The organism is Streptomyces winkii (assembly GCF_032248595.1).
GTDB classification, from domain to species: Bacteria; Actinomycetota; Actinomycetes; order Streptomycetales; family Streptomycetaceae; genus Streptomyces; species Streptomyces winkii.
The window spans coordinates 115,344-173,014 of the sequence record NZ_JASTTH010000010.1 but is presented as its reverse complement, the minus strand read 5'-3'; the positions used below and the strand labels follow the sequence as shown (position 1 = coordinate 173,014).

The window sequence follows — 57,671 nt, the reverse complement described above, 5'->3', positions numbered from 1 at the left end:
ACACCGTCTTCGAGCCGGACACGGTCCACACGCTGGTGCAGCCCTTCGCCGACCCGTCCGTCGGCGCGGTCGCGGGCAACGCCAAGGTCGGCAACCGCAGGACTCTCATCGGGGCGTGGCAGCACATCGAGTACGTGATGGGGTTCAACCTCGACCGCCGCATGTACGACCTGCTGCGCTGCATGCCCACCATCCCGGGCGCCGTCGGGGCCTTCCGGCGCGAGGCGCTCGCGCACACGGGCGGCATGAGCGAGGGCACCCTCGCCGAGGACACGGACGTCACCATCGCCCTGCAACGCTCGGGCTGGCGGGTCGTCTACGCCGAGCACGCCGTCGCCTGGACCGAAGCGCCGGGCTCCATGCGCCAGTTGTGGCGGCAGCGCTACCGCTGGAGCTACGGCACGATGCAGGCGCTGTGGAAGCACCGCCGTTCCGTCCTCGACCGGGGGCCCGCGGGGCGCTTCGGCCGGGTCGGACTGCCCATGGTCGTCCTCTTCCAGATCCTCACCCCGCTCCTCGCGCCGCTGATCGACCTCTTCACGCTCTACGCGGCGATCTTCATCGACCCGCTGAAGTCCCTGGCGGCCTGGGGGCTGGTCCTGGCCATTCAACTGGTCTCCACCGCCTACGCGTTCAGGCTGGACGGGGAGAAGTACCGCTACTTGCTGATGCTGCCGCTCCAGCAGATCGTCTACCGGCAGTTGATGTACCTCGTGCTGATCCACTCGTGCATCACCGCCGCGACCGGCGGCCGCATGCGCTGGCAGAAGCTCAAACGCACCGGAGAGGTCGGGGCGCTCAGTGCGGGATGACCCGGGGGGACGTGCCCGCCGTACGCACGGCAGCGTGCGGCGGTCGGACGCTCAGTGCACGGGTGCGTCGGCCGCGTCGGCGGGTGAGCCGCCCTGCGCGGGCGGCTGCGGGGCGCCGGACTGCGAACCGGCGTCTTCCCCGAAGGTCCCGTCCGGCGCAGGGGCCGTGCCGCTGCCCCGCTCGCCGTCCGGCTGCCCGGGGGCGGCGGCGACGCGGGCGTCACGGCGCACCAGCGCCGCGTACAGCCCGTCCGCGGCGAGCAGTTCGTCGTGCGTGCCGCGCTCGGCGACCGTTCCCCCGTCGAGCACGACGATCTGGTCGGCGTCCCGGACCGTGGAGAGACGGTGGGCGATGGTGAGCGTGGTGCGGCCCGCGGACAGCGCGTCGACGGCCTGCTGGACGTCGCGTTCGGTACGGGTGTCCAGCGCGCTCGTCGCCTCGTCCAGGATGAGCACGGGCGGGTCGCGCAGGATCGTACGGGCGAGGGCGAGGCGCTGCTTCTCGCCGCCGGAGAATCGGTAGCCGCGCTCGCCGACGAGGGTGTCGTAACCGTCGGGCAGCGCGGCGATGTGGTCGTGGATCTGCGCGGCTTCGGCGGCGGCCCGCAGCTCCTCCCGTGTCGCGTCGGGCTTGGCGAAGCGCAGGTTGTCGGCGACGGAGGCATGGAAGAGGTACGTCTCCTGGGAGACGACGCCGACGGCCCGGGCGAGCGTGTCGAAGTCGAGGTCGCGTACGTCGACGCCGTCGAGGGTGACGCGGCCGCCGGTCACGTCGTACAGGCGCGGCACGAGATGGCCGAGCGTGCTCTTGCCGGAGCCGGTGGCGCCGACGACGGCGAGCGAGGTGCCCTGGGGCAGGGTCAGGTCGATGCCGTACAGGGTCGGCGGGGCGCCGTCGCCGCCGTACGCGAAGTCGACGTGCTCGAAACGGACTTCGCCCCGTACGTTCTTCAGCCGCACCGGCGAGCGGGGCTCCTCGATGCCGACGGGAAGATCGAGGTATTCGAAGATGCGCTGGAAGAGAGCGAGCGAGGTCTGCATCTCGACGCCCGTCGACAGCAGGGAGACCGTGGGCCGCAGCAGCCCCTGCTGGAGGGTGACGAAGGCGACGAGCGTGCCGATGGAGAAGCCGGGCCCGCCGAAGTGGACGAGCATCCCGGCGGTCCAGTACAGCAGCGCGGGGATCGCGCCCATGACGATGCCGATGGTGGACATCCGCCAGCGGCCCGCCATGTGGGAGCGGACCTCCAGCCCGACCAGCCGCTCGGACTCGCCGGCGAAGTGCCGGGTGAGGGAGTCGGAGCGGCCCATGGTCCGGCCGAGCAGGATGCCGCTGACGGACAGCGACTCGGTGACGAGCGCGGACATCACGGCCATCTGCGCCTGCCGCTGCGTGGTGATCCGCTTGCGCTCCTGTCCGACGCGGCGGCTGACCCAGACGAAGAACGGCAGCAGGAGCAGCGAGGCGACCGTCAGCCGCCAGTCCAGGGCGAGCATGGCGGCGACGGTGGCGACGACGCCGGTGAGGTTGGAGACGAGCGACGTCGCGGTGGAGGTGACGGTCGCCTGCATGCCGCCGATGTCGTTGGCGATGCGGGACTGGACCTCGCCGGTGCGGGTGCGCGTGAAGAACGCCAGCGACATCCGCTGGAGCTTGGCGTAGACGTCGGTGCGCAGGTCGTGCATGACGCGCTGCCCGACGGTCGTCGACAGATACGTCTGGAGCACGTTGAAGACGCTGCTCATGACCGCGATGCCGATCAGCCCGAGCGCGAGGAGGCTCAGCAGTCCGGTGCGCCGGTCCGGGATGGCGACGTCGAGGATCTCGCGGAGCAGGAAGGGCGAGGCGACCGAGACCAGCGAGGAGGCGCCGACGAGGAGTCCGACGACGGCGAGGCGCCCCCGGTAGGGCCGGAAGATGCGCAGGATGCGCCTCAGTTGCCGGGGCTGCTGCTCGGCGGCGGCGTCGCCGTCCTTGGGCGGTGGTGTCCACTCGGTCGTCTCGCTGTGCAACGGGCTCCTCGGGCGTCGGGATTCGGCGTCATTCGAGCCTACGCCCCGGCCGGGGAAGCCCCGGAACGCCGAATCCGGCCGCAACCGCGCCCGTGATCTGGCCCTAGCATGGGCGCACATCCGTACGTACGCGCGCCCCAGGAGAGATCATGCCGCTGCTCGACCCAGGACACGGCGCGCTGCGGCCCCGGACGGACGCCGGCCACGTGCCCGCGCACGACCGGGTCCCGGAGAGCCTGGCGGGCGGCACGCCACAGCCGCTCCGCGGCGACCTGACCCGGCTGCTGGGCGAGGCGAAGGTCCTGTGGAAGGTCTCCGACCTGGTGCGCTACGCCTCCGACGCCAGCCCGTACCGCTTCCTGCCACAGGTCGTGGTGGTCGCCGAGGACACCGACGACGTCTCGAAAGTGCTCGCCTACGCCCGCGAGCGGGGGCGCCAGGTCGTCTTCCGCGCGGCCGGAACATCGCTGAACGGCCAGGCGCAGGGCGAGGACATCCTGGTCGACGTGCGCCGTCACTGGGCGGGCGTGGACGTGCTCGGCGAGGACGGCGCACGCGCACGGATCCGGCCGGGCACGACCGTGGTGCGGGCGAACGCGGCGCTGGCTCCGTACGGGCGGCTCATCGGTCCGGACCCGGCGAGCGCGATCGCCTGCACCGTCGGCGGCGTGGTCGCCAACAACGCCTCCGGCATGACGGCCGGAACGACCCGCAACTCCTACCGCACGGTGGCCTCCCTCACGCTCGTCCTGCCGTCGGGCACGGTCGTGGACACCGGTGCTCCGGACGCCGACGAGCATCTGGCGCGCGCCGAACCGGCGCTCTGCGAAGGGCTCATGGCGCTGAAGGCGGAGATCGAGGCGGACGGGGAGCTCACCGCCCGCATCCGCGCCAAGTACGAGCTGAAGAACACCAACGGCTACCGGCTGGACGCCTTCCTCGACGGCGACTCCCCGGTGAGCATCCTGCGCGGGCTGGCCGTCGGCTCGGAGGGCACCCTCGGATTCATCTCCGAGGTCGTCTTCGACACGCTCCCGCTGCACCGCCGTACGTCCACGGCGCTGCTGTTCTTCCCCTCGCTCGCGGCGGCCGCCTCGGCGGTGCCCCGCTTCAACGAGGCGGGCGCGATGGCCGTCGAGCTGATGGACGGGAACACGCTGCGCGCCTCGGTGAGCGTGGCGGGCGTACCGGCCGACTGGGCCGAGCTGCCGAAGGGCACGGCGGCGCTGCTGGTGGAGTTCCGGACTCCGGACGAGGCGGCGCAGACGGAGCGGGAGCGGGAGGCCGACGCGGTGCTGGCGGACCTCGAACTGGTCGCGCCCGTACTGTCGGTGACCAACGCCTTCACCCGCGACCCGAAGACCATCGGCTTCTACTGGAAGGCCCGCAAGGCCTTCGTCTCGGCGGTGGGCGGCTCCCGCCCGTCCGGCACGACGCTGATCACCGAGGACTTCGCGGTGCCGCCCTCCCGTCTCGCGGAGGCGTGCGAGGCGCTGCTGGCCCTTCAGGAGCGGCACGGCTTCGACGCCGCCGTCGCCGGGCACGCCGCGCACGGCAATCTGCACTTCCTGCTCGCGTTCGACGCCGCGAAGGACGGGGACGTGGCGCGCTACGCGGCGTTCATGGACGACTTCTGCCGGCTGACGGTCGAGCGCTTCGACGGCTCGCTCAAGGCCGAGCACGCCACCGGCCGGAACATCGCGCCCTTCCTCCAGCTGGAGTGGGGCGAGCGGGCCACCGAGCTGATGTGGCGCATCAAGCAGACCGTCGACCCGGAGGGCGTGCTGGCGCCCCGCGTACTGCTGGACCGCGACCCGAAGGCCCACCTGCGGGGTCTGAAGTCGATCCCGGAGGTCGAGGCCGTCGCCGACCCGTGCATCGAGTGCGGCTTCTGCGAACCCACCTGCCCCAGCGGCGACTTGACGACCACACCGCGCCAGCGCATCGTGCTGCGCCGCGAGATGCTGCGCCAGCCGGGCGCGTCCGCCGTGAACGAGAGCCTGCTGGAGAGCTACGGCTACGACGCCGTCGACACCTGCGCCGGGGACTCGACGTGCGCCCTCGCGTGCCCCGTCGGCATCGACACGGGCGCGATGATGAAGGACTTCCGGCACCGGCGTCACTCGCCGCGCGAGGAGCGCAACGCGGAGCGCGCGGCCCGGCGCTTCCACCTCGTCGAGCGGTCGGCGCGGCTGGCCGTGGCCGCCGCGGACGGGCTGCGCCGCAAGGTACTGCCCAAGCGGGGTGAGCGGCTGCTGGAGTCGCTGACGGGCGCGGCACGCAGGGCCGTGCGCCCCGATCTCGTCCCCGAGTGGCTGCCGCAGATCCCCTCGGCGGCGGCGAAGCGCCTGCCGGCCACGGACCGCGAAGGCGCCGCCGCTGTGTACTACCCGGCGTGCGTCAACCGCATCTTCGGCGAACCGGACGGCTACGAGGGCCCTTCGCTGCCGCAGTCCATGGTGATCGTCTCGGCGCGTGCCGGGCGGCCGGTCTGGATTCCCGAGGACGTCGTGGGCACCTGCTGCGCGACGATCTGGCACTCCAAGGGGTACGAGGCGGGCAACGCGCTGATGGCCGACCGCATCCTGGAGGCCGCCTGGCGCTGGACGGACGGCGGGGAGCTGCCGCTGGTGGTGGACGCCTCGTCCTGCACGCTGGGCATCGGCGAGGAGGTCGTGCCGTATCTCAGCCCGGCCAACCGCAAGCTGCACGAACGGCTGACGGTGATCGACTCGGTCGCGTGGGCGGCGGAGGAACTGCTGCCGCGCCTGACGGTCGAGCGGCGCGCGGGCTCCGCCGTGGTCCATCCGACGTGCTCCATGCAACACCTCGGCGAGACCGAGCAGTTGCGTGCCGTGGCGCAGGCGTGCGCGGAGGAGGTCGTCGTCCCGGTGGACGCACGCTGCTGCGGGTTCGCGGGCGACAGGGGCATGCTGCACAAGGAGCTGACCGCCTCCGCCACGGCCCGGGAGGCGGCGGAGGTGACGGCGCGGGACTTCGACGCGTATCTGTCAGCGAACCGCATGTGCGAGGTCGGCATGGACCACGCGACGGGCGGGCGGGGCTACCGTTCGGTGCTGCTGGAGCTGGAGAGGGCGACCCGGCCCGACTGACCCGTGACGGCAGTGAGTTGGGCACGGAGTTCTCGCTGCGTACGAACCGCCGTCTCCCGGGGCTTCCGCCGGGCCCGCCCGGCCGCCCGCTCGCGAACCTGCTCGTAAGCGGACGGCCTCGGCTCGTGCCGCCTACTGCCTGGCGCCGACGTGCAGCGCCAGCACGCCCTTCGCCGGGACCGTGGCCTCGGCCTTGCCGTCGTCTCCGACGGTGACCGTGTTGCCGTCGCACTTGTCCGCCGGCGCCTTCGCGACGTTGCAGTACGTACCGGCGGGCAGCGACGTCGAGAACGTCCGTTTCACCTCGCCGTCCCCCGCGTTGAGCGCGACGAAGCCCTTGCCCGCGCGTGCGAACGACAGGGCGCCGCCCTCGGACCACCAGTCGGTCAACTCGGCGTCGCCGACGGTGTTGTGGAAGCCGACCATGCCGGTGATCGCCTGCTGGGCGTGCATGTCCGTCCAGCCCTCGCCGCCGCCGGGAGGCCCGGCGTCCTTGTCCGACCACTCGTAGCCGGAGAAGACGTTGGGCGAGCCGTAAGGGTGCGCCAGCATGAAGGCGTTGGCGAGCTTGTAGAGGTCGCCGTCCTTGTAGGTGAGCGTCGAGCCGTTGCGTTCGGTGTCCCAGTTGTCGACGAACGTACGGGCCTGCCCGGCGGGCAGCTTGCCGTCGGCGAGGTTCTTCAGGCCGCCGACGTCGCCGCCCTGGAGGGCGCTCTTGAGGTGCTTGCCGTAGCGGAACTCGTCCACATCGCCGAGGCCCGTGTACTCCTCGGGCTGCACGGCCTCGCCGTCGCCCTGGATCACTTCGGACACCCAGAAGCCGGGGTCGGCCATCTTGCCCTTGATCGCCTTGAGGTCGTCGGCGGACATGTGCTTGGCGGCGTCGATGCGGAATCCGTCGACGCCCATCTCCTTGAGGCCGTCCAGATACTCGGCGATCGTCGAGCGCACCTTGTCGCTGCCGGTGTCGAGGTCCGACAGGCTCACGAGCTCGCAGGTCTGCACGTTCTCCCGGTTGCCGTAGTCGGAGATGTCCTTGCGGCAGGCGTGGAAGTCGGAGTCGCCATAGGTGCCCGGGTAGTCGTACTTGCTGTACTGAGTGCCGCCGGTGCCCGTACCGGAGTCGGCGGCCATGTGGTTGATCACCGCGTCGGCGATCACCTTCACGCCCGCCTCGTGGCAGGCGGCGACCATGCTCTTGAACGCGTCCGCGTCACCGAGCCGTCCGGAGATCTTGTAGCTCACGGGCTGGTACGAGGTCCACCACTGGTCGCCCTTGATGTGCTCGCTGGCGGGAGAGACCTCGACGTACCCGTAGCCGGCGGGGCCGAGGGTGTCGGTGCACTCCTTGCCGACATCGGTGTACGGCTTCTCGAACAGCGTTGCCGTGACGGTCCTTTCGCCCGGCGGCGCCGCCTGAGTCGGCCATGCCGTGACGGCCGTGATGCCGCCCGCTGCCAGGACCGCGGCCGTGCCCGCGCAGATCAGACGCTTGTTCATCATCGTTGCGGCTCCTTCGTCGTCGGACACAGATGTGCCGAAGAAGGCAGCCACGCGCCAGGCCGCCGTGGGGGGTTGGAAAGCGAGCCTGCCGCCGTCCTCGCGTGCACGTCAAGATGTGGAGCAAGCGTTTCCAGCCCCTTTCAGAAAACTCTTGCTTGAGGGCGGGGCCCGCCAACGCCCGCCTCCGGGGCCGTGGTTGAAAGGTCGCAGGCGGCGCCGCTCTCGGCCGTGCCCCTGCGCTACCGGGCCAGGTCCGCCCTGTCCCCCATGACCACCGACGGGTGCTTGTCCGGGTCGAGCGTCCGCAGCAGATACTCCATGCCGGCCCGCGGGATGCTCACGCAGCCGGACGTGCCGCTGCCGTGGTCGAGGTGCAGCCAGATGAACCCGCCCTTGGCGGCACCGTCGGGGCGCCTCGGGTCGAGCGGCGAGTTGCCCTTGGCGCGGTTGTAGTCGATGGCGATGACGTGGTCGAAGTCGTGCCGGGTCTTCTTCGGCCAGTACGAGGGCGGGGTGAAGGCGGCGCTGGCGACGTAGGGCAGCTTCGCGTCCGGTGCGGGACGCACGCCGCCGGCGTCGCTGAGGGTGAAGACTCCGACGGGGCTGCGCTTGTCGCCTTCGTGGTGGTCGCGGGTCCAGCCCTTGCGTCCGTTGTGCGCCGGCCAGCCGCGGTCGCGGACCCACTTCTCGCCCTTCTTGACGAAGAGCCGTACCGTCGCCGCCGCGGAGTCCTCGCCCCTGCCGTAGACGGCGACCACCTGGCGGGACTCGTCCGGGATCCGCTTGTGCAGCGCGTCCCCCACGCCGGGGACGCGGGTGGGGTCGGTCTTGCGGGCCGCGTCGCCGCGGTGTGCCTCACCGTGCGGCTTCTCTGCGGCCCCCGTATCGGCGCCGCCGCACGCCGCGAGCGATGAGGCGAGGACCACGGCCGCCGCACCGGCCAGCGCCCTCCTCGCTGCCCGCGCTGTCCTGGCTGATCCCGCCGTCCCGCCTGTCACCGCTGACGTCGCCGCTCTCGCGTTCCTCGCCGTCCGCGTCGTTGCCACCGCCCCCGAACGGCCCAGCGGCGCCCGCGTCTTCCGCACTTGTGACTCCCCAGTCCTGCGCATACCCACCATCGTCCCACTCTCCCGGCGGCGGACCACGTCCGACTGGACGCGGACACCACGAAGTCGCCGGAGGCGGAGCGCCGTTGAGGGCGCGGCCACTCCGGGGCGCCGCGAGGGCGCTCGGCGCCGCGTATCCGGGACCTGCGGGAGCGGTCCGCGGGGGCGTGTCCACCACCTGGAAAACCCGTTGCGTAGCGGCACTGACACGGCGAGTCTTGCGAGGCGGCCACCACACCCCTCGCCGAGCCGCCACACACCGGGTCACCACTCGCACCGACTGCTCTGGGACGTCATGCAGATTCGCGATCTTCCGTATCCCGATCCCGGCGTGCCCGATGTGCGGTCCGGTCCGCGCTTTCTGCTGTGGCTGGGCCGCATGCAGCTGGGAGGCCAGGCCAAGGCGCTGGGCTGGGGCACGCTGCACATGGCGTCCGTGGCCCTCGTCCCGGCGGTGGTCGGCCTGGCGCTGCAAGCCGTGGTCGGCGATTCGTGGCGGGGCCTGGCCACGGCAGGAGCGATGCTCGCCGTCATCGCCGTCACCGTGACGCTCGGCGACACGATGCTCCACCGCACGGCGATCACTAACTGGATCACGGCCGCCGCACGGGTGCAGCAGCTGCTGGCCCGCAGGACGGCAGCTCTCGGTGCGACGCTCACCCAGCGGGTCGCCGCGGGCGAGGTGGTGGCGGTCTCGACCGGCGACATCGAGAAGATCGGCTGGTGCGTGGAGTCCGCGTCGCGGTTCAGCGCGGCGCTGCTGACCACCGTCGGCGTCTGCGTGGGGCTGGTGTTCTACGAACCGCAGCTGGGGGTGCTCGTCTCGGCCGGGATGGTGGTGCTGGCCGTCACCGTCCTTCCGCTGCTGCCGCGCGCCACGCGCCGTGCCGATCTCCAGCGCGAGAAGGCGGGACGGGCCACCGAGCTGGCAGCGGACACCGTCGCCGGGCTGCGCGTGCTGCGGGGCATCGGCGGCGAGGAGCTGTTCCTCACGCGGTACCGGCGGGCGTCCCAGGAGGTCCGCCGCGCGGCGGTGCGCACGGCACGCATGTGGGCGCTGATCGAGGCCGTCCAGATCGCGCTTCCCGGGCTGCTCCTCGTGGGCGTGGTGTGGCACGGAACGCGCCTCGCCCTGGACGGGCGCATCGGCGTCGGCGAACTCGTCACGGTCTACGGGGCTGTCTCCTTTCTGCTCTTCCCGCTGCGCCTCTTCCAGGAGTTCGCCATGGCCTACTCCTTCTCGCGTCCGTCCGCGCAGCGCGCGGTCCGCGTCCTGTCCCTGCGCAGGGGCAGCGGAGACGGTGCGGACGGGGAAGGCGCCGGTTCCCAAGGCACGGACGGCACCGGCCCGGAGGCGGACGACGCCCTCGGCGGCGACCTCCTCGACCCCGTGACCGGACTGCTCGCTCCCGCGGGGCAGTTGACCGCCGTGGTGTGCGGCGACCCGGAGGCGTCGGGCAAGCTGGCGGACCGGCTGGGCGGCCACTCGCCGGAGCACGACGGGGCCGCCTCCGTTCTCCTCGGAGGCGTGCCGCTCGACGGCGTGCCGCTCGCGAGCGCACGCGCGGCGGTGCTCGTCCAGGACAAGGACCCGGTGCTGCTGTCGGGCACCCTGCGCGAACTCCTCGACGTGCCGCGGTCGGGAGCCGTGCCCGCGCGGCGCGCGCTGGAGGCCGCACAGTGCGGCGACGTGCTGGACGCGCTGGCGCAGGGCAGCCCGGAGGCCGAGGGCGACCCGCTCGACGCGTCCGTCACCGAGCGCGGGCGGTCCCTCTCGGGCGGGCAGCGGCAGCGGCTCGCGCTGGCCCGCTCGCTGGTCGCCGACCCCCAAGTGCTGGTGCTCGACGAACCGACGTCGGCGGTGGACGCGCACACCGAGGCCCGCATCGCCCAGTCGCTGCGCGAGGTGCGTGCGGGACGCACGACGGTCGTCTTCTCATCGAGTCCGCTGATGCTGGACCAGGCGGAGCAGGTCGTCCTGGTGCGCGGCGGCGAGGTGCTCGCTTCGGGCCGGCACCGCGAACTGCTGCACACGCACGCCGCATACCGCGCCGTCGTCACGCGCGAGCCGGAGGAGGACGGAGGACCGGCCGACGGAGCAGGCGCGCGGGCCGGGGCCGCGCCGGACTCCGCTCCGGCGCTCGGCGGCCACACCCGACTCGCACAGGCAGAAGGAGCCGAACCCGCATGACCGCCTCCACGGGCGGCGCCACCATCGGCGTCGCACCGCCCGGCTACGACCCGGCCGCCTCGGAGAACGCGACGACGCTTCCGGTCGGCGGGCCCACCACGGTCCGCGGTTACGTGCGCGAGCTGCTGCGGCGGCACCGGCGCGCCTTCGTGACGCTCGTGCTCGTCAACACCGTGGCCGTGCTGGCCTCGATGGCGGGCCCGTATCTGCTCGGCGGCCTCGTCGAAGATCTCACCTCCGGCTCCCGGGATCTCCAACTGGGCCGTGTCGTCGGCCTGTTCGTCCTGGCACTGGCCGTCCAGAGCCTCTTCGTGCGGGAAGTGCGGCTGCGCGGGGCGATGCTCGGCGAGAGGATGCTGGCCGACCTGCGCGAGGACTTCCTCGTACGGTCGGTCGCGCTGCCGCCCGGAGTCCTGGAGCGCGCGGGCACGGGCGATCTGCTCTCCCGGATCACCACGGACATCGACCGCCTCGCCAACGCGATGCGCGAGGCGGTGCCGCAGCTGTCCATCGGCGTCGTATGGACCGCGCTGCTCCTCGGCGCGCTGACGGCCACCGCGCCGCCCCTGGCGCTTGCGGTGCTCATCGCGCTGCCGGTCCTGCTGATCGGCTGCCGCTGGTACTACCGCCGCGCACCGAGCGCCTACCGCTCGGAGGCCGCCGGATACGCCGCGGTCGCCGGGGCCCTGGCCGAGACGGTCGACGCGGGCCGCACGGTGGAGGCCCACCGGCTGGGCGAGCGCCGCATCGCGCTGTCTGAGCGGCGGATCTCTCAGTGGACCGCGTGGGAGCGCTACACGCTCTGGCTGCGCTCCGTCCTCTTCCCCGTCGTCAACGTCACCAACCTGCTGCTCGTGGCGGGCGTACTGATCATCGGCGGCACCTTCGTCCTGTGGGGCTGGATCGGCGTGGGGCAGCTGACGACGGGCGCGCTGCTGGCGCAGATGCTCTTCGAACCGGTCGGGCTGATCCTGCGCTGGTACGACGAACTCCAGGTCGCCCAAGTCTCGTTGGGCCGCCTCGTCGGAGTCCGGGAGATCGAGCCGGACTCCGGTGACCGGCGAATCGCGCCTCAGGGACGCGAACTGCACGCCGAGGACGTGCGGTTCGGCTACCGCACCGGCACCGACGTGCTGCACGGCGTGACGATGCGCGTGCCGCCCGGCACTCGCGTGGCCCTCGTGGGCCCGTCGGGGGCGGGCAAGTCGACCCTGGGGCGGCTGCTGGCAGGAATCTACGGCCCGCGCACCGGCCATGTCGCCCTGGGCGAGGCCGAGTTGTCGCGGATGCCCGCGGAGCGGGTGCGCCGTCACGTCGCGCTCGTCAACCAGGAGCACCACGTGTTCGTCGGATCGCTCCGCGACAATCTCCTGCTTGCCCGTACGGGCGCGAGCGACGCCGAACTGTGGGCCGCGCTCGGCGCGGTGGACGCCGAGGAGTGGGCGCGGTCGCTGCCTGACGGCCTGGACAGCGAGATCGGCTCCGGCGGGATCTTCGTGGCCCCGGCGCACGCGCAGCAGATCGCGCTGGCGCGGCTGGTGCTGGCCGACCCGCACACGCTGGTGCTGGACGAGGCGACGTCGCTGCTGGATCCGCGCGCCGCACGGCATCTGGAGCGGTCGCTGGCGCAGGTGCTCCACGGACGCACCGTCGTCGCGATCGCCCACCGGCTGCACACCGCCCACGACGCGGACGTGATCGCCGTCGTGGAGGAGGGCAGGATCAGCGAACTCGGCCGCCACGACACCCTCGTCGCACAGGACGGCGCGTACGCGGCCCTGTGGCGCTCCTGGCACAGCTGAACGCACCCGGAGGCCCATGCCCCGGCCGCCCATGCGGCCGACCTGGGGCGTCGCTCCTGCCGGAGCGCCGCCGGCCCGCCCCGGGCGGGAGTCAGCCTATGAGGCCGAGGGCGAAGAGGCCGCCCACGCCGCCGAGGAGCATGAACAGGGGCATCAGCAGCCAGGTCTCGACCCACGCTCCCGCGCGGAAGCGCATGAACTGCGGCGTGCCCAGCGGATACCAGCGCTTTCCGCTTATCGGCACAGGCCACAGGATCGGGCAGCCCGAAATGGTGATCGCGTCGCCGATGTTGTGCACCAGCGCCCCCAGCACGATCGGCAGACCGAGCCACAGATACTCCTGGCCCGGGGCCTCGAAGAGCCAGCTCGCACCGTTGCCCGGCTTGTCGAGGACCTCGGCCAGGATCCACGCGCTCGTCGCGCCCAGCAGCCACACCAGGACGTCGCTGGAGACCCGGGCGGCGCGCCACAGCAGCCCCTCCACGGCGAGCACCATGTGTATGAAGAGGATCACCAGCACCGCCCAGCGGCCGCCGAAGACGGCCGCCGCCGAGAACCCGGCACCGAGGAAGAGCGCCCAGGGCCAGGTGTGGGTGAGCGTGCGGTGCCCGCCGGAGCGGCGCCGCTCGCCCTGTCCGCGGGTGGCGTTGTAGACGGCTTCGGAGAGCTTGTCGATCACTCCGCACAGGGCTCTGGAGAGTGGCCCGAAGGCGCGGGAGATGGTGGCCGACTTGTGGTCGAGGTCCGGGGCGAGCGCCGCGCCCGAGCTGATCAGGGCGCCCGCGAGGAGCACGGGCCAGGGCATCGGGTGGTCCAGTGCCGCCGCCATGGCTCCCGCTCCCAGCCACGCCGCCGCCCCCGACAGCGAATGCGCCGGTCCCATCATGTCCGTCCCCCACCCCTGTGGCTGCTCGCGATGGCGCCGCGCAGGGCAGGCTCCGGCCCCAACTGGCCGCCGTGAGCGCTCTGATCGCCGAGCCTGCTGACGCCTTGTCGGCGACACAGCGTATCGGCCGATGATCACGGGACGACCACCGGTTCCCGTAAGGGGACGGCAGGAAGGCAGTATGGGGTGCGTGACAGCCACCCTCATCGATCAGATTCCGAGCGACGCCGACCCCGACGCCCTCTACGAGGCCTTCTCCGGCTGGGCGGAGGAGAGGGGCATCTCGCTGTACCCCGCGCAGGAGGAGGCGCTGATCGAGGTGGTCTCCGGGGCGAACGTGATCCTCTCCACCCCGACCGGCTCCGGAAAGAGCCTGGTGGCCGCGGGTGCCCACTTCGCCGCCCTCGCCCGCGACGACGTCACCTTCTACACGGCCCCGATCAAGGCGCTCGTCTCGGAGAAGTTCTTCGACTTGTGCAAGATCTTCGGCACGGAGAACGTCGGGATGCTCACCGGCGACGCCTCCGTCAACGCCGACGCCCCCGTGATCTGCTGCACTGCCGAAGTGCTCGCGTCGATCGCGCTGCGCGACGGCGACCAGGCCGACATCGGCCAGGTGGTGATGGACGAGTTCCACTTCTACGCCGAACCCGACCGCGGCTGGGCCTGGCAGATCCCCCTTCTGGAGCTGCCCCAGGCGCAGTTCGTGCTGATGTCGGCGACGCTCGGCGACGTCTCGCGCTTCGAAGAGGACCTCACGCGGCGCACGGGCCGCGACACCGCGGTCGTACGCTCTGCCAGCCGCCCCGTGCCGCTGTCGTACGAGTACCGCACCACCACGCTCACCGAGACGGTCACGGAGCTGCTGGAGACCCGTCAAGCTCCGGTCTACATCGTCCACTTCACGCAGGCGCAGGCCGTGGAGCGCGCGCAGGCGCTGATGAGCATCAACATGTGCACCCGCGCCGAGAAGGACGAGATCGCCAAGATCATCGGCAACTTCCGTTTCACCACCCGCTTCGGCCGCAACCTCTCGCGGTACGTCCGGCACGGCGTCGGCGTGCACCACGCGGGCATGCTGCCCAAGTACCGCAGGCTCGTGGAACGCCTCGCTCAGGCGGGCCTGCTGAAGGTCATCTGCGGCACGGACACCCTCGGCGTCGGCGTCAACGTCCCCATCCGCACGGTGCTGTTCACCGCGCTCACCAAATACGACGGCACCCGCGTGCGCACGCTGCGAGCCAGGGAGTTCCACCAGATCGCCGGCCGCGCCGGGCGGGCAGGCTTCGACACCTCCGGCTTCGTCGTCGCCCAGGCGCCCGAGCACGTCGTCGAGAACGAGAAGGCACTCGCCAAGGCCGGGGACGACCCGAAGAAGCGCCGCAAGGTCGTGCGCAAGAAGGCCCCCGAAGGGTTCGTCAACTGGGGGCAGCAGACGTTCGAGAAGCTCATCGCCTCCGATCCCGAGCCGCTCACCTCCCGCTTCCGCGTGACCCACGCGATGCTGCTGTCCGTCATCGCGCGGCCGGGCGACCCCTTCGTGCAGATGCGCAAGCTGCTGGAGGACAACCACGAGGACCGCCGCTCCCAACTGCGGCACATCCGCAGGGCGATCGCCGTCTACCGCTCGCTGCTGGACGGAGGAGTCGTCGAGCAGCTCGACGAGCCCGACGCGCAGGGCCGCACCGTGCGGCTGACCGTCGACCTCCAGCAGGACTTCGCGCTCAACCAGCCCCTGTCCACCTTCGCGCTCGCGGCCTTCGACCTGCTGGAGCCCGAATCCCCCTCCTACGCCCTGGACATGGTCTCCGTCGTCGAGTCGACGCTCGACGACCCCCGGCAGATCCTGGCCGCGCAGACCAACAAGGCCAAGGGCGAGGCCGTCGCGCAGATGAAGGCCGACGGGATCGAGTACGAGGAGCGGATGGAACGGCTGATGGACATCAGCCACCCTCAGCCGCTCGACGAGCTCCTCTTCCACGCCTACGGCCTCTACCGCAAGTCCCATCCGTGGGTCGGCGACCACCCTCTCTCCCCCAAGTCCGTCGTCCGCGACATGTACGAACGGGCCATGACCTTCGCGGAGTTCGTCTCCTTCTACGAACTGGCCCGCACCGAGGGGATCGTGCTGCGCTACCTCGCCGGGGCCTACAAGGCGCTCGAGCACACCGTCCCCGACGAGAAGAAGTCCGAGGACTTCCAGGACATCGTCGAGTGGCTCGGGGAGATGGTCCGTCAGGTCGACTCCAGCCTGCTGGACGAGTGGGAGCAATTGGCCAACCCCGAGGAGGAGAGCGCCGAGGAGGCGCAGGAACGCGCCGACCACGTCCGGCCCGTCACCGCCAACTCCCGTGCCTTCCGCGTGCTCGTGCGCAACGCCATGTTCCGCCGGGTCGAACTCGCCGCGCTGGACAAGGCCGCTGAACTGGGCGAGTTGGACGCCGAGTCCGGCTGGGACGAGGACGCATGGGCCGAGGCGCTGGACGCGTACTGGGACGAGTACGACGACCTCGGCACCGGGCCCGACGCCCGCGGCCCCGCGCTTCTGCGGATCGAGGAGGTGCCCGAGGAGGCGCTGTGGCGCGTCCGGCAGACCTTCGCCGACCCCGAAGGCGACCGCGACTGGGGCATCTCCGCCGAGGTCGACCTGACCGCCTCCGACGAGGAGGGCCGTGCCGTGATCAAGGTGACCGACGTGGGCCGGCTGTGAACGGCCCGCGCCACGTGGAAGAGGAGCGCGCCGAATGACCAGCCCCGCCGAGCAGCTCGCCGGGCTCCTCGACCTGGAGCAGATCGAGATCAACATCTTCCGCGGACGCAGCCCGCGGGAGAACCTCCAGCGGGTCTTCGGCGGCCAGGTCGCCGGGCAGGCCCTCGTCGCCGCGGGGCGCACCACGGACGGGCAGCGCCCGGTGCACTCCCTGCACGCGTACTTCCTGCGGCCGGGCGTGCCCGGGGTGCCCATCGTGTACCAGGTCGAACGGGTGCGGGACGGCCGCTCGTTCACCACCCGTCGCGTCGTGGCAGTGCAGCAGGGCCGGACCATCTTCAATCTCACCGCCTCCTTCCATCAGCCGGAACTCGGCATCGACCACCAGGTCCCGATGCCTGACGTGCCGGACCCGGAGAGCCTCCCGAGACTGGCCGACGAGATCCGCGACCGTCTCGGGGAGCTTCCCGAGTCCCTGGAGCGCATGGAGCGCCGCATGGCGTTCGACATCCGCTACGTGGAGCGGCTGCGCTGGGACACGGGGACGCTGCGCGACGCGGAACCGCGCAGCGGCGTGTGGATGCGGGCAATCGGATCCCTCGGCGAGGACCCGCTCGTGCACACCTGCGCCCTCACCTACGCCAGCGACATGACGCTCCTCGACGCCGTACGCATCCCCGTGGAGCCGCTGTGGGGCCCGCGGGGCTTCGACATGGCCTCCCTGGATCACGCGATGTGGTTCCACAGGCCCTTCCGCGCGGACGAGTGGTTCCTGTACCAGCAGGAGTCACCCATCGCGACGGGCGGCCGGGGGCTGGCACGTGGCCAGATCTTCGACCGCGAGGGCCAGTTGATCGTCTCGGTGATGCAGGAGGGCCTGTTCAGAAAGCTCGGCGGCTGACCCCCGGCACGCTTGCCCGTAGGAGTGCGGGATCCCTGTGCCGCGGGGTCGGGCACTGCCTCGCGGCGCGCAGCGCGTTCAGCACACGTGCCCTGTCCACGACCGCATGCGCCTTCGCGCGGACTGCGGCATCGCCCGGGAGCCGTCCCCGCTCCGCATGCCGCGCTGCCCGAGCCTTCCCCTGCGGACAACCGCCGGGACCGCCCGTACCGGACGCAGAGCCGACGGTGCCGAGAGCGTCGACAGCTCCGAGCAGCCCACCAGGACCGCCGGAACCGCCGGGCCGGGGAACCATCGCCCGCCCTGTGGGCCGGTCCTCGGCGCGAGCGCTCTCCAAGTCGGCCGCGAGCATGAGCCGTTGCCAGAAGACCTCGTCCTCGGCGGTCGCCGTGCACAGCTCCTCGGCGACCTCCCGGACGACGGCGGACCGGCCGCGCAGCGGCACCAGTTCGGGCTTCAGAGCGCGCAGCCGGGCACGCTCGGCGGCGTCCGGGACCGCTTCCGCCAGTACGTCGTCATCGAGTACCGCCGCACGCGCGGCGGCCGCCTCCCACGGCCCGTCGGCCTGGCGGCACAGCCGGCCGACGCGGCGGCCGCGCCAGTGCCCGGCCCGCAAGTCCACACCCTCCGCCAGCAGCATGCGCAGCCCACGGGGAAGCCGCCCCGAGAGCAGCTCCGGACGGCTCTCGGCGAAGGCGCTCAACTCCCTCGCCGGATACAGCCACACCACCGTCAGATAGCGGTTCACATAGAACCGCACGGGACTGAAGCAGCCGCCCCGCGCGAGCCGCGCGAAGCGCGACGCGGTGATGCCGAGCAGCTGTGCACCTCCGCCCGCGTCCACCACGCGCAGCCTCTCCCGCAGCCCGTCCGGAAAGTCCTCCGCGGCGCGGAGCCTTTCGAGTTCCGCCCGCGGCACCCTCCGGCGCGGCGGCCCTTCGGCCGCCGCCGCACCCGCCCCGGACCACGCGGGCCCCACGGGCACCGCAGGGTCCGCTGACGCGGTGCGCGCGCCGCGCACCGTGCGCACCTCTCCCAGCTCCACGGCGAGCGCCATCGCACCGGGGCTCAGGCCCAGTTCCCTCGCGGCCGTGCTCATCGCGACATCGTCCGGCATCGTCTTCCCCCGTCGTCACATCGTTCCGTTCGTCACCAGCAGCCGTTCAGCTACTGACAGTGACGAGAGTAGACGGTGAAGAAAGATCCCGCCGCGCCCTGTGGATAACTCCGCGACGAGACCACCGGAGCCGGCACGCACGCCGCCGACCTGCCCCGACTTGGCCCGGCTCGTGCCGAGTCGTGCCGATCCGCGGGCCCCGGCCCCTGCCCGTGCCCGTGCGCTACATGCCGTTGCGCGCCGCCAGCCCGAGATGCTCGCCGACGCGGTTCACCAGCAGCGTCATCTCGTAGGCGACGGCCCCGACATCCGTATCGGGCCCGGTCAGCACGCACAGACAGCTGCCCTCGCCCGCAGAGGTCACGAAGAGCAACCCCTCCTCGAACTCGATCATCGTCTGGCGCACGCGTCCCGAACCGAAGTGCGTCCCCGACCCCTTCGCCAGGGATTGCAGACCGGACGCGACCGCCGCGAGATGCTCGGCGTCGGCGGTCTCCAGGGTCTGACTGTTCGCGGTGACAAGACCGTCGGTCGAGAGCACCATCGCGTGCCGTACGGCCGAAATCCGCTCTGTCAGGTCGTCGAGCAGCCAGTCGAGCCCTGTGTTCAGCGCCATCCGGCGTTCCCCCTTCTCCTCAGCTGCTGCCGTGCCACCCTTACCCACCACAACGCGGGGAGCAACCACACGCTCACATGCCGCACTCAGCGCTACCGACCGTGTACGCCTGGCGCAGTATGGACACATGGCTGAGAAGATGACTGAAGACGAGTGGCGCGACTTTGTCTCCGAGGGCACACGTACGGGGAAGATCTCGACGGTCCGCGCAGACGGAAGCCCCCATGTCGCCCCCGTGTGGTTCGTGCTCGACGGCGACGATCTGCTCTTCAACACAGGTGAGAACACGGTCAAGGGACAAAACCTCGCCCGCGACGGCCGCGTCTCCGTCTGCGTGGACGACGAGCGGCCGCCCTACGCATTCGTACTACTCAACGGTCGCGCCGAATTGAGCACCGATCTGGACACGATGCTGCACTGGGCCACGCGGATCGGCGCCCGTTACATGGGCGCGGAGGCAGGCGAGCGGTTCGGCGCCCGCAACGCCGTGCCCGGCGAACTCCTCGTGCGCGTGCGCATCGAGAAGGTGGTGGCGCTCTCCGGCCTCACGGACTGAGTCGCGGACGGGTCGCTCAAGGATCCGTCACGCCGGGCGTGGCGGGACGGTCGCGGCGTACGCACACTCTCCGTGACGGTATCCGCCATCATGAGGCCATGCGGGACCATGGGGCCATGCCCGGCGAGACGAGTGACGAGACGAGCGACACGACCGCGGGCGTACGTGAGTTCTTCTCCGTACGCGCCGCCCACTGGGACGCACGCTTCCCCGACGACGGCCCCGCGTACGCGGCCGCGGTGGGCGAACTCGGGCTGCGGCACGGGGACTTCGTGCTCGACGCGGGCTGCGGCACGGGGCGGGCGCTGCCGCCGCTCCGTGCCGCGGTCGGCACCGGCGGCACCGTCCTCGGCGCGGACGTCACCCCGGAGATGATCTCCGCGGCCGTGCGCGCCGGGCGGCACTCGTGTGGGCGTCTGCTGCTCGCGGACGTCTGCCGGCTGCCGCTGCGCGACCGCTGCCTCGACGCCGTCTTCGCGGCCGGGCTGATCTCCCATCTCGCCGGGCCGGATTCCGGACTGCGCGAACTGGCCCGCGTGGTGCGGCCGGGCGGCACGCTGGCTCTCTTCCATCCCCTCGGCCGTGCGGCGCTCGCCGCCCGCAAGGGCCGCACCTCGACCGCCGACGACGTCCGCGCCGAGCCCAACCTCCGCCCGCTGCTTGCCGCTTCGGGCTGGCGCCTGACGTCGCTGGACGACGGCGAGGACCGCTACCTGGCGCTGGCCGTACGGATGTGACCGCCCCGACCGCCCCGAGGCGACACCCGCGCCCCGCTACGCCCTGCCGTGCGGCACCGGGCATCCCCCGGTCCCACGCTCCGTCCGTCCGGGAAACGTCCCCAGGTCCTCCAGCCGGTAGCCCACCGGGTAGCCCGGATACCCCTTGATCTCCGGGTTCTGCCGGGCGTAATGGGGAGTGCGCCGGGGCGGCATCAGCCGCACGGCACGTGCCCGCGCCCGGAGCGCGCCCTGCACGAGCTTGCGGACGGCGGGATTCGGCGGACCGTAACGGAAGGTGCGCAGCAGCGAGTCGTCCAGCAGCGCCTTGCTCGCGCCCCGTACCGCCGGAGCGAGCGGCGAGGGGTACCAGGACGCCATCAGATCGAGCGTCGAGTCCGAAACGCGGCGCGCGTCCGGGTCCCAGGCGAAGTGCGCCGCTTCGTACTCGTCGAGATACGTCTCGAATTCGCCGTAGCCGCAGGGGATTTCGGGGATCCCCATGTGCTTGCCCAACTCGCGGTAGTAGACGGCGGAGGCGTGCTGCTCGTGGCCCGAGAGGCGACGCCAGCCGTACGTGTCGAGCCATCTCTTCGGCATCACGACGAACGTGCAGAGCACGTAGCGCATGTCGTCGTCGGAGATGTCGTAGCTGCGGTGCATCTGGTTGATGCGGCGGATCGCGGTGCGGCCCTCGTCGGAGGTGAAGCCGTGCTCGACCACCGCGTCCAGGAGGAGCGCGGTGTCGTCGTAGCGCTTCTGCGTGCGGTCGGTCAGCTCCGCCGTGCGCGCCAGCAGCCTGCCGATGCTGGGCACCGCATAGGTGCGGTAGAGGGCGAGTTCCAGCGAGCGCGCGAAGTCCCAGGGGAACTCGTACGTCGCGGACAGCCGGTAGATCTCTAAGAAGTCCTCTTCCGGGTCGAGTTGGAGGATGTGCTTGAGCCTGTCGTATCGCCCCACGTCGCGTCCCCTCGGTCAGCAGCCCTGCTCTGTAAACGAACTGACTCTAGAGTTAAGGTTCCCCAGAACTCACGGAAGGGGAGGCGCCGTGGCCGCCGAGGACGATGACGCGCTGTTTGTGCTGACGGCTGTACTGCTGACTCCCGCCCAGTTTCCGAGCGTTCTGGGCGACGACTACCCGGAGGCGTGCGCGAGACTCGGGCTGGAGCCGTACGCCGAGGGCTACGGACTGGTTCTCGGCCAGGACGGCTCGGGCGCCCGCTGGACGGTGGCCACCGACGACGTGACTCTCGTCGCGTGCGCGATCGCCGCGTGGGACTGCGGCATGGAGTACGACCTCTCACCCTCGGACCGCTCCGTGGCCGCCGCACTGCCCGGCTGGCCGCTGAACGTGGCGGTCTCGGCCCCGGGCGTGCCCGCGCCGCACGACCCCGACCCCGATCCGGAGATGGACGGCGGGCGCGCGGCGCTCGTACCGCCGGACACCGAGCAGTGGGGTCCGGCCCAGCGGCGGCTCGGCGCCGACGAGATCGCGCTCCAGTGGGCGGCGTGGCGCGAACAGGTCGAGGACGACGTGGAGTTCGTCGGTGCCGGCGAGAGCCCCAACGCCTCGGTGAAGCGGGTGCTGGAGGAGGTGCGGGGGTATCTGGACAGCCCGCCGCCGCCCGGCCGCGTGCGCTCGGCGTTCGCCTCCGGCGAGGCGCGTACGCTGCGCGCCGACGGCCCGGGCTGGAGCATGGTCGCCCGCACCGACGACATCGCCTTCCTGCTGCTGGACGACGAGCCGGGCGAGGTTCTCCCGGTCGGGCGCGGGGCCGAACTGCCCGGCCTGCTGGAGGCGTTGGACGGCATGGCGCTGCGTCCGGCCGCCTGATCCGGCTGACCTTTCCTCGCCGCTCTCAGCTCGTCGGGCTCTGCGGGACCGGCACGTTCGCCTCGCCGTGGTGCCCGTGCCATGAGACGAGGACGGTGGGCGGTACGGGCTGCCCCCGCTCGCCGGCCATCAGGAACTCGGTCGTCTCCCCCGGCCGTACGACGGTGTCCTCGGGGACGCCGCGGGACGACGCGGGGAGGTTCACGCGGCTGACGCGGACGCCCGTGAGCGTCTCGGTGCCGGTGTTGCGCAGGGCGAATCCGTGCCGGCCGATGCGCTCAAGACGCCACGGGCCGGGGCCCTGCGCCGTCGGCTGCCAGGGCTGCCCGGCGGTCTGGGGCGGGGCGCCCGCCGTCGGCGACCAGGCGGGCGCGGGCTCCTGGGGATACCCGTAGCCGGGCGCGGACGGGGCCCCGGCGGGGACGGGGCCGGGCTGCTGAAACGGGGGCGGCGCCTGAGGCTGTGATGGCTGTTGCGGCTTCGGCCGTCCCCTCGGCCGTCGCTTCGGCGGCCGTTGCGGTTGCTGCGGATAGCCGTACGCGGACTGCCCGGAACCGGGCGGCCCGGCGGGCGCGGGGCGCGAGGGGGGTTCGGCAGGCCGCGAGGGGGGTTCGGCAGGTTCGGCGGCCGCTGCGGGTGCGCCGGCCCCGCCTTCTTCAACGTCTTCGTCCGCGTCGGCAGCGGGCTCGTCCGGGGCGGTCCGCGCCGGAGGGGGGCTCACCGGCGGCTGCGCGGGCGGAGCCGACCAGGGCTGCTGCGGAGGCACCGGCACCCCTGGATGTACGGACGCGGTCACCTGCGTCAGAAGCTGCTCCATGATCAGAGCGCGCCGCTCGGCGGTCTCGATCTGGCGGCGCTGCAACTGCGAGGCCTCCGACTGGAGTTCGTTCTGGCGGCGCAGGTCCCGGCGCTGGCCGATGCCCTGGACGATCGCGTAGCACGCCATGCCGAACGTGACCACGGTGCTGCCCCATGTCGCGGCGTCACCCGTCTCCAGCGCCAACCACCTCATGGCCCAACTCTATGGACCCGGCCGGGCGTTGAGCACGCCCGGCCCGCACCGGCGGCGGTTCACGGGCCCGCCGCCGGCGGTCAGCGCCGCAGTTCCTTGCGGCTCACCCGGCGCAGCCGGCTGCGCTGCGAGGGGTCGAGCGCCAGGTACGCGACCACGGGGACGCCCACGATCACCGCGAGGGCGATCCAGAACGAGGTCAGCCACCACAGGAGCAGCCCCACGGCCACGCCACCGACGGCGATCTTGCCTCTATTGGTCATGTCGTCCTCCTCCGGGGCAGGTCAGCCTGCCCTCCTCTGTCCATTAGAACGCCGATTCGGCCTGTTGGGTTCCCTTCTGCGTTTCCGGCCGACGCGGCCCCTGAGGTAGCCTCGGCCCCCTTCAGGCCAGCTAGTCAAATTTGAGGAATTGCGTGGGCACTGCTACCCGTACCGTGACGACGCCCTCCGACACCCCCGGCCCCGCCCGGCTCCCCCACCTCCACGACCCCGCCGGTCTCACCGGGCTCGCACGCTCGGAAGCCGTGCTGCTGCCCGGCGACCCGCCCCGCTCCGCACGCATGGCCTTCTGGCGCGGCGACGGAACGCCGCCGCTCCCGGATGCGAGCGGCCTCGAGGAACTGACCGTCGCCCTTCCCGGAGAGGACGGCACCGTGGGAGAGCACACCGTTCCCGCCGCCGTACTGCCGGTCGGCGATGCTCTCCCGGTACTCACCCGCGCCCGCCGCGCGCACCAAGAGCGCGGGGAGCCCGTGCCCGGGGCGGTGTTCTGGGGCGCCGCCGCCCTTCTCGCGCTGCGGTTCGCGGCGCAGGGCCGGCTGCTGCCCGGACTGAGCCCGGACGGATACGACGCATGGCGGCTCGCGCCGCTCGGCCCGGCGGAGACGGAGGCGCTGCGGCGGCTCGCCGCGGCCATGCCTCCCCGCGCGCACGCCGTTCCGCTTCCCGCACCTGTTCCCGCAACCGCCGGAGCCTCTCCCGGCGCTTGCGCTCCCCTGCTGCTGCCCGCACCGGAGGAGCAGCTCCGCGCCTTCCTCGACGCCGTCGCCGACGTGCTGCCCCGCACGCCCGCCGCCGCACTGGCCACCGGCCATCCGGCGTTCGCCGCCCCGGCCCCGCAGCACATTCCCGAGCAGCGGGACTGGGCGGCGGGCGTCGCCTCCGGACACGACGCCGGCGTACGGCTGTCCCTGCGCATCGAGATCGGCGGGCTCCCGGACGACGACCCGGAGCCCTCCTCCGCGGAGCCGGGCACGGAGGACGCACCGGGCGTGGAAGGAGCCCCGGACGGGACGCGCTTCTGCGCCGTACTCCAGCTGCACAGCCTCACCGATCCCGCGCTCGTCGCCGACGCCCGCGACGTCTGGCCCGGGGAGTCGCGCGCCGCCGCGGCCTTCGGGCCACGCGTCCGTACGGACACGCTCCTGACCCTGCGCCGGGCCGCGGCGGCATGGGAGGCGCTGACGCCGCTGCTGTCGGCGCCCGTCCCGGACCGCGTCGACCTGGTCGACGAGGAGATCTCCGAACTGCTCACGGCCCCCGTGACCGCGGCACTGGCGGCGGCGGGCGTGCAGGTGCACTGGCCCAGCGCCCTCGCGCGCGAGGTGACCACGCGCGCCGTCATCACGCCGCGCGGAGACGGCGGACACCCGGGCGCTGCGGACGCCGTGCCCTCTGACTCGTCCTCCGCCCCCTCCTCTCCCCCGTCGCTGCTGGGAGCCGGCGCGCAGCTCGGCTTCGACTGGCGCCTGGCGGTCGGCGGTACGGAACTGACCGCGGAGGAGCTGGCGCGACTCGCGGAGGCGGGCCGCCCCGTGGCCCGGCTGCGCGGCCAGTGGGTGCTCGTCGACCCCGCGGCGGTCCGCCGCGCCGCGCGGCGGAGGCACACCGCGATCTCTCCGCTCGACGCGCTGCGCGCGGCCCTCACCGGCACCGCCGAGGACGACGGGGACGCCGTCGAGGTGCGTGCCTCCGGCCGGCTGGAGTCGCTGCGCGCCCTGCTGGCCGACCCCCGCTCCGGCGGGGAACGTCCCGCCGTCCCGCAGCCGGAGACGCTGCACGCCACGCTGCGCGACTACCAACTCCGCGGCCTGGACTGGCTGGAGACGAGGACGTCGCTCGGCCTGGGCGCATGCCTCGCCGACGACATGGGGCTCGGCAAGACCGTCACGCTGATCGCGCTCCATCTGCACCGGCAGCGGTCGGCGGCCACGAGCGGGCCGACGCTGGTGGTCTGCCCGGCGTCTCTGCTGGGCAACTGGCAGCGCGAGGTGGAGCGGTTCGCCCCGGGCACGCCGGTCCGCCGCTATCACGGGCCGTCGCGCGGCCTGGAGGACGTCGCGGACGGCGAGTTCGTGCTCACGACGTACGGCACGATGCGGCTCGACGCCGCCCGTCTCGCTTCGCCGCCCGGCCGCGGCTGGGGCATGGTCGTCGCCGACGAGGCACAGCACGTGAAGAACCCCTTCTCCGCCACGGCCAGGGCCCTGCGCACGATCCCCGGCGGAGCGCGCGTCGCCCTCACCGGCACCCCGGTGGAGAACAACCTCTCCGAGCTGTGGTCCGTCCTCGACTGGGCGACGCCCGGACTGCTGGGCCGCCTCGGCACGTTCCGCAGACGCTACGCACAGGCCGCCGAGGGCGGCGATCCCGCCGGCGCCGAGCGGCTGGCCCGGCTCGTGCGCCCGTTCCTGCTGCGCCGCCGCAAGAGCGACCCGGGCATCGCGCCCGAACTGCCGCCCAAGACCGAGACCGACCGCGCCGTCTCCCTCACCGCCGAGCAGGCGGGACTCTACGAGGCGGTCGTACGCGAAGGGCTCGGGGAGATCGGCGGCACCGGCGGCTTCGCCCGGCGCGGCCTCGTCGTGAAGCTGCTGACCTCTCTCAAGCAGATCTGCAACCACCCGGCCCAGTACCTCAAGGAAGAAGACCCCGTGCTGACGGGGCGTTCCGGGAAGCTGGAGCTGCTGGACGAGCTGCTCGAAGCGATCCTCGCCGAGGAGGACCCGGGCGGCGTCCTGGTCTTCACGCAGTACGTGCGGATGGCGCGGCTTCTGGAGCGGCATCTCACCGGCCGGGGCGTCCCGTCGCGCTTCCTGCACGGCGGCACGCCCGTCGCTCGACGGGAGGAGATGGTGGGCGACTTCCAGAGCGGCGGAGTGCCGGTCTTCCTGCTGTCCCTCAAGGCGGCGGGCACAGGCCTCAATCTGACCCGGGCCGCCCATGTCGTGCACTACGACCGCTGGTGGAACCCCGCGGTCGAGGCGCAGGCCACCGACCGTGCCTACCGCATCGGGCAGGACCGTCCCGTACAGGTGCACAGGCTCATCACGGAGGGCACGGTCGAGGATCGCATCGCCGCGATGCTGGAACGCAAGCAGGCGCTCGCGGACGCGGTGCTCGGCTCGGGCGAGGCGGCGCTGACGGAGCTGTCCGACGGCGAACTGGCGGAGCTGGTCGAGCTGAAGAGGAGCAGGGCATGACGCGGGCGGACGGGACGCACGGCGACACCGGCGCTGGAAGCGATCCTGGGACCGGCCCCGGAGACGGCCCCGGAACCGAGCGCACCTTCGCCGCGCTGCCGCCCGCCCGGGGCCGTGCCTTCGCCCGTACGTGGTGGGGCGCACGCTGGCTCAAGGCCCTGGAGGACTCGGCGCTGGACGCCGAACAGCTGCGCCGGGGACGCCGGTTGGCGCGGCAGGGCGCCGTCGGCGCGGTCTCCGTGCGTCCCGGCGGGATCACCGCGGTGGTACGCGGGGCGGACGGGACGGCGCACCGCGCCGACGTACTGCTGCTCGAGTTCACGGACGCGGAGTGGGAACGGCTGCTGGAGGTCGCGGGGCGCGAGGCGGGGCACGCCGCCGCGCTGCTCGACCGGGACATGCCGCCGCGCCTCGTGGAGGACGCGGAGAGCGCGGGGGTCGAACTTCTGCCGGGCATCGGGGACTTGGACGCCACGTGTGACTGCGGCGCGTGGGACCACTGTCCGCACACCGCCGCGCTGTGCTACCAGACGGGGCGGCTCCTGGACGAGGACCCGTTCGTGCTCCTGCTGCTGCGCGGGCGTACGGAGGGCCGGTTCCTGGCCGGGCTCGGCATGCACGACGCCGAGCGCGGCACCGCGGACACCGCGGCGGACGGCACCGAGGGACGGGACTCCGGCGGGGCGGCGGACGGGCAGCCGGGCCTGCCGACTCGCCCTGGCGCGGCGGGAATCGAGGCCGGCGAGGCCTTCGCCCTGGGAGAGATCCTGCCGCCGCTGCCCGCCGTGCCGGAGCCCGTCACGGAGGCGGGCCAGGCGCTCACGCTGGAGGGCGGCGCTCCCCCGGCCCCGCCCGGACTCGACCTCGGGGCCCTGGAGTTCCTCGCCTCGGACGCGGCCGCCCGGGCACGGCTCATGCTCCAGGACGCGCTCGGGCACCCGCATGCCGCCGGAGCCCTGCCCGTACCGCTGACGCCGCGGCAGGACGCCGTACGGCTGGCGGCGTCCCGCCCGGGCGAACGGATCACCCAACGGCTCGCGAGGGGCTGCGGGCTCACGCCGGAGCAGCTGCGCTCGGCAGTACGGGCGTGGGAGGCGGGAGGCACCGAGGGGCTGTCCGTATGGGACGAACCGTGGTCATTGGACGAGGAGACGCTGGCGCGGGCCCGCGCACGGATCGCCGCGGCCCTGGCGGAGGCGGAGCCGACCACGGGAACGGAGCCGGACCGGGGACCGTCCGCTGCGCACCGGGAGCCGAGCGGCCTGGCGCGGCTGCACGTCGTGGACAACCGCTGGAGCACTCCCGGCGGCGCCGTCCAGCTGCGCTACGGGCGCGACGGCCGCTGGTGGCCCTATCGCCGTGACGAGCAGGGCACTTGGTGGCCGTCGGGCGGTCCCGAGCAGGACCCCGCGGCGGCCCTTGCGGTCGCCGCCGGAGACGACGAACCCGGCCGGGACGAGAGGGCCTGAGCCCTGCCCGCCCCGGCCCGGGGAAGGTGCCTCCGCTGCGGGACCGCGGCGTCGTCTGCCGCTTCGGCCCCGGCCCGCCGCGGAGGCGGTGTCGTACGGGTGTTACGCGTTCTGCTCCATCACCGGCAGGTAGCCGCTGGTCTGGCCCGCCTCGGTCGGGTGGTAGGACTCCCCGACCGGGAAGGTGACGCTGTGCAGCCACGAGTCGCCGGAGCAGATCTCGTGCCCGCTGAAGGCGTCACGCACGTCGCCGAACGAGAAGCCGTGGTCGGCCGCACGCTTGGCGATCGTGTCGTTGAGGACGTCGGACGCGGAGTTGATGGCCGCGCGCGACTCCTCGCTGATGCCTACGGAGCACTCGCCGTTCAGCTTGTAGATGTGCGGGTAGCCCATCACCACGACCTTGGCCGCGGGTGCGCGTTCGCTGATGGCGTTGTAGACGGAGTCGAGCTTGCCGGGCAGGGTGCCCGTCACGTAGCTCTTAGCCTCCTCGATCTTCTCCAGGCACACGCTTTCACCTTGCAGCACGCACGCCTGCATGGTGTCGGCGAAGCCCGCGTCGTTTCCTCCGATGCTGATGCTCACCAGGCCTGTCGAGTCGTTGAGCGGACCCAGCTGGTCGGAGAGCACATCGTCGGTGACGGCGCCGGAGCATGCCGTGAAGTCGAACGAGGCAGGCGAGTTGGCCGCGGTCCACTGCTGGGAGTACGCCTTGGAACTCCGCTTGCAGTCGCCGCTGTCACCGTAGTCGCCTGCTCCGAGACCGGAGGAGTAGGAGTCGCCCAGGGCGACATACGCCGGGGCCGCGTCCTGCGCGAGGGCGGGCGCGGCCCCGGAAAGGCAAGTCACTCCCAGGAAGGACGCCACGGCGGCAGCCACGGTCATCCATCTGCGTAGCTTCATGGAACCTCTCATGGTGGGGGGTCGACATGGAGGGTGCTTTTGTCATGTACACAAGTACCAGGTGTCGATCACGACTGGAAGTGCTCATGTCAAAACTGCTGCCGAAAGTGAACGCCTTTGCGTGGCAAGGGTGTTGGCGAAGTCGCGGATGGGGGCCCGGACTTCACGGCTCGACGGCTCACGGCCGGGTCGTGACGAGGTACCGGGAAGTAGGTTCCACCAGGCGAAGATCCCTACACCCAGGGGCAGTTGGGACTGCTCGACGAGTCCGGGTCAGCACGGGCCGGATCCGCCCTTCGGCATCCGGCGCGCGTGCGGATACACACCGCCGGGCAGGGCCGCCGCCCCGTGACGGCGCCCCTGCCCGGCAGGTCTGTGAGGGTGTGGGTCGCGCTTCCGCCGGCGTGGTCCGTACGAGAGGCCCGTACGAGCGGTACGGCGCGCGCGGTCAGAGTGCGCGGAATGTGCGCTCGGGGGTTACACGCCGCCCTTGACGCCGACGCCCGCGTAACCGTGGTGGTCGACCAGCTCGGCCTCACTCGGCACGGGACCGTCGGGACGCCACAACGGAGGCTTGACCAGGCCCGGTTCGAGAAGCTCGAAGCCGTCGAAGAAGGGCTTGACCTCGTCGTAGCCGCGCGTGATGAGCTGCGCGGTCGAGTTCTTGTAGACCTCTGACGCCTGCGTCAGCGCCCCAGCGTGGTCGAAGTCGGCGGTGAGGTGCGACAGGACCAGGCAACTCCCCTCCGGCAGGCGGCTGGTGAGCGCGGAGACGATCTCGCCGGGGCCCTCGTCGTCACGGATGAAGTGGAGCACCGCGACCAGCAGCAGTGCGATGGGCTGCTCGAAGTCGATCAGCCCCTGCGTGGCGGCGTCCTCGTAGATCCCGTCGGCGTCGCGGAGGTCGGCCAGTACGAAGCCGGCGTTGCCCGAGTTCGTCAGCTTCGCGCCCGCGTACGTCGACACGATGGGGTCGTTGTCGACGTAGGCCACGCGCGTCTCCGGTGCCACGGCCCGCGCCACCTCGTGGGTGTTGGGAGAGGTGGGGATGCCCGTACCGATGTCGATGATCTGCCGGATGCCGCGCTCCACCACGGTACGGACGGCCCGGTGGTGGAAGTCGCGGTTCCCCTGGGCGGTCGGACGGATGAAGGGCGCATGGCCGAGCACGCGTTCCGCGGCCTCCCTGTCGACCGCGTAGTTGTCCATGCCGCCGAGGTAGTAGTCGTACATCCGTGCCGGGTGCGGCGTTGTGGTGTCGATCTGCTCGGCGCTGAAGCCCGTGTCCGACACGTCGTCCTCCCTCTGGTGATGCCGGTCAGGCGAGCAGAAAGTCTGCGTCGCCGGCCTGAACGCCCTGAATGAACTTCTTGATCTCGTGGGGGGTGTAGATGAGCGCGGGCCCGTCGGGGTCCGTCGACTGACGGAGAGCGACCCGCCCGTCGTCCAGCTTCAGAGCCTCCACACAGCTGCCGCCGTTGCCGCCGCTCCAGGGCTTGTGCCAGCCCTCGGTGCCGAGGTGTTTGGCGGGCATGCCGTTGTAGATACGACCCATGGTTCAGATCTCCTTGCGCATCGCACTGAGGATCGCCTCAGTCCGCGACACGGGCGCGGCCTGGGCACACATCCGGTCCAGTGCCTCCAGGAACGTCGTCACGTCGTCGCGCTGATCGAAGTACACGGCTCCGACCAGGCTCTCGGCGCAAGCGACGTCCGGCAGTTCGTCGATGGGGAATCGGAAGAGGTGGAAGGGGCCGTACATCGCCGGATGAGGTCCGACGCTGAACGGCATGACCTGCAGCCGGATCTGGGGATGCCGGCTCGCCTCCACGAGGGCGTCGATCTGCTCGCGCATCACCTCGGGACCGCCGAGGGATCTGCGCAGGACGGTTTCGTCCATCACCACCCAGAGCATGGGCGGCTCGTCCCGCTCCAGGATGGCCTGGCGTTCCATCCGCAGCGCGACCTGACGGCGGATCTCCTCCTCCGGCGCCTGGGGCATCCCGGCGCGCAGCACCGCCCGTGCGTACCCCTCCGTCTGCAACAGGCCCGGCACATAGTGCGGTTCGTAGGCCCGGATGACGTGCGACTCGCTCTCCAGGCTGACGAAGGCGCTGAACCACTCGGGCAGCACGTCGCGGTAACGGTGCCACCAGCCGGGCTGGTTGGCCTGGCGCGCGAGAGCGAGAAACTGGTCGACCTCGGACCGTTCCGTGACGCCGTAGGTCTCGAGCAGCTTCTCCACGTACAGGACCTTCAGGCCGACTTCGGCCTTCTCCATCCGCCGGACCGTGGCATGGGTGACGTCGAGCGCCTGCCCCGCCTCCTCGTACGACAGGCCGCACTTCTCCCGTAGATGCTGTAGGCGCCTGCCGAGAACCACCCGCAGAACGGTGGGCGCGCCACCGCCCGTCCGCGAGTCCACCACTATCGCTCGCCTCCAACTCCTGTCATGGGCAAGCAGTTTGGCATGGACGTCATGTCGGACGACAGTCTGACTCGATCGATTCTGTAATTTGCAGACTGATCCTTGCCATGTGTGACCGGACAAGCCCATAGTGGAGCCGTGGCTTCCCCCCATGACGCCCTCTCTTTAGAAGATCGGCCCCTTGCTGTGTCGGTACGCCCGCTCCGGGACGCGTTCCGCCTGCCCGCGCTCGACACGTCGGTCGCGCAGGCGCGAAGACGAGTTCTCGACCGCCTGCACGAATGGCGAGTCGATCAACAGGTGTGCGAGGACGCCCAGTTGCTGGTGTCCGAGCTGTTCACCAACGCGGTGCGTCACACCGCCAGCGAGAAGGTCAGCTGTGAACTCTGGCTGGTGGGCCTGCGCTTGTGCCTGGAGGTGACCGACCAGGGCGGGGGCCCGCACCCGCTCCAGCGGCCTCCGGGCGATCCTGTGGACGCGGACGGGGAGAGCGGACGCGGTCTGCTCCTCGTCAGCGTCCTGGCAGACGACTGGGGCATCCGCCGCAGTCTTGACGGCGGCCCCGGCAGCGGCCACGCGGTGTGGGCGGAACTGGCCTGTTCCCCGCTCGCAGCCGAACGCTGAGGGGCGCCGCCGTCACATGCCGGCTTTCGTCGCGAGCCGGCTGCCACAGCACAGCGCCACTGCCCGCACGGGGGGCGGTGGCGCTGTGCTCTGCGTTGTGCGCCTTGTATCGGGCGCCGTGTGCTGCCGGCCGTGAGCGCCGTGCGCCGCGAACTGGTCCACCCGCGCGCTGAGTTCAGCGGCCGTGTTCCGCGCGCTGCGTTCCGGGCGCTGAGTTCCGCGCGCTGGGCGTCCGTTCCGTTCCCCATGGCCGGACGCGCGGCAGTCGTACGGCAGCGTCTGTGCGGTGCCTGCCCGCACGCGCGTTTCCCCTTTCGGCTACGCTCACGCGCATGGACAGGATCTACTGGCACGCGGTCACACCGCCTCCTGCGTCCCTCTGAGGGCGCAATGATCCGCGGGTACCGCGGCCACGGCCCCCACCCGCTCCCCGGCACTCCCGGGCACTGACCCCAGCGGTCCGCTCACCGCGGCACCGTCATGTGGTGTTCCCGCCCGCCGCCGTCGGCGACTGCGCCCTTCCGATGACCGTCAACACCGGCCTTCAACGGATCAGGACGCATCCGCATGTCATCCTCCCCTGCCAGTCCGGCGTCGCGCGCACGCGCGCAGACGCACCCCGACTCCCCCGCCCCGCAGGCGCGTTCCGCCACGGACGCGGCCACCGCGGGCCGCCGCCGCGGCTCGGGCTCCCTCCTCGTACTCGCCGCAGCCGCCCTGTGGGGCAGCACCGGCACGGCCGCGAGCTTCGCCCCCGCCGCGGCGTCCCCTCTCTCGACGGGTGCCGCCACGATGGGCGTCGGCGGCCTTCTCACCTTTCTCATCGCGGGACGCTCGGCGCTCCGTGTGCTGCGCCGCGGCCGCCCGGTGCTGCCGTGGGCACTGATCGGCGGCGCCGCCGTTGCTGTGTATCCCCTGGCCTTCTACACGTCGATGGAGCGTGCGGGCGTGGCCGCCGGCACGGTGGTGACCATCGGCTGCTCCCCCGTCTTCGCCGCCGTGCTGGAGCGGCTCCTGGTGGGGGCGCCGCTCACGCCGCGCTGGCTCGGCTCGACCGTCTCCGCGGCCACGGGATGCACGCTGCTGGCGCTGACCGCCGGGCACGGGGCGCGGGCGGGCCACGACGTACCCGGCGGTGTCGGTCTGGCGCTGCTCGCCGGAGCCTCGTACGCCGTCTTCACCTGCTACGGCGCGCGCATCATCCGCGCCGGGCACTCCTCCCGTGCCGCGATGGGCAGCCTCTTCGGGCTGGGGGCCCTGGTGCTGCTTCCCGTACTGGCCGTCACGGGCGGGCCGTTGCTGGGCGCGCCGCGGGGGCTGCTCGTCGCCGCGTATCTGGCGGTGGTGCCGATGTGCGTGGCCTACGTGCTCTTCGGTGCCGGGCTGGCGCGCGTTCAGGCGGGCACCGCGACGACGCTCACGCTCTTCGAGCCCGTGGTCGCGGCGGCGCTCGGCGTGGCCGTCGTGGGTGAGCGTCCCGGCGCATGGGCGTGGACGGGCACCGGGCTGGTGCTGCTGGGGCTGCTCGTCCTCACCGTGCCGGGGCGCCTTCCGAGGGCCCTGCGACGGCGTTCACGGGGACGGAGCCGCGCCGAGGCCGCGGTGCTGCGTCCCGACAGCGAGGGCTGATCGCGCAGGTGCGGGCGGCGGTACGCCGGAGGGTCCGGTGAACCGCCGCCCGCACATCGCGCGGTCCTGACGCGCGGTCGTGGCGTCAGCTCTCCGCAGCGGAGGTCTCCGACCCGGACGACTCGCGCTCGCCCGCCTCGTCCGAGCCCCGCTGACTCTGCCTGCGCTGGAGCAGGATTCCGAGTACGAGCACGATGGCCGCGACCACCACGGACATCACCATCTGCTCGCGGCCCTCGTCGTCGTAGAACATGTAGCCGATGACGAAGAGCATCAGGGCGATCGTGGCGTACGTGAGATACGGGAAGAACCACATGCGCACCGTGTGCCGCTCCGGCATGTCCCGCTCGATCACGCGCCGCATCCGCAGCTGCGAGAAGCAGATGACGAGCCAGACGAAGAGCGCGACGGCTCCCGAGGAGTTCAGCAGGAACTGGAAGACGGCGTCCGGCGAGGTGTAGTTGAAGATGACCGCGACGAAGCCGAAGGCGACCGAGGACCAGATGGCCGTCGCGGGCACGCCCCGCTTGTTCACCTGCGAGAACGCCTTGGGCGCGTCACCGCGGCGGCCGAGCGAGAAGGCCATGCGGGAAGCGGTGTAGAGCCCGGAGTTGAGGCAGGAGAGCACGGCCGTCACCACGATGACGTCCATGATCGTGCCCGCGTGCGGGATGCCCAGCTGGTCGAGGGTCGCGACGTAAGGGCCCTTGGCCACCACGTCCTTGGAGTTCCACGGCACCAGCATCACCACGAGGGCGATCGAGCCCAGGTAGAAGGTGCCGATGCGCCAGATCACGCTGTTGGTGGCGCGCCGCACCATCTTCTCCGGGTGGGCCGACTCGCCCGCGGCGAGCGTGACGATCTCGCTGCCCATGAAGGAGAAGACCACGAGCAGCATGCCGGAGAGGATCGCGCCCGGCCCGTTCGGCAGGAAGCCGCCGTGTGCCGTCAGGTTCGAGGCTCCCGACGTCTCGGAGCCGGGCAGCAGCCCGAGGACGGCGAGACCGGCGATCACGATGAAGATCGTGATCGCCACGACCTTGATCCCGGCGAACCAGAACTCGAACTCCCCGTAGGAGCCCACGGAGGCGAGGTTGGTCGCGGTCAGCAGCACCATCACGATCAGCGCCCACGTCCACTGCGGTACGGCGGGCACCCAGCCGGTGAGAATCGTCGCCGCGGCCGTGGCCTCCACGGCGAGCACCACGACCCAGAACCACCAGTAGAGCCAGCCGATGCTGAAGCCCGCCCACCGTCCGAGAGCGCGGTCGGCGTACGTCGAGAAGGAACCCGAGGAGGGATCGGCCGCGGCCATCTCTCCGAGCATCCGCATCACGAGGACGACGAGGAGCCCGGCGACGACGTAGGAGACGATGATGCCCGGACCGGCCTTGGCGATGCCCGCGCCGGAGCCCACGAAGAGGCCGGCTCCGATGATCCCGCCGATCGCGATCATCGACAGATGCCGGTTCTTGAGACCTGCTCTCAGGGAGTCCTGTTCCGCGGGGCCCGGGGAAGGCGCATGCTCGGAGCGATTCTGATCCGCACTCTCAGTTACTTTCGACGGTCGCATGCCCATTGCTAGTTCCTTTGTTTCCCTGGGCGATTCCTCGAGATGGGCTCCATTCAAAGGTTCTGCCAGGGAATTCTCTGCGGACTGAGTCAGTGGGTCACTGAACCGCCGGTAAGGCCGGACGGTCAATGTGATCTGCGTCACCATTACGGAATGTAAATGGCCGCCTCCTCAGGGGTGACGCGACTTCGGGAGCTAACGCGCGGAGTCGCACATTCCGCACGCCGCTACAGCGGAATCCCGTCCGCATTCCGTCCCCGAGAACCGCACGCGTGGAACACACTCACTCGTCGGCGCGTTCCCATAACAGATCTCGACGAGATGGACAAAAGAGACGGAGGCATGGCCCATGGACATCGAGCCACGGGGCCGCAGCGGAGGCGACGGAGAAGAGAAGAAGAACGAGAACTGGGACGAGGAGTTCGACCTCGACGAGGATTTCATCCGTGGCGCCGAGGTGAAGGAACCCGCGGCGCGCACACGCATGCTGCGTGAGCGCTGGCGCGAAAGCCCTCCGGAGCCGCAACCGTGGCGCGCGGACTCACCCCCCGCGGGCTGGTTCTTCAGCAAGAGCCGGCGCAGGGCGCGCAAGCGCCGCCGCGGCCACTGAGGAACGCCCCAGCCGGTGCATTGCGATCGGCACGTTTCGACGTTCGAGCCTTTTTGAAGTGCTGCCGCGTCTCGCGGCGGACCACATCGCGTTCAGCGAAGCCCCTCGGCGCTGCCGCCATGTGCGATCAAGTCCGGCTGCGCGCGCGGGTTCCGAGTACGGAACGGCGGGCCCGAATCGGCCCAGATGAGCACCCGTACTTCGCCCGCGGCTCCCCCTGCACCGCCGCCCCCGAGCGGAACGATCGCCCACACGCGACTCTTCTTTACCACCCGGACCGTTCCGGTCTGGCGCCTCAAGGGCGGAGAATGTCCGTATCAATAGCAGTATGAACCGAGACATCTCCCCCTTCGGCTCCCAAGATTCGCACGTGTTTGCGATACTTACGGGCCCGGACAGAGGCCCGCACAGCGGCGTCGAAAGGCGAAAGGCTGGATCATGACAGACAGCACCCTCGGCGAATCGATCCCGGCACCCGCCGCCGACGCCCCGGTCGACCGCGACGACCTGCTCGACCGGGCGCAGCCGTACCGCCGTGAACTGCTGGCCCACTGTTACCGCATGATGGGCTCCGTGCACGACGCCGAAGACCTCGTGCAGGACACGTATCTGCGCGCATGGCGCGCCGCCGACCGCTTCGAAGGGCGGTCGTCGCTGCGTACGTGGCTCTACAGGATCGCGACGAACGCCTGCCTGACCGCCATCGAGAGCCGTGGCCGGCGGCCCATGCCCTCGGGGATCGGCGCGCCGAGCGACGATCCGGAGCGCCCCGTGGTGGAGGCGCCCGAAGTCCCGTGGCTGGAGCCCGTGCCCGATGCCATGTTCCGGGGCGAGCAGCCCTCCGACCCGGCGGCGGTCGTCGTCTCGCGCTCCAGCATGCGGCTCGCCCTGGTGGCCGCCTTGCAGCATCTGCCGCCCAGGCAGCGTGCCGTGCTGCTGCTGCGCGAGGTGCTCAAGTGGCGCGCGGCGGAGGTCGCGGAGCTGCTGGACACCTCGACGGCGAGCGTCAACAGCGCGCTCCAGCGCGCCCGGGCGCAGCTCCAGCAGGCCGCCGTCTCGGAGGACGAGCTCTCGGAGCCGACCGATCCGGCGCAGCGCGACCTTCTCGACCGCTATGCCAAGGCCTTCGAGAATTCGGACGTCACCGAGATCGTGCAGCTCTTCAAGGAGGACGCGGTCTGGGAGATGCCTCCGTTCCCCGAGTGGTTCCGTGGTCGCGACGCCATAGCTCGGCTCATCGGCGCACAGTGCCCTATAGGTCCCGGCGAGGGTCTGATGGTGCCGACCGCCGCCAACGGCCAGCCCGCCTTCGCTCTCTACAGCAAGCACGAGGGTGGCGACTACAAGCCGTTCCAGCTCCAGGTGCTCACCGTGGAGGAGGGACGGGTGGCCCACGTCGGCGCCTTCTTCGGCGACGACCTCTTCCGTACGTTCGGGCTGCCGGAGTCCCTGCCGGTGGACGGCGCCCGGCACTGAGCGGCGGCGGGCGGCCCCGGCGCGCGGCGCCGGCGCGGGTGCGCATGCGCACCGGAATCGCGCCGGCGCCGGCGGCTCGCGGTGATCACGCCCCCAGCAGGTGATCCATCGCGAGCTGGTCGAGCCGTTCGAAGGCCATGCCGCGCTCGGCCGCCGCGTCGGGGTCGAAGTCCTCGAAGGCGGAGCGGTCGGCGAGAAGCCGGTCCGGCGTCTCTCCCTGGTCGAGCGTGGGCAGGGCGAGCTGGTCGAGCCGTGCGTCGCGGAGCGCCTCCTGCACGGCGGGGTCGGCCCGGAAGGCGGCGGAACGTTCGCGCAGGATCAGATAGTTGCGCATGCAGCCGGCGGCGGACGCCCACACTCCGTCGTAGTCCTCGGTGCGGGGCGGCTTGAAGTCGAAGTGGCGGGGCCCTTCGTAGCCTCCTGTCTCCAGCAGGTCCACCGTCCAGAAGGCGGCCCGCAGGTCGCCGGCGCCGAAACGCAGGTCCTGGTCGTACTTGATGCCGCTCTGGCCGTTGAGGTCGAGGTGGATGAGCTTTCCCGACCACATGGCCTGCGCGATTCCGTGCGGGTAGTTCAGGCCGGCCATCTGCTCGTGGCCGACTTCGGGGTTGACCCCGAAGAGCTCGGGGCGCTCCAGCCGGTCGATGAAGGCGAGGGCGTGGCCGACGGTGGGCAGCAGGATGTCGCCGCGGGGCTCGTTCGGCTTGGGCTCGATGGCGAAGCGCAGGTCGTAGCCCTGTGCGGTGACGTATTCGGCGAGGAAGTCGAAGGCCTCCTTCATGCGGTCCAGCGCCGCCCGTACGTCCTTGGCCGCCCCGGACTCCGCGCCTTCGCGCCCGCCCCATGCCACATACGTCCTCGCGCCGAGCGAGGCCGCGAGGTCGATGTTGCGCATCGTCTTGCGCAGGGCGTAGCGGCGCACGTCGCGGTCGTTGGCCGTGAAGGCGCCGTCCTTGAAGACCGGGTGGGAGAAGAGGTTGGTCGTCGCCATGGGGACGGTCATGCCGGTGGCGTCCAGCGCCTTGCGGAACCGCCCGACGTGCGCCTCACGCTCGGACTGCGGGGTGCCGTGGGGAATGAGGTCGTCGTCGTGGAAGGTGATCCCCCAGGCGCCGAGCCCGGCGAGCCGGTGCACGGCCTCGACCGGATCGAGGGGCGCGCGGGTCGCTTCGCCGAACGGGTCGCGGCCCAGCCAGCCCACCGTCCACAGTCCGAAGCTGAACCTGTCCTGCGGCGTCGGCTCGTAGCTCATTCCGGCTCCCTTTCCCGTGGCGCCTCGTCGCGCGCACAGCTATTAGTCATGTCCATTGACAAATTAGTATGCGCCCAGGACAGAAGCGTGGGAAGAGATCGCGGGACGAGGAAGCTGAGGGGTTTCATGTCCGCACCAGAGGGACCGTTCGTCATCGGCGTGGACAGCTCCACGCAGTCCGCCAAGGCACTCGTCGTGGACGCGGCGACCGGCCAGGTCGTCGCCCGTGGCCAGGCGCCGCACACCGTGACCCCGGGGCCCGGTCACGAGAGCGACCCCGAGGAGTGGTGGCAGGCCCTCGGCACGGCTCTCGAACAGTGCGGCCGTGCGGCGCAGGAGGCGTCGGCCGTCTCGGTCGGCGGCCAGCAGCACGGGCTCGTCACGCTCGACGCGGACGGCCGCCCCGTACGCCCCGCGCTGCTGTGGAACGACGTGCGCTCGGCTCCTCAAAGGGACCGCCTGATCGAGCAGTTGGGCGGCCCCGCTGCGTGGGCCGCCCGCTTCGGCAGCGTCCCCGCCCCCGCCTTCACGGTAACCAAGTGGGCGTGGCTGTGCGAGAACGAGCCGGACAACGCCGCCGCCACCGCGGCCGTGCGGCTGCCGCACGACTACCTGACGGGGCGGCTGACGGGCCAGGGCACCACCGACCGCGGCGACGCCTCCGGCACCGGCTGGTGGGCGAGCGCCGACGAGGCCTACGACGAGGAGATGCTCCAACTCATCGGGCTCTCCCCCGGGTTGCTGCCGCGCGTGCTGACTCCCGGCGAAGCCGCGGGCACCGTACGGCCGGGACTGCCGCTGCCCGCCGGAGCGCTGGTCGCGGCCGGCACCGGCGACAACATGGCGGCGGCGCTCGGGCTGGGACTGCGCCCCGGGCAGCCCGTGCTCAGCCTCGGCACCTCGGGAACCGTCTACGCCGTCTCCTCGCGCCGTCCCACCGATGCGACCGGCACCGTCGCGGGCTTCGCCGACGCGCGCGGCGACTGGCTGCCGCTGGCGTGCACCCTCAACTGCACGCTCGCCGTCGACCGGGTGGCCGCGCTGCTCTCCCTGGACCGCGAGGCCGTCGAGGGCGGCGCTGAGACCGTCCTGCTGCCCTTCCTCGACGGCGAGCGGACCCCCAACCTCCCTTATGCGTCGGGCCTGTTGAGCGGGCTTCGTCATGACACCACCGCCGGGCAGGTGCTCCAGGCCGCCTACGACGGCGCGGTCTTCGCGCTGCTGCGGGCCCTCGACCAGGTGCTCGACGAGAAGAGCGCGGCCGACCAGAACGCTCCGCTGCTGCTGATCGGCGGCGGCGCCAAGGGCACCGCCTGGCGCGAGACGGTCCGGCGGCTGTCGGGGCGGCCCGTACAGGTGCCCCGCGCCGAGGAGCTGGTGGCGCTCGGAGCGGCGGCGCAGGCCGCGGGACTGCTGCTGGAGGAGGACCCCGCTGCCGTGGCACGGCGCTGGGGCACCGCCGAAGGTCCTTCGTACGACGCGGTCCCACGGGACGAGGCCACCCTGACCCGTGTCGCGGACACCCTGGCGGGTGCGGATACCCTGCTGCGTCAGCGCTGACGTCCCGCCTCACGGCACGGGTCGGCGCTCGCCGCCCGCCCGTCCGACAACCGATCAGCCCGACAACCGATCCACCCGATCCGCCCCGGAGGAACGGACGTTACGTTCATGACAGTCGCCCCGCCCAACTCGCAGCAGGAGATGCGGCAGCGCAACCTCTCGCGTGTGCTGTACGCGGTCGCCGGCGCCGGTCCCGTCTCGCGTGCCTCCATCGCCACGAGGATCGGGCTGACCAGGGCGTCCGTCTCCACCCTCGTCGAGGAGCTGCTGCGCACGGGGTTCCTCGTCGAGCTGGGGCCAGGGCGCTCCGGCGGGGTCGGCCGCCCGGGCAACGCGCTGGCGCTCACCGGCATGGGCCCGTGCGGCATCGGCGCGGAGATCGGCGTGGACCATCTCACGGTGTGCGCCGTCGACCTCGGCGGCGAGGTCCGCTCCCGCGCCGTCGACGAGACGCCCAACGGGGACGCAGGCCCCGACTCGGTGCTGCGGCGCCTGAGTTCGCTGCTCGACCGCGTCACGGCGGAGGCAGGGGCCGCGGGGCTGCGTCCCGCCGGGCTGGCCGTCGCCGTTCCCGGGCTCGTCGCGCGTTCCTCGACGAACGTCGTACGGGCACCGAACCTCGGCTGGCACGACACGGACCTCGCCGCTCATCTCCGCGCGACGGGGCCGTCCCTCCCGCTGACGGTGGAGAACGAGGCCAACTTCGGTGCGCTGGCGGAGCTCTGGCTCGGCGAGGACGGCTCCGGCCGGCGCGACTTCATCCACGTCTCCGCCGAGGTCGGCATCGGTGCCGGAGTCGTGCTCGACGGTGAACTCCTGCGCGGCACACGGGGTTTCGCCGGAGAGCTCGGCCATGTGCCGGTGCAGCCCGACGGGCGGCCCTGTGCCTGCGGCGGCTCGGGCTGCCTCGAACTGTACGCAGGCGAGGCGGCGTTGCTCCGCGCAGCGGGCATCGCGGTGCACGGCGCGGGCGGGCGCAGCGCGGCGCTGGCGAAGCTGCGGACCCTCGCCGGGGAGGGCGACGAGGCAGCGCTGCGGGCGCTGCGCCGCGCGGGCACGGCGCTGGGCATCGCCCTCACCGGTGCGGTGAATCTCCTCGATCCGAGCGCCGTGCTGCTCGGCGGCGCGCTCAACAGGCTGACGCCGTGGCTACTGCCCGCGCTGGAGCGGGAGTTGAGGCAGCGCACCGCCACTCCGGGTGCCGTGCCCGAGGTGGCGGCCTCGACGATCGGCGGCGACGGTCCGTCGCTGGGCGCGGCACACTCGGTCGTACGGGCCGTGCTGAACGACCCGTTGCCGTACGCCGTGGCACGCTGACGGCTCTTCCCCGGCCCGGTGCGACGGCCGCCGATCCGCTCCGAAACCGGTCCGGTCCGGATCCCGTTCCGTCAACAACCGTCAGGGCTTCAGCACTTCGGGCGATTACCGGCCGGAAGCCGTGCCGCGCACCCGCGGCGCCGCACATGCTCAAGCGTGTGACACGACGCCACCGATGGCACCGCACGGCATCAACGGCAGTGGCCGGTGCGGCACTTGTGCTGACCTGCACGGCCCCGGCCGTCGCCTCGGACCCCCAGCCGCCCGGAGCGGCGGAGAGCACCGCCCCCATACCCACACCCGGGCAGGCCGGAGTTCCGGATCCCGCGGCGGAACACCCGGTCCCGGTCCCCTCCCCGGAGGCCCCCTCCCCGGAGGCCCCTTCCTCGGAAGCCCCCTCCCCGGAAGCCCCCTCGCCGGAGGCGGGAGTCGCCCGTGCCGAAGTGGGCGCCGGCATCGAGGTCACCGCGCGCCTGTGCAAGTGCCACGCCGTGTCGATCTCCGTCGCCGACCTCGCGCGCCTGGGGCTCGCCGCACGGCTCTGCCCGCAAGTCTGCGACTGCGCACCACCGGCGCCCCCGCCCGATCCGGCGCCGACCCCGACGCCCGTCCCGCCGCCGTCCCCCGGCTCACCGCGACCAACACCGCCCACCGCCGCTCCCAGCCCGGAGCCGTCGCCCAGCAGCGAACTCCCCGCGCCGCCCCGCCCGGTGGTGCACCGGCCCGCGCCGCCGCGGCCCGCGCACGTACCACCGCCGAAGGTCCGGAACCCCTCGCCTGACGCGGAGCCGTCGCCCTCCCCGGCGCCCACGCGCTCCGGGCTGACCACACCCGCCCGGCTCGACCCGATCCGGCGGCACGAGGGCGGCACGCTGCCGCTCTCCACCCGCCTTCTGCTGCTGGTGGCTCCCGCCGTGCTCGCCGCCGCCGCGCTGCGCGCGCGCCGGGGACGCTCCGGCAACTCGCCCCGGGGCGAGGCCGGTTCGGATTCCGGGCCGCCCTCCCCGTTCGCCGGCTGATCTCGCGCGCACGCCGCGCGCCCCGCTCTCCGCCCTGTCCTCCTCCGTACGCCCGCCGACCTCACGGAGTGCAACGTGCCTGAATGGCTGGTCCTCGTCCTTGCGACCCTCATCGCCTGCGCCGCCGTCACCGGAGCCGTCGTGCTGCGCCAGCGCCGTACGGACGGCGACGACCCCTCCGAAACCCCGGACGTGATCGAGTACATGACGATGATGACCGGCGTCGTGTACGCGATCGTCCTGGGCCTGGCCATCGCGGGCGTCTGGGAGGCGCGCAACGTCGCCGACGCCGCGGCCACCGACGAGGCGCAGGCCCTTCACGAGATCCACGAGCGCGCCCGCGTCGCACCCGAGGCCCCGCGCGAGCGGATCAGGTCGGACGTCGCCGCCTATGTGCGCCACACCGTCGGCACGGAGTATCCGTACATGATGGAGCACGGCCAACTCACCCACCGCGGGGGTCAATTGCTGACGGACCTGCGCAAGGACGTACTGGAGTGGCAGCCGCGCAGCCCGCGCGAGGAGCAGACGTACGCGGCGCTCGCTGACGGTGTCGCCGACGTCGACGCCGCACGCACCAGCCGTGCGGACAGCGCGGAGCCGACGCTGCCGGGCGTCGTCTGGCTGGGACTGTTCGCGGGCGCGGTGGTCTCGGTCGGGATGCTCTTCGCGCTCCAGATCCAGCGCTCGCGCCGGGAGATGCTGCTGGCCGGGCTGTTCACGGCGCTGATCGCCTTTCTGCTCTTCCTCGTCCGCCACTTCGACGAACCGTTCGCGCGGGGGCTGTCCGATCCCGCGGGGGCCTTCACGGCGCTCTTCCCTCACGCGGGCGGCGGCGTCACAGGCGGATGAGATGCTGACGGCTCCACGTCGGCATCGCCTCAGGAGAACCAGGTGTCACTGCTCTTCCCCGCGCTGCACACCGAGTCCGGCCGTACGGCGCTGCGCTTCGGCGAGCGAGCCCTCAGCTACCGCCGGCTCGCAGCGGCGGCGGGTGAGACGGCCGCGCGCATCGGCGACGCGGGACGTGTCGCGGTGTGGGCCACTCCCACGCTGGAGACGGCCGTCGGCGTGGTGGCCGCGCTGCTCACGGGAGTTCCCGCCGTGCCCGTCAACCCGCGCAGCGGCGAGCGGGAGCTCGCTCACATCGTCGCCGACAGCGCGCCGTCGGCGGTGCTCGCGCAGGAGGGCGCCGAGCTGCCGGAGGCGCTCGCCGGCATCCCGCGCACGGACGTCGTCGCCACCGGCGAGGAGGACGCCGCCGCATGGGCGACAGCACCCGAGCCCAACGCCGAGTCGGCGGCGCTCATCGTCTACACCTCCGGAACCACCGGCCCGCCCAAGGGAGTCGTCCTCTCCCGCCGCGCCATCGCCTCCACGCTGGACGCGCTGGAGGACGCCTGGCAGTGGACCGAAGACGACGTCGTCGTGCACGCGCTGCCGCTGTTCCATGTGCACGGCCTGATCCTCGGTGTCCTCGGCCCGCTGCGCCGCGGCGGATGCCTGCACCACCTGGGCCGGTTCTCCACCGAGGGCGTCACGAGCGCCCTCGCCGGCGGCGGCACGATGCTGTTCGGAGTGCCGACGATGTACCACCGGCTGGCCGAGGCGCTCGATTCCGAACCGGACCTCGTGCGGGCGCTCTCCGGAGCCAGGCTGCTGGTCTCCGGTTCGGCGCCGCTGCCGCTGGCCGACCACCACCGCATCACGGACGCGACGGGCCGTCACGTCGTCGAGCGGTACGGCATGACGGAGACGCTGATGAACACCAGCGTCCGCGCGGACGGCGAGCCGCGCCCCGGCACCGTCGGGGTGCCGCTGCGCGATGTCGGCCTGCGCCTGGTCGACGACGCGGGCGAGCGCATTCCCACCGGGGACGGAGACGGCACCGAGGATGTGGTCGGGGAGGTACAGGTGCGGGGGCCGAACCTGTTCACCGAATACCTCAACCGTCCGGACGCGACTGCCGGCGCCTTCGACGGCGGCTGGTTCCGTACGGGCGACATGGCCACGCAGGACGCGGACGGCCATGTGCGGTTGGTGGGGCGCAAGGCCACCGATCTCATCAAGAGCGGCGGTTACAAGATCGGCGCGGGCGAGATCGAGAACGTGCTGCTCTCACATGACGCCGTCGCGGAGGCCGCCGTCACCGCCGCTCCGGACCCGGATCTGGGCGAGCACGTCGTCGCGTGGATCGTGGCCGCCGACCCCGCGCGGCCACCGCAGCCGGAAGAGCTGGCGGAGTTCGTGGCGAAGCAGCTCGCTCCGCACAAGCGCCCTCGCACGGTGCACTTCGTGGAGGCCCTGCCCCGCAACGACATGGGCAAGGTCCTCAAGCGGGAGCTGACCCATCCGGAGGGAGAACGGCAGCCGGAGCCCGGTGCCGCCGGGGAGACGGCCCGCAGGGCACAGTGAGGGCTGCACGCAGCACGTAAGCGCGGCCCACGGCTCAGGCTCAGCCGCCCTGCTCCGTACCGTCCGGTCCCAGTCCGCGGGCGGCCAGCCAGCTCAGCTGCCGCGGCGTCTGCGAGCCCCGGCCGCCCCCGTGGTCGCCGAAGTGCCAGACGACGACGTCCTTGTCGGGGTGGGCGTAGTGGTTGTACGCGGCGAAGCCGGTGGACGGCGGGCAGACCGGGTCCATCAGCGCGACGCTGAACAGCGCGGGCACCGACGAGGCGCGCCGTGCGAAGTGCAGCCCGTCGAAGTAGTCGAGCGTGGCGAAGACGCTCTCCGGGTGGTCGCGCGTGTGGACGCCGAGGTAGTGCGCGACCTCCGGGTACGGGCCCGCCGTGGCGAGTTCGACGCCGCGCCGCATGTGGCACAGGAAGGGCACGTCGACGAGGGCGGCGGCCACGTCCGGCCCGGCCAGCGCGGCGACAGCGAGAGCCAGCCCGCCCCCCTGGCTGTGGCCGGTGACGGTGACGCGCCCCGCGTCGACGGCGGGGTGGGTGCGCACCGCGTCCACGGCACGCACGGCGTCGGTGATCAGACGGCGGTAGTAATGGTGTTCGGGGCCGTCGATGCCGCGGGTCATGAAACCGCCCACGTACTGCGGCCCGGGCACCGGATCGGGGTCGGGCGTCGCGTGTCCCTGCCCGCGGCTGTCGACGACGAGGTGCGCGTAGCCCGCAGCACTCCACAGCAGATGCTCGGTGTACAGGCCTCTTCCGCCGCTGTAGCCGATGTAGTTGACGACGGCGGGCAGCGGGACGTCCGCGCCGCGCGGAAGCAGCAGCCACGCGGCAACCGGCTGACCGTCCCAGCCGGGGAAGCGGACGTCGTGGACGTCCACCGTGCGCAGCGGGGAGTCCGCCACCCGCCGGAACTGTGTTTCCGCATCCGCGTGCGCCGCCTCGCGGGCGGCTCCGAGGGTCTTGGCCCAGAAGTCGTCGAAGTCCTCCGGTGCGGCGGTCCCGGGCCGGTAGGCGCGGAGTTGTTCCAGCGGCATGTCGGTCAGCGGCATGTCTCTCCTCGGCGAGCGCTCCCGGCCGTCCATCTGCGCAGGCCGGGGAGCCACAGCATCGCACGGGCCGCCGCGGCACCCGCGCTCCGCCCGCTTCACCCCCGTCGTCGCCCATGACGGGCGGCGACGGTGGTATCCGTGCCCCATGGACTGGTTCGCGGCATCCGACTACTGGCTGAGCCGGCTCGTGCTCCAGAGGGCACTGGCCGGCATCTATCTGGTCGCCTTCGTATCGGCGGCGCTTCAGTTCCGGGCGCTGATCGGTACGCGGGGGCTGACGCCCGTCCCCCGGTTCGTACGGAGGGTTCCCTTCCGCGCCTTTCCGAGCCTCTTCCAGTGGCGCTACTCCGACCGGCTGTTCGCGTGCGTGAGCTGGGGCGGGGCGGCGCTGTCGGCGGCGGTGGCCGCGGGCGCCGCCGACGCCGTGCCGCTGTGGGCGTCGACGGTGATGTGGGCGGTGCTGTGGCTCGCGTATCTCTCGATCGTCAACGTCGGCCAGATCTGGTACAGCTTCGGCTGGGAGTCGCTGCTGCTGGAGGCGGGTTTCCTCGCGGTCTTCCTCGGCAACGACGAGACGGCGCCACCGGTGCTCGTGCTGTGGCTGCTGCGCTGGCTCGCCTTCCGGCTGGAGTTCGGGGCGGGTCTGATCAAGTGGCGCGGCGACCGCTGCTGGCGCGAGCTGACGTGCCTCGACTACCACCACGAGACGCAGCCGATGCCGGGCCCGCTGAGCTGGTTCTTCCACCGGCTGCCGAAGCCACTGCACCGCGTCGAGACGGCGGCCAACCATGTGGCCCAACTGATCGTGCCGTTCGGGCTGTTGATGCCGCAGCCCGTCGCCACGTTCGCGGCGGCGGTCGTCGTCGTCACGCAGCTGTGGCTCGTGCTGTCGGGCAACTTCTCGTGGCTGAACTGGCTGACCATCGTCATCGCCCTTGCCGCCGTGGACAGTTCGCTCTTCGCCGGGGCGCCGCCGTCCTTCGCCGGGCCGCCGCTGTGGTACGTGGTGCCGGTCTGCGCGGTCACGGCCCTTGTGGTGGCGCTGAGCTACTGGCCCGTCCGCAACATGGTCAGCCGCGGCCAGCAGATGAACGCCTCGTTCAACTCCCTGCATCTGGTGAACACTTACGGCGCCTTCGGCAGCGTCACGCGTGTACGGCACGAGATCGTCCTCGAAGGCACCGACGAGGAGCACCCCGGCGAGGAGACCCGCTGGCGGGAGTACGACTTCCGGGGCAAGCCCGGCGATGTGAGCCGTCTGCCGCGCCAGTTCGCTCCGTACCATCTGCGCCTGGACTGGCAGATGTGGTTCGCGGCGCTCTCTCCCGGCTACGCGGCGGGCTGGTTCGAGCCGTTCGTGGCCCGCCTGCTGGAGGGCGACCGCGACACGCTGCGGCTGCTGCGGCGCAACCCCTTCCCGGACGCACCGCCCCGGCACGTACGGGCGCTGCTCTACCGCTACCGCTTCACGACCCGCGAGGAGCGGCGGGAGACGGGCGACTGGTGGCACCGCACGCTGGTACGGGAGTTCCTGCCGCCCGTCCGGGCGGCGACCGGCGAGGAGCGCGCGGGTCCGTAATCCCGCCGGGCAAGGTCAAGTTGTCTGCCTCCCCTACCGCTTGGGCAGCGCGGGCGCCCGGCTGAGCGCGAGCGGGTCGTGGAAGGAGAACCCGCCGCCGACCTCGCGGTACAACTCGGCGTACTTGCCGACCTTTTCGGCGTCGAGTTCGACGCCGAGGCCCGGTCCCCCGGGGACGTCGAGGCAGCCGCCGGTGTAGTTCTCCAGCGGGCCCGCGAAGCCGCCGGCGACGATGTCGTCGGTCAGCAGGGCGCCGTAACCCTGGTTCGCGCTGCGGAAGTTGGGAGTCGAGGCGATGACGTGGACCGCCGCGGCCACCGCGACCCCGAGTTCGCCGAGGGAGTGCTTGACGACCGGCACGCCGGCGGCGGCGCACAGCCCGGCCGAGCGCTTGAGGTTGAGCAGTCCGCCGTCCATCTGCTGATCGGCGGAGACCACGTCGGCGGCCCCTTCGCGGAGCACGGCGAGCTGGTCGGAGCGAGTCCAGGACGCCTCGTTGGCCAGCAGCGGCGTCTTGATGCGGGAGCGCACATAGGCCATCTCGGGCAAGTTCCGCCCGGAGACGGGCTGTTCGACGAGCTCCAGTCCGTACTCCTCCATCGCCGCGACGGCCCGGACGGCCGCTCCCGCCGACCAGGCTTCGTTCGCGTCGACGCGTATGCCCATCTGCGGGCCCGCGCCCTCGCGCAGTGCCGCGAGCCGTTCGAGGTCCGTGCCGAGGTCGTCGGAGCCGACCTTGAGGTAGCAGGTGCGCGCTCCCGCGCCGGCGGCGCGGGCGCCTTCCGCGCGTACCTCGTCGGGGCCGTCGGCGGCGACGTAGTGGAAGAACTCGACGCGGTCGCGGAACCGCCCGCCGAGCAGGTTCACGACCGGCATTCCGCAGGACTTGCCCAGCAGGTCCCAGCACGCGGTCTCCAGTGCCGCGGCCGCGGGGCTGGAGGAGCCGATGTGGTGGTAGGTGCCTACGACGTCGATGCGCTGGATGAGCTGCTCGATGCGGAGCGGATCCGACCCGACCACCAGGGGTTCCATGCCGCGCAGCGCGGCGAGGACGGCGTCCGCCGAGGGATAGGCGGCGGCCTCGCCCAGCCCGGTCAGGCCCTCGTCGGTGTCGACCTCGACGAGCAGCGCCACCACCCGCTGCGGCGCCCGAACGCCCAGACTTCGTCCGTGCGGTAGGGAACGGCGACGGGCGTGGCACGCACACGTGTGATGCGCAAGGGGCCTCCTCCGTACGTCAGTTGAGTCGATACGTCGATTCATCGGTGCGTCGACACACTCGTGCCGACGCAGCGGTGTCCCTGCGGCGGTGTGTGGGGGCGCGTGGCTCGGCGAGGACCGGTCAGCTGTCCGGGGCTTCGTGGGAGACGGGCTGCGCGAGCAGACCGGGAGGGCCGTCCGGAGTGGCGGTCAGCAGCTCACACCCGTCCTCACCGACGAGCGCCGTGTCCGACACGACGTAACCGGCGGGGAGTTCGACCCACGACATCAGGTGGAAGACCATCCCGGCCCGTATGCGCGTCCCGCCGCCCGCGCGGATCCCCAGCACCGAGCCGCCTCCCACCCAGCTCGGCGGGAAACCGGCCCCGGTGAGATAGCCGCAGTGGTGCCGGCGCGGACGCCTCCCGGTGACCTCCGCGACCGCGCCCGCCCACGCCGCGTACACCTCGCCCGTGCGTGCGCCGGGCACGAGCGCCGCGCGCGCCGCCGCCAGACCGGCGAAGGCCGCCGCGGCGGACTCCCTTGCCCCGGGAGGCGGTTCGGCGCAGTAGACGGTGCGGCTCATAGGCGCGTGATACCGGTGCACGCAGCCGGAGAGCTCGACGAACAGCCCCTCCCCCGGGCCGATCCGGTGGTCGCGCCACGTGACGTGCTCCTGGCCCAGCCTGCTGGTGGAGCGGATCAGCGGTACGAAGCCGGGCTGCTGTCCGCCCGCCTCCGTCATCGCCCGCTGAACCTCGGCCGCGACGGCGCGCTCGCTCACCCCGACGTCCGCGGTGGCCAGCGCCGCCCCCATGGCGATGCCGGAGATCTCAGCCGCGCGCCGTACAAGCGCCGTCTCGGCGGGCGACTTGATCCTCCGCAGCCGGGCGGGGAGCGCCGAGCAGTCCGTCCAGCGAAGCCCCGGCAGGTGCGCGCGGATGCGGGCGAGCACGGCCGGCGGGAAGGCCATCGACTGCTCCTCGACGCCCACGGTGCCGCCGTCGGGACAGGCGCGCGCGAGCTCCTGGGCCGCGACGCGTGCGGGGTCGCGTCCGTCGCCGTACAGCGCATGACGTACGTGGGGCACCTGCTCGCGCAGGGTGTGACGCTCCATGCGGCGGGCCACCAGCACGGGAGGGCCGCTGCGGGGAAGCACGAGCAGCGTGAAGGCGAAGTGGCCCAAGTGGTCGAGGCCCAGCAGGTAGTGCACGTTCTCCGGGCTGGCGAGCGCCAGCGCCGACAGGCCGCGGCGCCGCATGGCGGCGCGCAGGGCGGCGATGCGGTCCGCGTGCTCGGAACCGGAGACAGGACCGGGGACAGCACGGGAAACAGCACCGGAAACAGGACCGGAGACAGGAGGAGCGGCGAGACCGGAACCGGACGTACCGGAACCGGGATCCTCTACGAGACCGGAACTCTCGACGGGACCGGCACCGTCGACCGGACCGGCACCGGGATCTGAGTCGGCGCGGCGACCGGAGCCGGATTCGGCTCCGCGGGCCAGGAGATCGGCTGTCATGACGCCAGTGTGAGCGCCCTCGCCCCCGTCCAACCAGCGACGATTTCCGATGCGGACCGTTAGCGTGACTACATGTTCTACGAGGTGCGACGGCTGCGTCTGCTGAGGGAACTGGCCGCCCACGGGACGATCGCCGCGACTGCCGAGGCGTGTTCGCTGACCCCGTCGGCGGTCTCTCAGCAACTGTCGCTTCTGGAAAAGGAGGCGGGCACCCCGCTGCTGGTGCGTGACGGGCGGCGGGTGGTCCTCACCGAGGCCGCCCGGGTCCTGGTCGCCGCCTCCGAGCGGGTGCTCGCGGAGCTGGAGCGGGCGCGGGCCGAGGTCTCCGCGCTGAGCAGCAGCGTGCGCGGGACGGTGCGGCTGAGCAGCTTCCCGAGCGCCGCCGTCGCGCTGGCGGCCCCGGCGATCGCCGCATGCCGTACGGCGCACCCGGATCTGCGCGTGCAACTCGACGAACGCGAACCGGAGGAGTCCGTACGAGGTCTGCGGCAGCACACGTGCGACGTGGCACTCGTCTACGAGTACAACCTGCTGCCGCGGCTGCCGGACGAAGGGGTGCGGCTCCAGCAGCTGTTGCAGGAGCCGCTGGTGGCGGCGCTGCCGCCCGGCCACGTCGTGCGGACGGACGGCGAACCGCTCGCGCTCGCGGATCTGCGCGAGGAGCCCTGGATCGCGCCGCACAGCGACAACGCCCTGCGGACCGTCCTCGAACGCGCCTGCCAGCAGGCGGGGTTCGAGCCGCGGCTCGACTACGCCAGCGACGACTACACCGTCATCATGTCGCTCGTCCAGGCGGGCCTGGGGGTCTCGTTGATACCGAGGCTCGTCGCCGAGCCGCTCTCGACGGACGTGCAGCTGTGCGAGGTCGCCGGACTGCGGCTGACGCGGAAGGTCTCCGTCGCGGTGCGCGCCGGCGCGAGCCGCGATCCGGCGGTGACCGCGGTGACGGCCGCGCTGCGGGAGGCCGCCGATCTGACGTCCCCGTGACGTCTGCCGCCGTGAGCCGTGACGACGCTGGTCAGCGCCCTACCGTAAGCGTGTGACCACTTCGATCCACGAGCCCGGGACGGACCGTGCCGCCGGTGGCGGCCCGGAGTGCACGGACGGGCCCGGAACCGCTCACCGCTCCGCGCGCCGCGGCACGCTCCTCGACCTGGGCGCCGTGGCCTGCGGGGCACTGCTGTTCGCGGCCGCGGCGCTCGTGGGCCACTCGTACGAGAACAGCTCCGGGACGCTGCGCCTGCGCTGGCCGCCTCTCTACGCGTACTGGATGCCGCATATCGGGCCCGGCACGGTGGCCGCGCCCGCCGTCGCCGTGCTCGTGATCGCCTACGGGCCGCGGCTCGCCCGCACTCTGCCGTGGCGCGGTGTGCTGCCCGCCGCGTGGGGCGGGGCGATGGCCTGGAGTTGGGCACTGACGCTGGCCGACGGCTGGCACCGCGGCGTCGCCACCCGTCTGACGACGGAGTACGAGTATCTGCGGTCTGTCGCCGACGTGCGCGACGTGGGCGCGACGCTGCGCGGCTTCACCGGCCGCATCCTCATGGACTCCCCGGACAACTGGCCCCCGCATGTGGCCGGTCACCCGCCGGCGGCGCTGCTGACGTTCGTGGGCCTCGACCGGATCGGGCTCGGCGGCGGCGTGTGGGCGTCGGTGTTCGTCATCACCGCCGGGTCCTCGGCGGTGGCGGCGGTGCTGGTGACCGTGCGCGCCCTGGTGTCCGAGGAGACGGCCCGCGGATGCGCCCCGTACGTGGTGCTCGCTCCGGCCGTCGTGTGGTCGGGTGTCTCCGCCGACGGCTACTTCACCGCGGTCAGCGCATGGGCGCTGGCGCTGCTGGCCCTGTCGGCGACGCGGCGCGTGCGGGCGCCCGGCTGGGCGGCGCTCGGCTCGGGGCTGCTGTTCGGGCTCACGTGCTATCTGTCGTACGGGCTGGTGCTGACAGGGCTGCTCGCTCTGGCGGTGCTGGCCGCGGCGCGTACGGCACGGCCGGTGCCGGTCGTGCTGCTGGGCATGCTGCCGTGGTTCGTCCTGTTCACGGCGTCGGGCTTCTGGTGGTTCGAGGGCTGGTCGACGCTCGTCGAGCGCTACTACCAGGGGGCGGCGCGCGTCCGTCCGTACGGCTACTTCGTGTGGGCCAACCTGGCGGCGCAGACCGCCGTCGCCGGGCCCGCCGTCCTCGCGGCGCTCCGCAGGACGGCGGCGGCCGCGGCGAGTTGGAGGAAGAACGGTCCGGCGGCGAAGCGGCAGCGGGCGCTGCTGCTGCTCGTTGCCGGCGGCGTGTGCTGCGTACTGGCCGCGGACCTGTCGGGGATGAGCAAAGGGGAGACGGAGCGCATCTGGCTGCCGTTCACGCTGTGGCTGCTGCCCGCGACGGCGCTGCTGCCGCGAGGGGGCCGCCGCTGGTGGCTGGCGGCGCAGGCCGCGCTCGCGCTGACGGTCAACCATCTGCTCGTCACGGGCTGGTGAGCACGGCCGTCAACTCGCCCCCGTCGCTGGGCCGTTGACGTGGAGAGGCCGGAGTCGCGGGGGTGAGTGCCATGAACGGCCGCTCGCGGCACCGCCATTCCTCCACCACGCGCCAGCCGGTCCCGACGGCCCGGTCGCGGAGTGCTTCGCGGCCGAGCCTGGCCCACAGGAACGCGGGACCCTGACCGCCGGTGCCGTCGTCCAGCCGCACCTCCGTCCGCTCCTCGACCTCCGCCGATGCGGCCTCGACGTACAACAGCCCGTCCGGCGCGAGGAGTCGGCGTATGCGGGCCAGCAGCCTGGACGGGTCTCCGCCGATGCCGATGTTGCCGTCCAGGAGCAGCGCGCTCTGCCAGCGTCCCTCCCCGGGGAGCGACGCGAACACGGACCGCTGAAGCGCCGCACCGCCCGATCTGCGCGTACGGGAGATCGCGGCCGGCGAGGTGTCGATGCCCAGCACGGGGACGCCCATCACGGCCAGGGCCGCCACCAGGCGCCCGGGGCCGCACCCGATGTCGAGGACCGCGCCGGAACAGCGCCGCAGCACGCTCATGTCCGCCTGGTCGGCGCGCGCACACCACCGCTCCACCTCCAGCGGCAGCAGCCAGCCGTCGGGCCGCCGCAGGAACAGCGGCCCGCGCCCGGCGCGCAGGGCGTCGGCGTACGGGTCCTTCTCCGTACACCACGGAAGTGCGGGTGCGCTCACGGCGCCACCGCCCGGGCGAGGTCCGCGTGCAGGGCGGCGAAGCGTCCCGAGGAGAGCGCGGCGACCTCGGCGGCGTCCGCGGCGGTGTCGACGTCGCGGAGCACCGGCAAATCCCGCACGGTCAGGCCCGCGTCGACGAGCCGCTGCCGCTGCCGCGCACCCGTGTCGGGCCTGGACATCGGTACGCCGAGGACGAGTCCGGGCCGCGGCCGTGCCATGCCCAGGGCCCAGAAGCCGCCGTCCGCCGCCGGGCCGAACCAGGCGTCGCACTCCTCCCACGCTCCGGTGAGGGCAGCGGGGGCGAGCAGGCCGGGGGTGATCTGCGGGGTGTCCATGCCGATGAGCAGCGCCGGTCCCTCGCAGTGGCCGAAGGCGGAGGCGATCCGCTCGTCGAGTCCGCCTCCGCGCTGCGGCACGACCTCGAACCCTGCGGGCAGCCACGGGCCCGGCCGCCCGGCGAGGACCAGCAGGCGCCTGCGTACGTGCATCCGCGCGACCGTCTCCAGGGTGTCCGCGAGGGCGGCCTCCGCGAGACGGGCCGCCTCGTCGGGCCGGTAGGGCGGCGTCAGACGGGTCTTCGCCCTACCCGGCACGGGCTCCTTGGCGATCACGAGCACGGTCGTGGGCGCGGGCCGCGGCGCGGCGCGCCCAGGACGGGGCTCACGCCCGGTCTCCGACACCTCGGCGGGCGGCGGCAGTCGGACGGCGGAGGCGCCGCGCGAGAGCTCCGCGGCGGTTTCGGCGGCGGTGCCGGTGGCGGGCCGGCCGCCGCCCCGTGGACCGCCCGGACGGCCGGTGGTCATCGCAGCACCGCCCGCATGTCGCGCACGGCGTGCCAGGTGCCGAGCCAGGTGCCGGTCACCTTCGACTTGCCGGAGCGCGGCCTGTAGTCGACCTCTGTCTCCGTGATGCGCCAGCCCTTCTCGGCGGCACGCACCACCATCTGCAACGGGTATCCGCTGCGCCGGTCCGTGAGGCCGAGGTCCAGCAGAGCGGTACGGCGCGCGGCACGAAGCGGCCCGAGGTCGTGCAGCCGCACGCCGGTGCGGCGCCGCACCATGCGCGACAGCGCACGGTTGCCGAGCCGCGCGTGAAGTGGCCACGCCCCGCGCCCCGTCGGCCGCCGGCGGGCCAGCACGAGATCTGCCTCTCCCGTACGTACGGCGGAGGAGACGCGGGGCAGCATGCCCGGGTCCAGCGTGGCGTCGCAGTCGCAGAACGCGACGAGTTCGGCCTCCGCCGCGAGCAACCCCGCGTGGCAGGCGGCTCCGAACCCGCGGCGTTCCTCGCTCACCACTGTGGCGCCGTGGCGGCGCGCGATGTCGGCGGAGCCGTCGGTCGAGCCGTTGTCGACGACGATGGCGCGCCATCCGGCCGGGATCCGCTCGAGAACCCACGGCAGCGCCTCGGCCTCGTTGAGGCAGGGAAGCACCAGGTCCCCGTACCAGGAATGCGAGTTGACGATCGTCTGCATCTGCCTCACCCTACGAACCCAGAACGGACATAACGGACTGGTGCACCTTACGGAAGACTGACATCGGCGTCTCGCAGCCGCCTCGACCAGGCCGCGGAGCCCGGCCCGGTGCCAGACTCCACGTATGCGAACGCAGCCTTCGGCCCCGGCCCGCCGGGTGCTGGTCGTGGACGACGACCCGACCGTCACGGAAGTGGTGGCGGGCTATCTCGACCGGTCCGGCTTCGTCGTCGACCGCGCGGCCGACGGCGTCGACGCCCTCTCCCGCGCGCACGCCGCGCCGCCCGACCTCGTCGTGCTCGACCTGATGCTGCCCGGGCTCGACGGACTCCAGGTGTGCAGGAAGCTGCGCGAGCACAGGCCGGTGCCCGTGGTGATGCTGACGGCACGGGGAGACGAGGAGGACCGCATCCTCGGCCTGGAGGTGGGCGCCGACGACTACGTCACCAAGCCGTTCTCCCCGCGTGAACTGGTGCTTCGCGTCGAGTCGGTGCTGAGGCGCGCGGGCGCGCCGCCGCCCGAGGGCCCGCTGCTCACGGGGGGCGGCATCACTCTCGACCCGGCGGCCCGCACGGTCTTCGACGCGCGCGGGCCTCTCGCGCTGACCCTGCGCGAATTCGACCTGCTCGCCCACTTCCTGCGGCATCCGGGCCGCGCGTTCAGCAGGGAGCAGCTCATGGCGGACGTGTGGGGCTGGGACTTCGGCGACCTGTCCACGGTGACGGTGCATGTGCGGCGGCTGCGGCACAAGGTCGAGGCCGACCCGGCACATCCCAGGCTGATCACGACGGTGTGGGGCGTCGGCTACCGCTTCGACGACGACGCAGGCCGCCGTGACGGTGGCGGCGGCGTAGGCGGCAGTGACGCCGGCCCCGGCGGCGTCGGTACGGGTGGAAACGGCGTGCCGGGCGGTGGTGGAGGCCGTGATGCGTGACCTGCTGCTCATCGCCATGTACGCGGCGCTCGGAGCCGCGGCCGTCGGACTGGCCGGGCTGATCGCGCTGCGGGCCCTGCGGCGCCGGTCGGTCGCCGTGTCGCTCGCGGTGCTCACGGCGGTGGCCGTGGGCTCGGTGCTCGCGGGGACGCTGTCGGTGGCGTGGGCGATGCTTCTGAACAAGCACGACCTGGGCGTCGTCACGACGGTCTGCGCGATGGCGGGCGTGACGGCGACGGCCACGGCGCTGCTCCTCGGTCGCTGGGTGATCGGCGGGCACCGCGCGCTGGAACAGGCGGCGCGGGCGCTCGGCGAGGTGGGCGAGGCGGGCGATTCCGCGGACGCCATGGACGCGAGCACTGGCGTGGACATGGGCGCTGGCCCAGGCATGGTCACGGATGTGGATACAGGCCCGGGCGCGAGTGCCGTGGCGCGCGTCCGTACGGGCACGGGCCGCGCGTCCGGTGGCGTGCACCGGGCCCGGCGCGGCGGCCTGTTCGGGAGCGGTAACGGTGGCGTGCGCGCCGGCACCGTTGCCGCGGGCCCCCGCGGCGAGGCCCAGGCCGCGGACGGCAGCACGCCCTCCGCCGCGGGCGGATTCGTGCAGCCCACCACACCCATGCCCGCCGAACTGGCCTCGCTCTCCCGCCAGTTGGCCGATACGAGCGCGAGGCTCAGCATGTCCCGCGAACGCGAAAGGGCGCTGGAGGCCTCCCGCCGCGAGCTGGTGGCGTGGATCTCGCACGACCTGCGGTCGCCTCTGGCGGGGCTGCGCGCGATGGCCGAGGCCCTGGAGGACGGCATCGCCGAGGACCAGTCCCGCTACCACCGTCAGATACGCGGAGAGGTCGAACGGCTCTCCGGGATGGTCGGCGACCTCTTCGAACTCTCCCGTATCCAGGCCGGTTCGCTGGCGCTCTCCCCCAGCCGCATCTCCGCGTACGACCTCGTCAGCGACGCGATCGCCGGGGCCGACGCCCTCGCCTACGAGTCGGGGGTGCGGCTGGCGAACGACGGCGTGGAGCGGGTCCCGGTGGAGGTGGACGGCAAGGAGATGTCCCGCGTACTGGCCAACCTCCTCATCAACGCCATCCACCGCACACCCGCCGACGGCACGGTCGCGGTGGCCGCCAGACTGGAGAAGGGCGAGGACGCGGTGGTCCTGTCGGTCACCGACGGCTGCGGCGGCATCCCGCCGGAGGACCTTCCGCGCGTGTTCGACACGGGCTGGCGCGGCACGGACGCCCGCACGCCACCCGCAGGCGCCGGACTCGGCCTCGCTATCGTGCGCGGCATCGTCGAGGCCCACAAGGGCCGCGCGGCCGTCCGCAACGTCCCAGGCGGCTGCCGCTTCGAGGTCACGCTCCCGGCGGCACACTGAACCGCCGCTGACGCGGGGCCGGTTGGGGGGCGGCGCGGGTGTTCGGGCCCGCGGCGGCCGGGGCGGCGGCGTAATGCTCAGGGCGGCGGCTCATCGCTCGCCGCGGGGGACGCGAATTCCCTGACCCGTGCTGGAGGTTGCGCCCCCGTACCCGTACGGGAAGTTGCCGCACCACGGCATGGGCGCCAGCATTGAAACATGTGTGGGGGGGGGGGGGGGGGGGGGCCCCCCCCCCCCACCACCGGCCCTAAGCGCGCCGCACGCGACGGACAATCAGCGACCCGAACTTCCACCCGAGCACCTGCGCGCCCGCGCGCCAGCTCAGAGCGCCACCGACTGACGTACAGGAGCGGCGAGTTCGTCCTTCGCGAACCGCGCCATTCCCTCGTCGAACCGAACACGCGCGCTCCATCCGAGCTCACGGCGGAACCGCTCGGAGGACGCGGTGATGTGCCGCACGTCGCCGAGGCGGTACTCCCCCGTCACGACCGGCTGCGGCCCGCCGAAGGCGTCCGCCAGCGCATGGGCCATCTCCCCCACGGTGTGCGGCTCTCCGCTGCCCGTGTTGTAGGCGCGGAGCCCGCCGCCGGGCAGGTCGCCGAGTGCCTCCAGCGCGACCACGTTGGCCGCCGCGACGTCGTCGACGTGGACGAAGTCCCGCCGCTGCGCGCCGTCTTCATACACACGCGGCGCCTCGCCCCGCTCCAGCG

General features: G+C 72.4%; 47 protein-coding genes (2 of these 47 cut by a window edge). 25 read left to right on the top strand and 22 right to left on the bottom strand.

The annotated features are described in order from the left end of the window. Positions 1-812: the 3' portion of a bifunctional polysaccharide deacetylase/glycosyltransferase family 2 protein gene (locus QQM67_RS27685; protein WP_314177646.1), read on the top strand. 1,345 nt of this gene lie to the left of the window's left edge; only the last 812 of its 2,157 coding nucleotides appear in the window; the start codon falls outside the window, past its left edge; the stop codon is at positions 810-812. A 51-nt stretch (positions 813-863) separates the two neighbouring features. On the opposite strand, the gene QQM67_RS27680 is transcribed toward QQM67_RS27685, so the two are convergent. Continuing rightward, a complete protein-coding gene (locus tag QQM67_RS27680) occupies positions 864-2,825 on the bottom strand; it encodes an ABC transporter ATP-binding protein (protein WP_314177643.1) in 1,962 nt (653 codons plus the stop codon). A 149-nt stretch (positions 2,826-2,974) separates the two neighbouring features. On the opposite strand from QQM67_RS27680, the gene QQM67_RS27675 reads away from it, so the two are divergent. Next, on the top strand, positions 2,975-5,938 hold the full coding sequence (locus QQM67_RS27675; RefSeq protein ID WP_314177642.1) for an FAD-binding and (Fe-S)-binding domain-containing protein: 2,964 nt from the start codon (positions 2,975-2,977) through the stop codon (positions 5,936-5,938). 132 nt (positions 5,939-6,070) lie between these two features. Here QQM67_RS27675 and QQM67_RS27670 read toward each other — a convergent pair whose 3' ends face one another. After that, entirely contained in the window at positions 6,071-7,438 is a 1,368-nt protein-coding gene (locus QQM67_RS27670; RefSeq protein WP_314177753.1) for an alpha-amylase, read from the bottom strand. 242 nt (positions 7,439-7,680) lie between these two features. Beyond that, complete coding sequence (locus QQM67_RS27665; RefSeq protein ID WP_314177640.1) at positions 7,681-8,367, bottom strand: L,D-transpeptidase family protein; 687 nt, start codon at positions 8,365-8,367, stop codon at positions 7,681-7,683. A gap of 475 nt (positions 8,368-8,842) precedes the next feature. Between QQM67_RS27665 and QQM67_RS27660 the strand changes: the two genes are divergently transcribed. Both QQM67_RS27660 and QQM67_RS27655 read left to right on the top strand, forming a co-directional pair. After that, on the top strand, positions 8,843-10,738 hold the full coding sequence (locus tag QQM67_RS27660; RefSeq protein WP_314177637.1) for an ABC transporter ATP-binding protein: 1,896 nt from the start codon (positions 8,843-8,845) through the stop codon (positions 10,736-10,738). Continuing rightward, the gene (locus tag QQM67_RS27655) at positions 10,735-12,540 is read left to right on the top strand and encodes an ABC transporter ATP-binding protein (protein ID WP_314177635.1); all 1,806 of its coding nucleotides are present in this window, start codon (positions 10,735-10,737) and stop codon (positions 12,538-12,540) included. Before QQM67_RS27660 ends, QQM67_RS27655 begins: the two co-directional genes overlap by 4 nt. A gap of 91 nt (positions 12,541-12,631) precedes the next feature. On the opposite strand, the gene QQM67_RS27650 is transcribed toward QQM67_RS27655, so the two are convergent. Then, positions 12,632-13,426 carry a metal-dependent hydrolase gene (locus tag QQM67_RS27650; protein WP_314177633.1) on the bottom strand — a complete coding sequence of 265 codons (795 nt, stop codon included), beginning with the start codon at positions 13,424-13,426 and terminating at the stop codon, positions 12,632-12,634. A 181-nt stretch (positions 13,427-13,607) separates the two neighbouring features. Between QQM67_RS27650 and QQM67_RS27645 the strand changes: the two genes are divergently transcribed. Together QQM67_RS27645 and QQM67_RS27640 are read left to right on the top strand one after the other, a co-directional pair. Next, positions 13,608-16,136 carry a DEAD/DEAH box helicase gene (locus tag QQM67_RS27645; protein ID WP_314177631.1) on the top strand — a complete coding sequence of 843 codons (2,529 nt, stop codon included), beginning with the start codon at positions 13,608-13,610 and terminating at the stop codon, positions 16,134-16,136. Between the two features lie 34 nt (positions 16,137-16,170). Further along, a complete protein-coding gene (locus tag QQM67_RS27640) occupies positions 16,171-17,037 on the top strand; it encodes an acyl-CoA thioesterase (RefSeq protein WP_314177629.1) in 867 nt (288 codons plus the stop codon). Here the strand turns inward: QQM67_RS27640 and QQM67_RS27635 are convergent. Both QQM67_RS27635 and QQM67_RS27630 read right to left on the bottom strand, forming a co-directional pair. Continuing rightward, entirely contained in the window at positions 17,018-18,136 is a 1,119-nt protein-coding gene (locus QQM67_RS27635; protein ID WP_314177628.1) for a DUF6397 family protein, read from the bottom strand. The genes QQM67_RS27640 and QQM67_RS27635 overlap by 20 nt on opposite strands. A 241-nt stretch (positions 18,137-18,377) precedes the next feature. Then, the gene (locus QQM67_RS27630) at positions 18,378-18,770 is read right to left on the bottom strand and encodes a roadblock/LC7 domain-containing protein (protein WP_314177627.1); all 393 of its coding nucleotides are present in this window, start codon (positions 18,768-18,770) and stop codon (positions 18,378-18,380) included. 127 nt (positions 18,771-18,897) lie between these two features. Here QQM67_RS27630 and QQM67_RS27625 point away from each other — a divergent pair, with 127 nt between their 5' ends. Both QQM67_RS27625 and QQM67_RS27620 read left to right on the top strand, forming a co-directional pair. Further along, a complete protein-coding gene (locus tag QQM67_RS27625; RefSeq protein WP_314177626.1) occupies positions 18,898-19,326 on the top strand; it encodes a PPOX class F420-dependent oxidoreductase in 429 nt (142 codons plus the stop codon). Positions 19,327-19,442: 116 nt separating this feature from the next. Further along, on the top strand, positions 19,443-20,063 hold the full coding sequence (locus tag QQM67_RS27620) for a class I SAM-dependent methyltransferase (RefSeq protein ID WP_314177751.1): 621 nt from the start codon (positions 19,443-19,445) through the stop codon (positions 20,061-20,063). A 36-nt stretch (positions 20,064-20,099) separates the two neighbouring features. Here QQM67_RS27620 and QQM67_RS27615 read toward each other — a convergent pair whose 3' ends face one another. Continuing rightward, positions 20,100-21,002, bottom strand: coding sequence for an oxygenase MpaB family protein (locus QQM67_RS27615; RefSeq protein WP_314177625.1), 903 nt, complete (start codon positions 21,000-21,002; stop codon positions 20,100-20,102). A gap of 88 nt (positions 21,003-21,090) precedes the next feature. On the opposite strand from QQM67_RS27615, the gene QQM67_RS27610 reads away from it, so the two are divergent. Further along, positions 21,091-21,876, top strand: a complete 786-nt coding sequence (locus tag QQM67_RS27610; protein ID WP_314177624.1) for a hypothetical protein — start codon at positions 21,091-21,093, stop codon at positions 21,874-21,876. Between the two features lie 25 nt (positions 21,877-21,901). Here the strand turns inward: QQM67_RS27610 and QQM67_RS27605 are convergent, their stop codons facing one another. Then, positions 21,902-22,888, bottom strand: a complete 987-nt coding sequence (locus tag QQM67_RS27605) for a hypothetical protein (protein ID WP_314177623.1) — start codon at positions 22,886-22,888, stop codon at positions 21,902-21,904. An 80-nt stretch (positions 22,889-22,968) separates the two neighbouring features. Beyond that, the gene (locus tag QQM67_RS27600) at positions 22,969-23,151 is read right to left on the bottom strand and encodes a hypothetical protein (RefSeq protein ID WP_169135136.1); all 183 of its coding nucleotides are present in this window, start codon (positions 23,149-23,151) and stop codon (positions 22,969-22,971) included. 299 nt (positions 23,152-23,450) lie between these two features. Here QQM67_RS27600 and QQM67_RS27595 point away from each other — a divergent pair, with 299 nt between their 5' ends. Together QQM67_RS27595 and QQM67_RS27590 are read left to right on the top strand one after the other, a co-directional pair. Further along, the gene (locus QQM67_RS27595; RefSeq protein ID WP_314177749.1) at positions 23,451-26,372 is read left to right on the top strand and encodes an SNF2-related protein; all 2,922 of its coding nucleotides are present in this window, start codon (positions 23,451-23,453) and stop codon (positions 26,370-26,372) included. Next, positions 26,369-27,841 carry an SWIM zinc finger family protein gene (locus QQM67_RS27590; RefSeq protein ID WP_314177621.1) on the top strand — a complete coding sequence of 491 codons (1,473 nt, stop codon included), beginning with the start codon at positions 26,369-26,371 and terminating at the stop codon, positions 27,839-27,841. The genes QQM67_RS27595 and QQM67_RS27590 overlap by 4 nt, the downstream gene beginning before the upstream one ends. A gap of 102 nt (positions 27,842-27,943) precedes the next feature. Here the strand turns inward: QQM67_RS27590 and QQM67_RS27585 are convergent, their stop codons facing one another. The 4 genes from QQM67_RS27585 to QQM67_RS27570 form a co-directional block, all read right to left on the bottom strand. Continuing rightward, the gene (locus QQM67_RS27585; RefSeq protein WP_314177619.1) at positions 27,944-28,744 is read right to left on the bottom strand and encodes an SGNH/GDSL hydrolase family protein; all 801 of its coding nucleotides are present in this window, start codon (positions 28,742-28,744) and stop codon (positions 27,944-27,946) included. Between the two features lie 477 nt (positions 28,745-29,221). Beyond that, the gene (locus QQM67_RS27580) at positions 29,222-30,037 is read right to left on the bottom strand and encodes an SAM-dependent methyltransferase (protein WP_314177617.1); all 816 of its coding nucleotides are present in this window, start codon (positions 30,035-30,037) and stop codon (positions 29,222-29,224) included. Positions 30,038-30,062: 25 nt separating this feature from the next. Beyond that, positions 30,063-30,299: a DUF397 domain-containing protein gene (locus QQM67_RS27575; protein WP_314177616.1), complete on the bottom strand. Its 237-nt coding sequence runs from the start codon at positions 30,297-30,299 to the stop codon at positions 30,063-30,065. 3 nt (positions 30,300-30,302) lie between these two features. After that, on the bottom strand, positions 30,303-31,127 hold the full coding sequence (locus QQM67_RS27570) for a Scr1 family TA system antitoxin-like transcriptional regulator (protein WP_399067761.1): 825 nt from the start codon (positions 31,125-31,127) through the stop codon (positions 30,303-30,305). A 231-nt stretch (positions 31,128-31,358) separates the two neighbouring features. Between QQM67_RS27570 and QQM67_RS27565 the strand changes: the two genes are divergently transcribed. Together QQM67_RS27565 and QQM67_RS27560 are read left to right on the top strand one after the other, a co-directional pair. Further along, entirely contained in the window at positions 31,359-31,796 is a 438-nt protein-coding gene (locus QQM67_RS27565) for an ATP-binding protein (protein WP_314177613.1), read from the top strand. Between the two features lie 567 nt (positions 31,797-32,363). After that, on the top strand, positions 32,364-33,425 hold the full coding sequence (locus QQM67_RS27560) for a DMT family transporter (RefSeq protein WP_314177611.1): 1,062 nt from the start codon (positions 32,364-32,366) through the stop codon (positions 33,423-33,425). An 85-nt stretch (positions 33,426-33,510) separates the two neighbouring features. Here QQM67_RS27560 and QQM67_RS27555 read toward each other — a convergent pair whose 3' ends face one another. Further along, positions 33,511-35,004, bottom strand: coding sequence for an amino acid permease (locus QQM67_RS27555; protein WP_314177609.1), 1,494 nt, complete (start codon positions 35,002-35,004; stop codon positions 33,511-33,513). A 343-nt stretch (positions 35,005-35,347) separates the two neighbouring features. Here QQM67_RS27555 and QQM67_RS27550 point away from each other — a divergent pair, with 343 nt between their 5' ends. Next, on the top strand, positions 35,348-35,608 hold the full coding sequence (locus tag QQM67_RS27550) for an SGM_3592 family protein (RefSeq protein ID WP_314177606.1): 261 nt from the start codon (positions 35,348-35,350) through the stop codon (positions 35,606-35,608). 438 nt (positions 35,609-36,046) lie between these two features. Continuing rightward, positions 36,047-37,084 carry a sigma-70 family RNA polymerase sigma factor gene (locus QQM67_RS27545; protein WP_314177604.1) on the top strand — a complete coding sequence of 346 codons (1,038 nt, stop codon included), beginning with the start codon at positions 36,047-36,049 and terminating at the stop codon, positions 37,082-37,084. An 85-nt stretch (positions 37,085-37,169) separates the two neighbouring features. Here QQM67_RS27545 and xylA read toward each other — a convergent pair whose 3' ends face one another. Continuing rightward, positions 37,170-38,336, bottom strand: coding sequence for a xylose isomerase (gene xylA, locus QQM67_RS27540; protein WP_314177603.1), 1,167 nt, complete (start codon positions 38,334-38,336; stop codon positions 37,170-37,172). 126 nt (positions 38,337-38,462) lie between these two features. Here xylA and xylB point away from each other — a divergent pair, with 126 nt between their 5' ends. From xylB to QQM67_RS27515, 5 genes are all read left to right on the top strand, one after another. After that, entirely contained in the window at positions 38,463-39,896 is a 1,434-nt protein-coding gene (gene xylB, locus QQM67_RS27535) for a xylulokinase (RefSeq protein ID WP_314177601.1), read from the top strand. A 108-nt stretch (positions 39,897-40,004) separates the two neighbouring features. Continuing rightward, on the top strand, positions 40,005-41,213 hold the full coding sequence (locus tag QQM67_RS27530; protein ID WP_314177599.1) for an ROK family transcriptional regulator: 1,209 nt from the start codon (positions 40,005-40,007) through the stop codon (positions 41,211-41,213). 158 nt (positions 41,214-41,371) lie between these two features. After that, positions 41,372-42,232 (top strand): hypothetical protein, encoded by an 861-nt coding sequence (locus QQM67_RS27525; RefSeq protein ID WP_314177597.1) that lies wholly within the window; start codon positions 41,372-41,374, stop codon positions 42,230-42,232. A gap of 75 nt (positions 42,233-42,307) precedes the next feature. Then, on the top strand, positions 42,308-43,084 hold the full coding sequence (locus QQM67_RS27520; RefSeq protein WP_314177595.1) for a bestrophin-like domain: 777 nt from the start codon (positions 42,308-42,310) through the stop codon (positions 43,082-43,084). Between the two features lie 42 nt (positions 43,085-43,126). After that, positions 43,127-44,647 carry an acyl-CoA synthetase gene (locus QQM67_RS27515; RefSeq protein WP_314177594.1) on the top strand — a complete coding sequence of 507 codons (1,521 nt, stop codon included), beginning with the start codon at positions 43,127-43,129 and terminating at the stop codon, positions 44,645-44,647. Positions 44,648-44,687: 40 nt separating this feature from the next. Here QQM67_RS27515 and QQM67_RS27510 read toward each other — a convergent pair whose 3' ends face one another. After that, positions 44,688-45,695 (bottom strand): acetylxylan esterase, encoded by a 1,008-nt coding sequence (locus QQM67_RS27510; protein ID WP_314177592.1) that lies wholly within the window; start codon positions 45,693-45,695, stop codon positions 44,688-44,690. A gap of 145 nt (positions 45,696-45,840) precedes the next feature. On the opposite strand from QQM67_RS27510, the gene QQM67_RS27505 reads away from it, so the two are divergent. Further along, positions 45,841-47,274 carry a lipase maturation factor family protein gene (locus tag QQM67_RS27505; protein ID WP_314177590.1) on the top strand — a complete coding sequence of 478 codons (1,434 nt, stop codon included), beginning with the start codon at positions 45,841-45,843 and terminating at the stop codon, positions 47,272-47,274. A 33-nt stretch (positions 47,275-47,307) separates the two neighbouring features. Here the strand turns inward: QQM67_RS27505 and QQM67_RS27500 are convergent, their stop codons facing one another. Both QQM67_RS27500 and QQM67_RS27495 read right to left on the bottom strand, forming a co-directional pair. Continuing rightward, entirely contained in the window at positions 47,308-48,537 is a 1,230-nt protein-coding gene (locus QQM67_RS27500; RefSeq protein WP_314177589.1) for a mandelate racemase/muconate lactonizing enzyme family protein, read from the bottom strand. A 79-nt stretch (positions 48,538-48,616) separates the two neighbouring features. Then, positions 48,617-49,996, bottom strand: coding sequence for a Xaa-Pro peptidase family protein (locus tag QQM67_RS27495; RefSeq protein ID WP_314177586.1), 1,380 nt, complete (start codon positions 49,994-49,996; stop codon positions 48,617-48,619). A 72-nt stretch (positions 49,997-50,068) separates the two neighbouring features. On the opposite strand from QQM67_RS27495, the gene QQM67_RS27490 reads away from it, so the two are divergent. Both QQM67_RS27490 and QQM67_RS27485 read left to right on the top strand, forming a co-directional pair. Continuing rightward, positions 50,069-50,983, top strand: a complete 915-nt coding sequence (locus tag QQM67_RS27490; RefSeq protein WP_314177584.1) for a LysR family transcriptional regulator — start codon at positions 50,069-50,071, stop codon at positions 50,981-50,983. Positions 50,984-51,035: 52 nt separating this feature from the next. Beyond that, positions 51,036-52,466 carry a hypothetical protein gene (locus tag QQM67_RS27485; protein WP_314177582.1) on the top strand — a complete coding sequence of 477 codons (1,431 nt, stop codon included), beginning with the start codon at positions 51,036-51,038 and terminating at the stop codon, positions 52,464-52,466. Here the strand turns inward: QQM67_RS27485 and QQM67_RS27480 are convergent. The 3 genes from QQM67_RS27480 to QQM67_RS27470 form a co-directional block, all read right to left on the bottom strand. Beyond that, a complete protein-coding gene (locus QQM67_RS27480; protein ID WP_314177580.1) occupies positions 52,453-53,172 on the bottom strand; it encodes a class I SAM-dependent methyltransferase in 720 nt (239 codons plus the stop codon). The two genes, QQM67_RS27485 and QQM67_RS27480, sit on opposite strands and share 14 nt — an antisense overlap. Continuing rightward, on the bottom strand, positions 53,169-53,789 hold the full coding sequence (locus tag QQM67_RS27475; protein ID WP_399067789.1) for a TIGR04282 family arsenosugar biosynthesis glycosyltransferase: 621 nt from the start codon (positions 53,787-53,789) through the stop codon (positions 53,169-53,171). The genes QQM67_RS27480 and QQM67_RS27475 overlap by 4 nt, the downstream gene beginning before the upstream one ends. A 182-nt stretch (positions 53,790-53,971) precedes the next feature. Beyond that, positions 53,972-54,646, bottom strand: coding sequence for a glycosyltransferase family 2 protein (locus tag QQM67_RS27470; protein WP_314177576.1), 675 nt, complete (start codon positions 54,644-54,646; stop codon positions 53,972-53,974). 124 nt (positions 54,647-54,770) lie between these two features. Here QQM67_RS27470 and QQM67_RS27465 point away from each other — a divergent pair, with 124 nt between their 5' ends. Then, positions 54,771-55,580, top strand: a complete 810-nt coding sequence (locus QQM67_RS27465) for a response regulator transcription factor (RefSeq protein ID WP_314177574.1) — start codon at positions 54,771-54,773, stop codon at positions 55,578-55,580. Next, on the top strand, positions 55,573-56,961 hold the full coding sequence (locus QQM67_RS27460) for a sensor histidine kinase (protein WP_314177572.1): 1,389 nt from the start codon (positions 55,573-55,575) through the stop codon (positions 56,959-56,961). The genes QQM67_RS27465 and QQM67_RS27460 overlap by 8 nt, the downstream gene beginning before the upstream one ends. Positions 56,962-57,282: 321 nt before the next feature. Here QQM67_RS27460 and QQM67_RS27455 read toward each other — a convergent pair whose 3' ends face one another. After that, positions 57,283-57,671, bottom strand: partial view of an NAD-dependent epimerase/dehydratase family protein gene (locus QQM67_RS27455; RefSeq protein ID WP_314177570.1) — the final stretch only. 649 nt of this gene lie beyond the right edge of the window; 389 of the gene's 1,038 nt are visible here — the last part of the coding sequence; the start codon falls outside the window, past its right edge; it ends in the stop codon at positions 57,283-57,285.

Coding starts and splice junctions, on each gene's coding strand:
- QQM67_RS27675 (WP_314177642.1), top strand. CDS start 2,975: ATGCCGCTGCTCGACCCAGGACACGGCGCGCTGCGGCCCCGGACGGAC.
- QQM67_RS27670 (WP_314177753.1), bottom strand. CDS start 7,438: ATGAACAAGCGTCTGATCTGCGCGGGCACGGCCGCGGTCCTGGCAGCG.
- QQM67_RS27660 (WP_314177637.1), top strand. CDS start 8,843: ATGCAGATTCGCGATCTTCCGTATCCCGATCCCGGCGTGCCCGATGTG.
- QQM67_RS27655 (WP_314177635.1), top strand. CDS start 10,735: ATGACCGCCTCCACGGGCGGCGCCACCATCGGCGTCGCACCGCCCGGC.
- QQM67_RS27650 (WP_314177633.1), bottom strand. CDS start 13,426: ATGATGGGACCGGCGCATTCGCTGTCGGGGGCGGCGGCGTGGCTGGGA.
- QQM67_RS27645 (WP_314177631.1), top strand. CDS start 13,608: ATGGGGTGCGTGACAGCCACCCTCATCGATCAGATTCCGAGCGACGCC.
- QQM67_RS27640 (WP_314177629.1), top strand. CDS start 16,171: ATGACCAGCCCCGCCGAGCAGCTCGCCGGGCTCCTCGACCTGGAGCAG.
- QQM67_RS27635 (WP_314177628.1), bottom strand. CDS start 18,136: ATGAGCACGGCCGCGAGGGAACTGGGCCTGAGCCCCGGTGCGATGGCG.
- QQM67_RS27630 (WP_314177627.1), bottom strand. CDS start 18,770: ATGGCGCTGAACACAGGGCTCGACTGGCTGCTCGACGACCTGACAGAG.
- QQM67_RS27625 (WP_314177626.1), top strand. CDS start 18,898: ATGGCTGAGAAGATGACTGAAGACGAGTGGCGCGACTTTGTCTCCGAG.
- QQM67_RS27620 (WP_314177751.1), top strand. CDS start 19,443: ATGCCCGGCGAGACGAGTGACGAGACGAGCGACACGACCGCGGGCGTA.
- QQM67_RS27605 (WP_314177623.1), bottom strand. CDS start 22,888: ATGAGGTGGTTGGCGCTGGAGACGGGTGACGCCGCGACATGGGGCAGC.
- QQM67_RS27600 (WP_169135136.1), bottom strand. CDS start 23,151: ATGACCAATAGAGGCAAGATCGCCGTCGGTGGCGTGGCCGTGGGGCTG.
- QQM67_RS27595 (WP_314177749.1), top strand. CDS start 23,451: ATGGCCTTCTGGCGCGGCGACGGAACGCCGCCGCTCCCGGATGCGAGC.
- QQM67_RS27590 (WP_314177621.1), top strand. CDS start 26,369: ATGACGCGGGCGGACGGGACGCACGGCGACACCGGCGCTGGAAGCGAT.
- QQM67_RS27585 (WP_314177619.1), bottom strand. CDS start 28,744: ATGAAGCTACGCAGATGGATGACCGTGGCTGCCGCCGTGGCGTCCTTC.
- QQM67_RS27575 (WP_314177616.1), bottom strand. CDS start 30,299: ATGGGTCGTATCTACAACGGCATGCCCGCCAAACACCTCGGCACCGAG.
- QQM67_RS27560 (WP_314177611.1), top strand. CDS start 32,364: ATGTCATCCTCCCCTGCCAGTCCGGCGTCGCGCGCACGCGCGCAGACG.
- QQM67_RS27555 (WP_314177609.1), bottom strand. CDS start 35,004: ATGGGCATGCGACCGTCGAAAGTAACTGAGAGTGCGGATCAGAATCGC.
- QQM67_RS27550 (WP_314177606.1), top strand. CDS start 35,348: ATGGACATCGAGCCACGGGGCCGCAGCGGAGGCGACGGAGAAGAGAAG.
- QQM67_RS27545 (WP_314177604.1), top strand. CDS start 36,047: ATGACAGACAGCACCCTCGGCGAATCGATCCCGGCACCCGCCGCCGAC.
- xylA (WP_314177603.1), bottom strand. CDS start 38,336: ATGAGCTACGAGCCGACGCCGCAGGACAGGTTCAGCTTCGGACTGTGG.
- xylB (WP_314177601.1), top strand. CDS start 38,463: ATGTCCGCACCAGAGGGACCGTTCGTCATCGGCGTGGACAGCTCCACG.
- QQM67_RS27530 (WP_314177599.1), top strand. CDS start 40,005: ATGACAGTCGCCCCGCCCAACTCGCAGCAGGAGATGCGGCAGCGCAAC.
- QQM67_RS27510 (WP_314177592.1), bottom strand. CDS start 45,695: ATGCCGCTGACCGACATGCCGCTGGAACAACTCCGCGCCTACCGGCCC.
- QQM67_RS27505 (WP_314177590.1), top strand. CDS start 45,841: ATGGACTGGTTCGCGGCATCCGACTACTGGCTGAGCCGGCTCGTGCTC.
- QQM67_RS27500 (WP_314177589.1), bottom strand. CDS start 48,537: ATGAATCGACGTATCGACTCAACTGACGTACGGAGGAGGCCCCTTGCG.
- QQM67_RS27495 (WP_314177586.1), bottom strand. CDS start 49,996: ATGACAGCCGATCTCCTGGCCCGCGGAGCCGAATCCGGCTCCGGTCGC.
- QQM67_RS27490 (WP_314177584.1), top strand. CDS start 50,069: ATGTTCTACGAGGTGCGACGGCTGCGTCTGCTGAGGGAACTGGCCGCC.
- QQM67_RS27470 (WP_314177576.1), bottom strand. CDS start 54,646: ATGCAGACGATCGTCAACTCGCATTCCTGGTACGGGGACCTGGTGCTT.
- QQM67_RS27465 (WP_314177574.1), top strand. CDS start 54,771: ATGCGAACGCAGCCTTCGGCCCCGGCCCGCCGGGTGCTGGTCGTGGAC.
- QQM67_RS27460 (WP_314177572.1), top strand. CDS start 55,573: ATGCGTGACCTGCTGCTCATCGCCATGTACGCGGCGCTCGGAGCCGCG.